The following is a 57671-nucleotide window of genomic DNA, read 5'->3' as shown; positions in this document are numbered from 1 at the left end:
CTCAACACTCCAACAGTGAGGCCATTAACCGGACTGCAAACCCCTTCAGAATAATTAAGAATTGTCTCAACAATTTTATTTTTTTATAGGCTATAAGCCCTTACAGGACCTATGTAAACTTACGTAAAGAACCCCGCCACGTCTGGCACTCAATGCTGAACCGCAACGTAAAAGTAATTTAGCGCTGCGCTTAAGCGGAAGAGCGATGCAATACATCATCTTGCCGCAGTTTATTATAAAAACAACCGAAGCGATAATGTGTTAAAAAACTAAAACCCTTAGTGAAATATCTAAAAACATCGATTTGACTCCCGCCGAATAAAAACTAAATTTGATCCTGAACGACATATTGATACGAACACATCGTATCTTAACTGACATAAATGCAACATGTGAGGGTTGAAATATGGCAGATCAACGTGGTGGTTCAGGTAATTTCTCTCAAGACCGTGAAAAAGCGTCTGAAGCAGGGAAAAAAGGTGGTCAGCAAAGCGGCGGTAACTTTAAAAACGATCCGCAGCGCGCCTCTGAAGCTGGCAAAAAAGGGGGTCAGAATAGCCATGGTGGCGGACGGAAATCTGACAACTCCTAATTAGTTTTTCATCTTACTAGTGAAGTGAAAAATGAGAGAGCTGCGGGCTTGCGGGCTCGCAGTATTTTACTGTCATCAATAACGGAGCGATCTTATGAATATGAAATCTATGGAAGATGTTTTTATTCATCTGCTATCAGACACCTACAGCGCAGAAAAGCAGCTGACACGTGCGCTGGCGAAACTTGCTCGTGAGGCTTCAAGTGAAAAATTGAGCGCTGCCTTTAAAGCGCACCTTGAAGAGACGCAAGGACAGATCGAACGTATTGATCAGGTTGTTGAATCTGAACCAAACCTGAAAATCAAACGAATGAAGTGTGTTGCGATGGAAGGCTTAATTGAAGAAGCCAATGAAGTCATCGAAAGCACCGAGAAAAATGAAGTCCGCGATGCGGCGTTAATCGCTGCGGCGCAGAAAGTCGAACATTACGAAATTGCCAGCTACGGCACCCTGGCGACCCTCGCTGAACAGTTAGGTTATCGCAAGGCGGTAAAACTGTTGGCTGAAACGCTGGAAGAAGAGAAAGCGACAGATATTAAACTGACTGATTTGGCCGTAGGCAACATCAATCAGAAAGCCGGTAAATAATAACGTTGCAAACACACTGAGGAACAGACTATGAATCACGTAGAACATTATCATGACTGGCTACGCGATGCTCACGCGATGGAAAAGCAAGCCGAATCCATGCTCGAATCGATGGCCAGCCGCATAGACAACTATCCCGATGTACGCGCGCGTATTGAGCAGCACATCACCGAAACCAAACATCAAATTACTGTGCTGGAAGAGATCCTTGATCGCAATGATATCTCGCGCTCGCTGGTAAAAGATTCCATGAGTAAAATGGCAGCCCTGGGTCAGTCCATCGGCGGTATGTTCCCGTCAGATGAGATTGTTAAAGGCTCCATCAGCGGCTATGTTTTCGAGCAGTTCGAGATAGCCTGTTATACCTCTCTGCTGGCGGCAGCGAAGAAGGCTGGCGATACCGCATCAGTACCTGCGATTGAATCTATTCTTGCCGAAGAGCAGCAAATGGCCGACTGGCTAATCCGTCATATCCCGGATACCACGGAACAGTTCCTCCTGCGCTCCGACGCCGATGGCGTGGAAGCGAAAAAATAAATCACAGGAGAGCCTATGTTTCGACACGTAAAACAACTGCAATATACCGTGCGCGTCGCCGAGCCCAATCCGGGCCTGGCGAACCTGCTGCTTGAACAGTTTGGCGGCCCTCAGGGTGAACTGGCTGCCGCCTGCCGTTACTTCACCCAGGGGCTGGGGGATGACGATCCAGGGCGTAAAGATATGCTGATGGATATCGCCACCGAAGAGCTCAGCCACCTGGAGATTATCGGGACACTGGTTGGCATGCTTAATAAAGGCGCCAAAGGTGAACTGGCAGAAGGGACCGAAAGTGAAGCTGAACTATATCGTTCGCTAACGGCGAACGGTAACGACAGCCACATCACCTCGCTTCTGTACGGAGGTGGTCCTCCGCTGACCAACTCCGCGGGCGTCCCCTGGACGGCGGCCTATATCGACACCATCGGTGAGGCGACGGCGGATCTGCGCTCCAACATCGCGGCAGAAGCGCGCGCGAAAATCATTTATGAGCGTCTGATTAACGTCACCGACGATCCGGGCGTGAAAGATGCGCTGGCTTTTCTGATGACCCGCGAAGCGGCACACCAGCTCTCCTTTGAGAAGGCGTTGCAGTCCATTCGCAATAATTTCCCACCGGGGAAATTGCCACCCATCGAGCAATACGCCAACACCTACTACAATATGTCTGAAGGTGGTGAAATACGGGGCAGCTGGAACAGCGACAATAACTTTGAATACGTCGCTAATCCGCAGCCTGCTGTTGATGGGGGAGATGGCAGCGCGTCTGTGTCTCTGTCAAAAGAGCAAAGCGCCCTGCTTAAAGCGATGGCTAAACGTACTGAGTCGGATCCGAAAGCCGACCCTCTCACCGGCGCAGAACTGGGTGCCGGTAAGAAAAAAGCTTAACCCCTTCTACTATGCCATACCCAAATGCCCCGTCCCCACGGGGCATTCGTTGATGGGGAAGAGAACACATGTTTGAACTCGACGCATTTCATCTTGCCAGGCTGCAGTTTGCCTTTACTGTCTCGTTTCACATTATTTTTCCCGCCTTAACCATCGGCCTCGCCAGCTATCTTGTGGTGCTGGAAGGAATGTGGCTGCGCACCAAAAATGACGTCTGGCGATCGCTCTACCATTTCTGGCTCAAAATCTTCGCCGTCAACTTCGGTATGGGGGTGGTCTCGGGGCTAGTGATGGCCTATCAATTTGGCACCAACTGGAGCGGTTTTTCCCAGTTTGCCGGCAGCATCACCGGGCCGTTACTCACCTATGAGGTGCTCACCGCCTTCTTCCTCGAAGCTGGCTTCCTGGGCGTGATGCTCTTTGGCTGGAACAAGGTTGGGCCGGGGCTGCACTTCTTTGCCACCTGCATGGTGGCGCTGGGCACGCTGATGTCCACATTCTGGATCCTCGCTTCCAACAGCTGGATGCACACGCCACAGGGGTTCAGCATTGAAAATGGTCAGGTCATTCCGCAAGACTGGTTTGCCATTATCTTTAACCCGTCCTTCCCCTATCGTCTTATTCATATGTCCATCGCCGCCTTTTTGAGTAGCACCCTGTTTGTGGGGGCCTCCGGGGCGTGGCATCTGCTGCGGGGCAACAACACCCCGGCGGTGCGCAAAATGTTCTCGATGGCGCTGTGGATGGCGTTACTGGTTGCCCCGGTTCAGGCGCTGGTTGGCGATATGCACGGCCTGAATACGCTGGAGCATCAGCCCGCGAAGATTGCCGCCATTGAAGGACACTGGGAAAATCCCCCCGGCGAAGCGACGCCGCTGCTGCTCTTCGGCCTGCCCGATATGGAGGAAGAGCGGACTAAATATGGCCTCGAGATCCCGGCGCTGGGTAGCCTGATCCTGACGCACAGCCTGGATAAACAAGTTCCGGCGCTGAAGGATTTCCCGAAAGAGGATCGCCCCAACTCCACCATCGTCTTCTGGTCGTTCCGGGCCATGGTCGGTCTTGGCCTGCTGATGATTGCCCTGGGCCTCGGTAGCCTGTGGCTGCGCTACCGCAAGCGATTGTACCAGTCGCGCCCCTTCCACTGGTTTGCGCTCTGCATGGGGCCCGCCGGTGTGCTGGCGGTACTGGCGGGCTGGATCACCACCGAGGTAGGCCGACAGCCGTGGGTCGTTTATGGCTACCTACGAACCGTCGATGCCGTGTCACTGCACAGTACGTTACAGATGAGCATCAGCCTGCTGGCCTTCATCCTCGTCTACTGTTCCGTCTTTGGCGTGGGTTTGCTCTACCTGATTCGCCTGATTAAAAAAGGGCCGCAGCCGACCGAAGCGCTGACGCTGCATACCGATGGCAGGCCGGCACGTCCGCTCTCTGCGGCGGAACCGGTACCGGAAGAGGAGAAACCCTGATGGGCGTCGATATTTCAGTAATCTGGGTTGCCATAATCGTATTCGCCACCCTGATGTACATCATTATGGACGGCTTCGACCTGGGGATTGGGATGCTCTTTTATTTCGAGCGCGATCCCCAGTCGCGAGACGTGATGGTAAACAGCGTCGCACCGGTATGGGATGGCAATGAAACCTGGCTGGTGTTGGGCGGCGCGGGATTGTTTGGCGCATTTCCGCTGGCCTATGCGGTGATTATTGACGCGCTGACCATACCGCTCACCGCCATGCTGATTGGTCTTATTTTCCGCGGCGTGGCCTTTGAGTTTCGCTTCAAGGCCACCCCGTCGCACCGTAAATTCTGGGACTACTCTTTTGCAGGCGGTTCGCTGCTGGCGACCTTTAGCCAGGGCATTGTGGTTGGGGCGATGATCAACGGCTTTGAGGTGGAGGGACGTCGTTTTGTCGGCTCCTCCCTCGACTGGTTAACGCCTTTTAACCTCTTCTGCGGGCTGGGTCTGATGGTGGCCTATTCCCTGCTGGGCACCACCTGGCTGGTCATGAAAAGCGAAGGGGCGTTACAACTCCATATGCGCCATCTTACACGCCGGGTGCTGCTGGCGCTGGTGGGGGTCATTGCCGTGGTGAGTATCTGGACGCCTCTCGGCTGGCAGTATGTCTCCGACCGCTGGTTCTCGCTGCCTAATTTCTTCTGGTTCTTGCCGGTCCCGCTGCTGGTAGGGGTATTTAGCCTGTGGATATGGCGTCTCAGCCTGAACCCCAACAGCCACGTGATGCCCTTTATCTTAACGCTGGGGCTGATCTTCCTCGGCTTTAGTGGGCTGGGTATCAGCCTGTGGCCCAATCTCATTCCACCGAGTATTACCCTGTGGGATGCCGCGGCACCGCCATCAAGCCAGCTGTTTATGTTGGTGGGGACGCTGTTGATTATCCCGGTGATCCTCGTCTATACCGCCTGGAGCTACTACGTGTTTCGCGGCAAGATCTCCGGTAATGAAGGCTATCACTAAGCTGCGCCAGGGTGGGGGCGGCCCTCTTGTCTCATCAGGGCTGAAAGGGTTAACGCGGGGTCTGGTTACGCCAGCCCCCGCGGCGTTAATTAACGCTTACGACCGGTAAACAGCCGGGCGACCAGCAGACCGGCAGCCACTGCCACCGTGCCGACCAGCACCTTACCCGGTACGCCAGAGGTGATGGCCGTCGCCCGGGTATTCGCTTCTGAAGAGAAGCGGCCATGAACCTGATGCATACCGCTGACCGGCCCCGAGAGATAATCTTCCCGATCGGGCGCATTCAGCTCATTGGTCATCTGACCCTCCCACGCCTTTTTCACCATCATGCGGTCAAGCAGACCGGGAAAGAGAAACTGGCCGACAATCGACTGCAATGTACTGCGCCCAACCCAGAGCTCACGCACCGGGCGTTGTACCACGTTGTAGATGGCCTCGGCGGCTACTTCCGGTTCATACACCGGGCCCAGCGGGCGCATAGAAAAGGCAAATTTATTCCGCGCCCATGCAAACTGCGGCGTATTGAGTCCGGGCAGCTGGACCATCGCCAGGTGGATATTGATCCTCTCGTGAATCAGCTCAGTCCGCACCGCGTCGGTAAAACCGCGAATGGCCGCTTTGGCACCGCAGTAGGCTGATTGCAGGGGAATGGAGCGATAGGCCATCGCCGAGCCGACCTGAATAATCATCCCTGAATCACGAGGCGTCATCACCGCCAGCGCCGCCCGGGTGCCATTGACGTAACCCAGATAGGTGACGTCGGTGACCCGACGAAACTCGTCATCTTCCATGGCGCGAAACGGCGCCAGGACGCCACACATAGCGTTGTTGACCCACACATCAATGCTGCCAAGATGCTGCTCCATCTCCTGCGCCGCCGTCATAATGGCCTGCGCATCCGCGACATCAGCATTCACCGTATGGCATTTCACACCATGACGCGCCACCTCTTCACGTGCAACCGCAAGGCTGTGGTCATCGCGGGCAATGATCCCCACATTGAACCCCGCCCGGGCAAAACGCAGCGCCGTTGCCTTTCCTAACCCCGCCGTCGCGCCAGTAATTACCACAACACCCATCTTGCTCTCCTTAGTGCAGCTGCTTTTTCCAGTGCGGAATGCGCCGCAACAGTTCCGACAGTGCATAACGCACCGCTTTTTCGATAACGTCTTCACACTCGCCGGTAAAATGCTGCACCGCCGTACTCACCTCGCCGCGAAACCCCCAGGCAAACCAGACGGTGCCCGCGGGGGTGCCGTCATCGCCGCCGTCGGGCCCGGCGTAGCCGCTAATGGCGATGCTTAAATCCGCTGCCGCCAGCTTTAACGCACCCTGTGCCATTTCACTCACCGTCTGTCCGCTTACGGCGGTGTACTTATCCAGCGTCGCTTTACTCACCCCCAGCACTTTATGTTTGGCGTCATCGCTAAAGGTGACCACGCCAGTGTCGAAGAAGGAGGCGGTATCCGCTTCGGCGCATAACGCCGACGCCAGATTGCCGCCCGTACAGGACTCTGCCGTGGTGAGATACCAGCCCAGGTCAGGTAAAACAGTCGCAACCTGCCGGGTGAGCTCCTTAAGTGTTTTCGCTTCGTTCCAGATATTTTCTGTCATGACGCACTCTCTTCAGGAATAATAGAAATATGACCATTACGTTCAAGGATGGCATATTTAATCTCTTTCAGTTCAGTAATTCCGTGGTTTTGGCGGGCGGAGACCAAAATATCGTCGCAGGAGACATCGACTTTCTTTAATTTGTCATTTTGCAATTCCCCGTGCGACACCAAAATAACCGGTGAGCCATCCAGCACCGATTCCGCGCCATGAATATATTTTTTCAGCACGCCAAAAAGCATATCGATCACCACCAGCGTAACAATGGTTAACATTGCACCCGTGACGGAGAAATCATTCCCCAGCAGCGCCTGCTGGGTGGCTTCGCTGATAATTAACAGCAAGATGAGATCGAAGCTGGTCATTTGTAGCAGAGCGCGCCGCCCGGCGATTTTAAAGACCACCAGCAAGATCAGATAGATCGCCACCGCCCTCAGAATCATCTCCATTTCGTCCCCCTACGGATAGATAAACTGCCAGAAGCGAATGCCTGGCTCGTTATTAACGCTGACGGTGGTAACGGCTTTTCCTGGCTGGTCTGGCGTGGTGTAGAGCCAGACGGTAAAGGGCTGCTGGGGGGTGACTTCGTTATAGACCAGCACGATATCTGTCCCGTCACTACGCATTTCGTCAGGCTGCGGCCAGATATTTTCGGTTTCAAAATGGGTCATATAATCCTGCCCCAGCCGGAAGGTCAGGCGCTGGCTATTTTGCAGTTGCAGGGAAATTTTCACCTGTACCGGGGTTTGCAATCGACCAAAACGTTCGTAGTGCACCTGCAATATATTATTCGGTGATTTTTGTATCGTTTCGCTAAAATAGCCGTTGGAAAAAAAACCGGCCAGTGCGGCGACAACGATAATTAACAAAAAAATTAAACCGAAGCGGTGACACAGTGACTCAAACTGGAGCGCAAAGCGGTCTTCATCAACCCCGGGGAGGGGGGATGAAGTTTCTTTTACTTTCGTCATTTATCACCTCACCGTCTCGTTTATTAAAATTATGCAGCCAGATGATTTTTATAGATAATTTGGATTAAGACTGTTCTTGTTTGCAAAATAAAAAATAGCAACCAGGCTTAATAAGTCAAGCAAGGTTAAACCAAGGAGGCAGTATGAAATTATCCGTCGCACCCTTATTGTGTTGTTTTTTAATCCCGGCGGCCTGGGCCGATGATAATGGTGGACTGAAGAAAGATGCTGCTCCCCCGGCGCCCCACTCGCTGGATGAAGGCTATCGTGGCACAGAGGATGCCCGCATCATGACCGTCACGCAGGCCAAAGAGATGCATGATGGTGCCACTATCTCGCTGCGCGGTAATTTGATTGATGGCTCAGGCGGCGATAAATTTAAATTCCGCGATAAAACGGGCACCATTGATACCATTATTCCACAAGCCGTATTTGATGGACGTACGGTAAAACCCGATCACATGATCAGTATTAACGGCAGTCTGGATAAAAAAATGAACCCGCCAGTGGTGCGTGTGGACCACATCCAGAAATAAGCCAAATTTCACTTAAGTCTTGCGCGGGTATTTCTCCCATACCCGCTAATTACTGTTGAATATATTCTTCCCGCCCTCTACCTACCAGATTTAAGGATATTAAAACTCGGAATATTCCGGGCTTTAGGATTAATCCCTCTTTCATTCAACGCCCTTTCCTTAAACAATTTTACACAAATTCACATTGCATCCTTTTTTCTTACACGGCACGGATTTCCCATGATAGCCCGACACAGTCTCGCGTTGATAATAACGACAGCCACTGGCCTGTCTTTAATGCTCCCTGCCCATGCGGCAGACCCCGAAAACCAATTCATTATTCAGCAGCAACGTCAGAGAGCATTAGAACAACAATTAACGCCGCCGGTACCGGATGTTCGCCTGTCTGAGCCGTCGTCGGGCTTTGGCCGCATCGACTTTCCCATCGAAACGCCCTGCTTTGAGATTAAACGCGTAGCGCTAAGCGGCCAGGAGGCTCTGCCGCACTGGTTACCGCTGCAGCGCATCGCCAGTCAGGCGCAAGGTCGCTGTATCGGTGGCAAAGGGATAAACCTGCTGATGAGTACCCTGCAAAACCGCATTGTCGACCACGGCTGGATAACGACCCGCGTGCTCGCCCCTTCGCAGGATCTGAAAAGCGGCACCTTAAAACTTACGATCGTGCCGGGCTATGTGCGACACGTGAAACTCACTGAAGAGAGCGACGACTACATCCAGCTTTACAGCGCCTTCCCGGCTCATGAAGGCAATCTGCTGGATCTGCGTGACATTGAGCAGGGGCTGGAAAATTTACAGCGCTTGCCGACGGTGGAAGCCAATATGGAGTTGCTGCCCGGGGAGAAGCCCGGCGAGAGCGATATTGTGATTACCCGTAAGCAGCGCAAAATGTGGCGTCTGGGCCTGTCGCTGGACGATGCCGGTACCGAAACCACCGGCCGCTACCAGGGCGGCGTGACCCTGTCGCTGGACAACCCTTTCTCCCTTAGCGACCTGCTCTATTTTTCTGCCAGTCACGATCTCAATGACAAGAGCGGCAAAGGCAGTAAAAACTACACCGCCCACTACTCGGTGCCTTTTGGCTACTGGATGCTGGGCGTAACCGGTAGCGACTATGACTACCACCAGACCGTGGCCGGGTTGAATGGCGATTACCGCTACAGCGGCAAAAGTAAAAACCTCAACGTGCAGCTCAGCCGCGTGCTGCACCGCAGCGGCTCACAAAAAACCACCTTCACATACGATGTGATGACCCGAGAAACCCGCAACTTTATCGACGATACCGAAGTCGGCGTCCAGCGCCGCCAGACGGCGGCATGGCGCGTAGGGCTGGATCATCGCCATTACATCGGCCAGGCGACGCTGGATGCGGGCATCAGCTATCAACGCGGTACCCGCTGGTTTGGTGCCCAGCCGGCACCAGAAGAGTACTGGCGCGTGGCGACCGCCCTCAGCAAAATCACGCAGCTCAACGCTCAGCTCGATCTGCCCTTTGAGATAGGAACGCAAAACTTCCGCTACAACGTGCAGTATCTGCGCCAGATGAGCAACACCCCGCTGACGCCGCAGGATCAGTTCTCCATCGGTAACCGCTGGACCGTGCGCGGCTTCGACGGTGAGCGCACCCTGAGCGCCAGCCACGGCTGGTACGTGCGTAACGATCTGGCCTGGCGCACGCCGCTGCCGAATCAGGAGCTCTATCTTGGCGCCGACTACGGCGAAGTGGGCGGTTACAGCGCAGATATTCCGGTTGGCCGCCATCTGGCGGGCGGCGTGGTCGGCCTGCGCGGGAGTGCATTTAACACCGGTTACGATTTCTTCGCCGGTACGCCGTTCTCGAAGCCGGACGGCTTTGAAACCAGCGATCTCACGCTCGGCTTTAACCTCAACTGGAGCTGGTGATGCGCATCGGAAACCTGGAGATCAAAGCGCCGCTGATCCTCGGCGGGGAAGAGAGTGAAGCCGAAGTGCTGGGGGCCACCGTCTGGCTGTGGATGCACTCCCCGATGCACCGGGATGCCCCGCTGCACGCCCTGCCGACGCTGCTGTTACCCATTATCAAGCGCCGTCAGTACGTGCTGATCGCCGAAGGGGATCGGCCGGTTTTCTTCCTCAGTTGGGCCTGGCTGAACGAGGAGTCAGAGGCGCGCTATCTGACGCGCGCTTCCATTGAGATGCCGGAGGAGGACTGGGATAGCGGCGACCGAATCTGGTTTTGCGACTGGATCGCCCCCTTTGGGCACACCGCCGCGATGTCAGCCCTGATCCGCCGCGAAATTTTCCCCGATCACGTCTGGCGCGCGCTTTATCACCGGGGCGCCGAGCGCGGCAAGCGCGTGATGACGTTCCACGGCGATCGCGTCAGCCGGGAACAAGCAAGAGTCTGGCAACAGCAACACCCGCTCGCCGTCAACCTGCCGGAAGCGTTTAAAGGAACGAACCATGAATAAGAACCTCTACCGAATTGTCTTTAACAAAGCGCGCGGCATGCTGATGGTGGTGGCGGATATCGCCCGCTCTGGCCGCGCCGGTTCGTCCCGCGCGTCCGGTATTGGTCATACCCATAGCCGACTGATTGGCAAAGTCAGTGCCATCAGCTTTGGGCTCTGGCTGGCGATGGGGGCGATTCAGCCTGCGCAGGCCAACATCGTGGCCAATACCGGCGCGCCAAAAAATCAACAGCCGACGGTGATTAACAGCGCCAACGGCACACCGCAGGTGAATATCCAGACACCATCTAAAGCAGGCGTTTCACGCAACAGTTACACCCAGTTTGATGTGGATAAAAAAGGGGCCATCCTCAATAACTCCCACAAAAACGTGCAGACCAATCTGGGCGGCATGGTGGCGGGCAACCCATGGCTGGCGCGCGGCGAAGCCAAAGTGATCCTGAACGAGGTCAGCGCCCGCGATCCGAGCAAGCTGAACGGCATGATTGAGGTCGCCGGACAAAAAGCGCAGGTGGTGATTGCCAACCCGGCGGGCATTACCTGTAGTGGCTGCGGCTTTATCAACGCCAACCGCGCTACCCTGACCACCGGTCAGGCGCAGATGAAAGATGGCAACCTCACCGGTTTCAAAGTGGATCGCGGTGAAGTGGTGGTCGAAGGGGCCGGGATGGACACCTCCGGCGCCGATTACACCGACATTATCGCCCGCTCGGTCAAGGTGAACGCCGGGCTGTGGGCTAAAGACCTGAAGGTCACCACCGGCCGCAACAGGGTGGATGCTGCCCACGAGGTGATCGAAAAAGGCAGCGACGACCCTGCCACCCGCCCACAGCTGGCCGTGGATGTCGCCAGCCTGGGCGGCATGTATGCCGGTAAAATCCGCATGGTCGGCACCGAGAGCGGCGTCGGGGTGCGTAACGCCGGGGCCATCGGCGCCCAGGCGGGCAGCGTGACCCTTTCCGCCGACGGACGCATTGAAAACAGCGGCACCCTGCGTGCCAGCGACAACGCCAGCCTGCAAACCGCCAGCGAACTCAATAACAGCGGCGTGATCACCGCCGCCAGAGACGTCCGGGTGAGCGCGGCAAGCCTCACCGGGAGCCAGCAGAGCGTGCTGGCCGCCGGGGTGAAAAGCGACGGCAAGCTCGCCGACGCGGGAGATCTGGAACTCAGCACCCGCGGCCAGCTCAGCGCCCACGGGCAAAATCTGGCAGGCGGCAACCTCAGCGCCCGCGGCCAGGGGGTGGACCTCAGCGGCAGCCAGACCCAGGGCAAACGCCTCCTGCTCGACGGCGGCGCGGGGGATCTCAACACCGCCAGCGCGAAGGTCAACGCCAGCGAAATGACCCTGCGCACCGGGAAATTACTCAATAACGCCGGGGGCACGCTGAGCGCGGAGACGATGACTGTCAGCGCCCACGATCTCAGCAACCAGAAAGGCAAAATCGCCCACAGCGGCAGCGGCACCCTGGCAGTCGATTTGCCGGGCACCCTCGATAACCAGCAGGGGCAGATTGGCGCGGCGAACGGCGTACAGCTCAGGGCTGGCACCCTCGACAACACCGCCGGGCAGATCGTAGCGGTGGCGGGTAACACCCGGCTGGAGGCCGGGACGGTAAACAACCAGCAGGGGCTGATCTCTGCCGCTGCAGGCGACGGCGAAATTACCAGCCAGCAGGCGGTGAACAACGCCAGAGGCCGTATCGAGGCGGCGAAAACCCAGCGCATCAGCGCCGGAAGCCTCGACAACCAGCAGGGGGTGATTATCGCCGACGGGGCAACCCTGGCCCTGAATGGCGGCGCGTTTGATAACCGTGCCGGCTCCCTGCTCTCTCAGGGTTCCCTCAGCCTTGAGAGCGGCGCGCTGCACAACCAGAGCGGCTTCCTGGCAAGTGACGGCGACTTCAGCCTGAGCGCGGGCGCTGTCGACAACACCGACGGCCAGATTGGCGCTAATAACACGTTGACCGCCAGTTTCGACAGGCTCAGCAACAGCGGCGGCGCGCTGAAATCGGTCGGGGCCATGACCCTCAACGGCGGCCTGCTGGATAACAGCCAGGGCACCACCTTCTCCGGGGAGAGCCTCGCCTTTAACGGCGGCACGCTGAACAATACCGCCGGACAGGTGGCGGCGGCAAAGGGCCTGTCGTTGGCTACCACGCAGATTATCAATAACAGAGGCGTGCTGCAGGGCGACGGCGTGAACGTCACCTCAAGTGCCATCGATAATAGCGCAGGTACCCTTAACAGCCTGGGGGCGCTGGCCCTCTCGGCAGACCGCCTCAATAACCAGGCGGGCACGCTGGCCGCCAGCGACGCGGCGGATATTGCAGCCACGGATCTTGATAACCGCAGCGGTGGGCGGGTGATTGGCGAAGCCGATACCGCCCTGCACAGCCAGAATCTGCAAAACGGCGGGGGGCAGATCCAGTCGGTGGGCGAACTGCTCCTCGACGGCGCCCGGGGCGTGGTGGATAACGCTTCCGGGCTGATCCGCAGCGGCAAAAGCGTGACCCTCAATGCCCTGAACTTTGTTAACCAGGATACCCTCGGTGAAAACCAGGGGCTGGAGGGCCAGAGCCTGACGCTCAATACCGGTGCCCTGGATAACCAGCGCGGCAGCATCCTGGCGAATAACACGCTGAACATCGATAACAGCGGCGTGCTGAACAACAGCGCCGGGGCGCTGGCCTCCGGTGACACCCTGGATCTTAGCGGTAGCGGCCTGAATCTGGTCAACGCAGGCGGCACCCTGAAAGCGGGTAAAACCCTGAACGTAGACGCGGCGTCGCTGGATGCCAGCGGCCAGCTGCTGTCGCTGGGGGATATGGATCTCCACAGCGCTAACGGCGTGAACAATACCGGCACCACCATCGCCAACGGCAACCTGACCTTCACCACCGACGGGGATCTCACCAACAGCGGCCAGCTGATGGCGGGCAGCGCCCTCAATGTGCAGAGCGCCAACCTGACCAACCTCGCCAGCGGCGACATCAACGCCGGGAGCACCACCCTGACGGCCACCGGCACGGTACGCAATACCGGTCTGATCGACGGGATCACCACCCGCATCAATGCGAACACCCTGACCAACATCGGCACCGGACGGATCTACGGCGACGCGGTGGGCGTAAATGTGGATACCTTCAACAACCTCGCCGAAAACGGCACCGCGGCGACGCTGGCCGGGCGCGAGCGTGTGAACCTCGGCGTGCAGACCCTGAACAACGCCGACCACGGCCTGATCTACAGCGCAGGCAGCATGACTATCGGCGGCGCGCTGGACGACAACGGCGCCGTTACCGCCCGCGCGGGCACCATTAACAACCACAGTTCGACCATCGAGTCCGCCGGGGATATGGCGATTGCCGCCGGGCAGATCAACAACATCAACGACCACTTCTCCACCGAGGTGGTGCGGGTGTCGCAGGACGAGCTGACCGACTACCAGCACACGGGTTCAACCAACCGCTGGAGTTCAACTGAGCAAGGCGTGTGGGTGGATGACAACTCCGCCGATGGCCTGAAAAACCTTAACACGCCGGAGCGATCCGGCCACGGCAACGATAATTTCAACCAGTACAACTACACCCGCACGATCGACGAAACCCGGATCAAAGAGAGCGACCCGGCGAAGATCCTCGCCGGGGGCAACCTGCTCCTGACCGGCGACAAACTGTTTAACGACAAGAGCCAGGTGATTGCGGGCGGCACCCTGGGGATTGACCAGATGGGCAGCGTGAAGAACGAGGACGTGCCCGGCCAGCGCTTTACCACCGATGAGGGTACCGTCACCCACTACTACCGTATTCGCCACAAAGGCGACGACGAGCAGGGACGCGATCGCACGGCCTACACCCCGCCAACCACCATTCAGGATATCGCCCTGAAACCGGGCCAACTGGTCAGCAACGGCAGCGTCGAGGGGAGCAATCTCAGTATCACTCCGCTGGTGTTGCAGGGAACGGACGTGGCGATTGGGCAGGCTGCGGGCGTGAAACCCACGCCGCAGCAGACCGTTTCGCCGGGCGAGCCGGTGACCCCGCCTGCCGGGCAGCAGTTTGAAGTGACCCCGGCCGACGGCGCGATCCGCATTATCGGCCCGAATACCACCCTGCCGGATAACAGCCTGTTCAAGGTGAATCCGTCGGCGGAGGTGCCGTATCTGGTGGAGACCGATCCGCGCTTTACCAACGAGCGCCAGTGGCTCGGCAGCGACTATATGCAGGACGCCTTTACCGCTAACGGCGACAACACCCAGAAACGGCTGGGGGATGGCTACTACGAGCAGCGCCTGATCCGCGAGCAGGTGATTGGCATTACCGGCCAGCGCTATCTCGACGGCTACAACAACGACGAAGAGCAGTACAAAGCGCTCATGGATCGCGGCATTACCTTCGGCAAGCAGTATGACCTGAAGCTCGGCGTGGCGCTGACGTCGGAGCAGATGGCGCTCCTGACCGGGGATATCGTCTGGCTGGTTAACACCCAGGTGAAGATGCCGAACGGCTCAATGGAAAACGTACTGGTCCCGCAGGTTTACGCCAAAGTGAAACCGGGCGATATCGACGGCTCCGGGGCGCTGATTGCCGGGAACAACGTCTCCATTAAGCTCAACGGCAACCTGTTCAACCGCGGGACGATTGCCGGGCGCAATGTGTTGCAGCTTGATGCCGACAACATCACCAACCAGACCGGCACCATTCAGGGGGCAGACGTCAACCTGAACGCCCGCACCGATATCAACAATATTGGCGGCGCCATCGTGGGCGACAGCAGCGTGCTGGCCCGCGCCGGACGTGACATCACCCTCACCAGTACCACCACCAGCGCCTCCAGCGTGAACGGTGAGAACAGCTTTGCCCGGACCACCATCAACAGCGTCTCCGGCATTTACGTGCAGGGCGACGACGGTAAGCTGGCGTTGCAGTCCGGGCGGGATATCACCCTGACCGGGGCGCAGGTGATCGCCAGCGGCGAGAACGGCAAAGCGCAGCTGGTGGCCGGGCGGGATATGACCCTGAATACGGTGGAAACCGCCAGCCGCGATAATCTGGTGTGGGATGGCAATAACAGCCTGAAACAGGGGCAGACCAACAGCATCGGCAGCGAAGTGACGGGTAAAGGTGACGTCACTCTGGCCGCCGGGAACGATCTCAACGCCCGCGCAGCCGCCCTCTCCGCTGGCCAGGCGCTGAACGTCAGCGCCGGGAATAACCTGACCCTGACGGCGGGCGAGAATACGCAGGATCTGGACGAACGGCATAAAGTGGTGGGCGGTAACGGCTTCCTGTCGAAAACCACCACCACCACCCGCGACCAGATTGACCGCCAGACGGTGCAGAGCAGCGAGCTGAACGGCGACACCGTTAACCTGACCGCAGGAAACGATCTCACCGTGCGCGGCAGCAACGTGGCGGGTACGGGCGATGTCGCCCTGCTGGCAGGCAACAACCTGAGCGTCGAGACCCAGGCCGAACGTAATAACGAACTGCACCAGAAGCAGGAGAAAAAATCGGGGCTGTTAAGCTCGGGTGGGATCGGCTTTAGCGTCGGCACCCAGAGCATCAAAACCACCGACACCGGCGCGGACGCCACCCAGGCGGGCAGCACGGTGGGCAGCGTCAATGGCGACCTGAGCCTGCGGGCGGGCGATCGCCTGACGGTGAGCGGCTCCGATTTGGTGGCCGGTCAGGATATGGCCCTCAGCGGTAAAAACGTCGATATCACGGCGGTGAACAACCGCAGCCAGCAGACCCATGAGGTGGAGCAAAAAACCTCCGGGCTGACGCTGGCGCTCTCCGGCACCGTCGGCAGCGCGCTCAACAGCGCCGTCGAGGCCTCCCAGCAGGCGAAATCCTCCGGCAGCAGCCGCCTGCAGGCATTGCAGGGCGTGAAGGCGGCGCTCTCCGGCGTACAGGCCGCGCAGGCTGCGCGCATGGATCAGGCCATGGGCGCGGATGCCTCTAACACCAACACGGTGGGTATTAGCCTCTCTTACGGCAGCCAGTCGTCAAAATCGACCCAGTACAGCGAGCAGAACACCGCTCAAGGCAGCACCCTCAACGCCGGGCGCGATCTCAGCGTGATCGCCACCGGCAGCGGCACGCGCGGCGCGGACGGGGATCTGACCGTGGAAGGCAGCCAGCTGAAGGCGGGCAACGATATCACCCTTGCCGCCAACCGCGATCTGTACCTGCGCTCGGCGCAAAACACCCAGCTGCTGGACGGCAAAAATGAGAGCAAGGGCGGCAGCGTCGGGGTTGGCATCGGCGTGGGCTCCGGCGGCTTTGGCCTTAACATCTCCGCCAGCGTCAACCGCGGCAAAGGCAACGAGAGCGGCAACGGTACCACCCACAGCGAGACTACCGTGGACGCGGGCCGCCAGGTGAATCTCCTGACCGGACGTGACGCCACCCTGACCGGGGCGCAGGTGAGTGGCGAAACCGTGAAAGCGGATATTGGCCGCAACCTGACGCTCACCTCCGAGCAGGACAGCGATCGCTACGACTCGAAACAGCAGAACGCCAGCGCGGGGGGGAGCTTCAGCATCGGCTCCATGACCGGCTCGGCCAGCGTCAACGTCAGCCGCGACAAGATGCACAGCAACTACGACTCGGTGGTGGAACAGACCGGGATCTTCGCGGGCAAAGGCGGCTACGACGTGACCGTGGGCGAGCATACCCAGCTCAACGGGGCGGTGATTGGCTCGACGGCAACCGCCGATAAAAACCGTCTCGATACCGGCACCATCGGCTTTAGCGATATTGAAAACCGCGCCGATTTCGAAGTGGAACACCAGAGCGTGGGCATGAGCACCGGGGGCAGCATCGGCAGCCAGTTTGCTGGCAACATGGCTAACGGCCTGCTGGTGGGCGCGAACCGCGACGGGCATGACAGCAGCACCACGCACGCGGCGGTATCGGAAGGTACGTTGATCGTCCGCGACCCGACTCGTCAGACGCAGGATATCAACCAGCTCAGCCGCGACGTGGAACATGCCAACCAGACGCTCTCCCCTATCTTCGACAAAGAGAAAGAGCAGGAGCGACTCCAGCAGGCGCAGCTGATCGGCGAGATTGGTAATCAGGTGGCGGATATTGCCCGCACCGAGGGCAGCATCCGGGCCACTAACGCCGCGAAAGAGAAGCTGAATCACGTCAACGCACAGGATCTGCAGGAGGCGAAAGCCGCGTGGGAAAAAGCCAACCCGGGCAAAACCGCGACGCTGGAAGATATTAACGGCCAGATCTACCAGACGGCCTACAACGACGCGCTCAGCGCCTCGGGCTTTGGCACCGGCGGTCAGTATCAGCAGGCGATTCAGGCGGCGACGGCGGCGGTTCAGGGCCTGGCCAGGAGCGATCTCAGCGCGGCCCTTGCTGGCGGTGCTGCGCCGTACGTGGCGGAGGTGATTGGTCACTACAGCGGCCTGAACGACGCGGGCAAAGTGGCCGCCCACGCGGTGGTCAACGCCGCGCTGGCCGCCGCGCAGGGGCAGGACGCGCTGGCGGGTGCCGCCGGTGCCGCCACGGGCGAGCTGGTGGGGATGATCGCCCTCGAGATGTACGGTAAACCTGCCGATGAGCTGGATGAAACCCAGAAGCAGACGGTCTCTGCGCTGGCGACGCTGGCGGCAGGCTTGTCCGGCGGGCTGGCGGGCGACAGCTCTGCGTCTGCCGTGGCGGGAGCGCAGGCGGGTAAGACGACGGTTGAGAATAACTATTTGAGCGTGGAGGAAGCAGAAAGAAAAAGGGTCCTGGAGCGTAAAGAGCAAGCCGGAAATATCACACCGGACGAAAAAAATGAATTAACAGCCATCGGGCAGTTAGACAAAGCGCGAGACCTGGCAATAAAGTCAGTATGTACCGATGGAAACAAAGGCGGGGCAGCTTGTAGAGCCTTGATTGGTCCGGCAGAGGAAGCGCTGAAGAAATATGGCAAAAACGTCACCTATTCGTTGTTGTATAAAGACCTCTACCCGCAGGATGCTAAAAATGTAGAAAGCGTGCTTCAGGGACTTGATGCAGGAAGCATTACCCGCGACCAGGCAATTACAGCAATAGCAAAAGAATCGCATGACAGCTGGGAAAATGTAGCTAAACAATACGATACAGTCATGCAGGCTCATGCCCTGACTTCAGCACTGGCGGGCTTCACTGGCCTGAAGGGCATGACGGAAAAACCAACCGGGCCGGGCAGTGTAAAACCAACTGAAACTACAGCAGGAAGAACACCAGAACCAAACAGGATTGCTGCTGATGAGGAAGCAGCAGGATGGTCTCAGTATGATAAATACCGTAATGGAAATAGCGGCTGGAACTGGCCTGAAAAGTTAGGTTTTGCCGAGGCGCCAGCTCAGGCAACGCTTCCTGTGGGAACAAGGCTTGACAGGTACGGTAATACAAATGGCGCATTCTTATCACCGCTGGGTACCCCTCAGGAACAGCGTGCTTTAGCGCCGGGAACGTTAGCGGAACAGTATCATCAATATGAGGTCATCAAACCGTTGCCCGTTATACAAGGCAAAATAGCACCTGCTTTTGGGGAACCTGGCGGTGGTATTCAGATCCTGCCTAATATGAAGGATCGCGTAAATGTGCAATGGTTATTAGACAATAAATACATTCGTAAGGTGAACTGAGATGTTGATGAATATTAGCGAGCTACAGAAACAGGTTGAAACACGGATAGCGAAAATCGGTTTTCCGGCTCATGCGATCGTCCTTCATACTTCACCTGTCGGGGATGGAACCCCATACATTTCGTTTGAAAACGGGCAGTATAATTATATCTTTTCAGAAAGAGGATTTGAGTTTTCGCGACAAGTGACAGCATCGTCAGATGAGCTTCTTTACTGGATAATCTATGATTTTGTACACGCCATAGCAGTAGACTATGAACTGGCACACCGAATTCCCGGCAAAGACAGCCGACGTATCTATTTCCCTAAGATCGTAGAACTTATGGGCAAAATAGATGAGAGTTGGGGTGTGAAAGCCCAGAGTCATCTTGATGAAATACTGATGAATAGCCCTTTTGAAGATAGCCTTTACCCTTAAACGTTAAAATGGCTATCGATAAAAAAACGTTGATCGTAGAGAAAATGGAACGTATGGCTACTCTATTAAAATTAGGTGGTTATGCCGAATGGTCAGTCAGTATTTTTAAACTGGCTGACCAATATGAGCGTGCACCTGATGATACCAAATACATTTTTCTAAATTTCTATGGTGGCATGGGATCTCTGAATGATCTCGTACTGTACAGAAACGGAAATGTTTTGATGAGTGTAAACAATGAATTCGATCAGCTCAGACGCGAACTGTTTAACCTTCTTTCCTGAACAAAAATCTGCTTTCGCAGGTGGGAATTTCAAGAATGAAAAAGAGCGGTAGATCGTTTGTTAACCTTTTTTACCTGTGCTGCGCGATAGGTCTGGCCGTGTTTATCCTGACGCTCCTTGGCCGTTTAGTCGGTGCGGGATTAGTATGGAATGTGAAGGAGGATTTCCCCTTCTCTTTCAAAGATGTGTTGATATGTCTTGAGTTAACCTGGCTGGGGCTGCCTGCAGGTTTGATCATCTGGTTTTTTTATCACCGGTAAAAGACCTGGACAGGTTGCAATGTGAATCACCTCCCCTCCCTGCTGGCGGGAGATGAAACGAAACAATTATCTTGCTGAAATACAAAGGCAAGCTGATGAGATGATTTTACGAGCAGGCTTTCCAAAACATTCAGTGAATCTGTGTTCTGCTCCCTATAGCGACGGCACTTCCTATATTTCATTCGAAAAAGATTCATATAATTATATTTACTCAGAAAGAGGGTATGAGTTTTCCCGAAAAGTCACTCACTCTTTGAATACGCTGCTTTATTGGATAATGTCCGAATTCGCCTATCAGATTGCCTACCAATATGAGTTAGAGCACCGGATTAAAGGCAGGGATGGATGGCGCATCGCTTTTCCAAAATTTATTGAAATAATGGCGAATATGAACCCAGCCTGGGAGTCGGAAGCGCGAGTTGACATTCAAAAAATTCTGGCTGAAGCACCCTACGACGATAGCCTCTATACATAATTGAGGGCAACATCGCAGCGATGCTGACGCAGGGTAAAATTACAAAGCAAGTGGCCGAAGAGCAGGTGAAGGCCGAAAATGAACGCTATAAGTGCGAAAACTGCGCCGGGATGAGCGCCGAAGCCTGCGCGGTTAAAATGTATATTCACATTAACGATAACAGCATACCTTCTGGTATAAATCGTGCACAATTCAACAGATGGCGCCCTGATTACTGGAAGCAACGAGCTAACGACTTTAAATAGGTAACGATATGACTAATAGCCTGAATGATGTTATTGAAGAGTTAAAGCTAGTGTCCGGGAACGAGAGAAATAATATTCCTTTACCGGATGATGATCTTATTTCTAAATATGAAAGAGAGACAGGCTTTTCTTTTTCATCTGACTACAAGAAACTTCTTAAGGAAGTTGGCAATATCTATTATGGAACAATCGAGCTATTGTCTGTTACAGAAGACAAAAAATTCTATGGTGAGTTGTTAACGGCTATAAATGATGCAAAACAAGTTGGCGTACCTGAATCGTGGCTACCCATATGTGAAGATAACGGTAGTTATTATTGTTTAGACCAACAAGGTCGTGTCCAATACTGGAGTGGCGATGGTGATAGTGAAGAGCAGTGGCCTGATTTAGCCGCTTGGGTGAAAGATGTCTGGATCGATGGCAACTAAGGTAATCCAGGGTAAATATTTTACCAGGAAAACCCTGTAGCCATAAAAGATGATTTTTGGAGCGCCTGCAGAAAGGGTGCTCCAAAAACGCCAGGGTCTTAGTATATTGCCTCATACCCTGGACATTACCTGACAAAAGCCTATGGCGGAATGGGATGTCTACACGATCTCGTATTGTATAGAAACGGAAAGGGTTTGGTTGTTTCTTCAGGCCATAAGGCGGGCACCCTATTATGATAATTAACAATTGCCTGGAACTCGGTTAGCGGAATTTTTTTGCTATGAATTTGTGCTTTAACAAACAAGATATTATTGTTAAGAAATACACGCCAGAGGGGAGTTATAAAATGACAGTGGAATGGGCTAGTTTTATAGATATCCTTGGTAAAAGGGAAGATTCTGTTGAAGTTATTAACCTGTGTCAGGCTATTGGTGAATCCCCGGTTATATCAGCTGATGCTGACGAATATAACGATCCTGATGGGAAAACGAAGTACTATAAATTTTACCACTCTGGTATCGATATGGGGTTTCGGAAAGACTGCTTAAGTCATATTCATTTTTACTTTGGCAATGAAGATGGGCATTCACCTTTTACAGGCAATTTTATCCCGGGAATTAAAGGCGGGATGGACAGGACAGTCATTACAAAATTGCTCGGAAAACCCACTTTGTCTGGCGAAGGCAAAGTCGACATGCTCCTTGGCTGGCTCAATGGATGGTCAAAATACGTATATGGGAACCACTCAATACATCTTCAGTACACGGAGCATAATCACCTGTGCCACGCAACGTTGATGGAAAAATCATAATGGCATAATTTACAACGCTTTTTATCAAATTTTAGCCTGACTGGTATATGATGATTACGGGCATAAAAATTGCCTCATTTGAACTAATTTATCTGTCAGGAAAAATGATGCGTCAATCCCAGGATATTTATAATGACATTGGCTCGGTCTTAATAGCCGCAGCGCCCGATAGTGCTGCAAAAATCATTGCGCGCGCTGAGCTGTCGCCTGAAGGCGACCACTGCAAATGTGAGTTTGATTATGTGGACAGCTCCTCAGGTGAGACAAACTGGTTCACTGCTGGCGCACAAGCCAATGCAGCTTTGCTGGATCTCCTTGTTGAGCTGAGGAGATTTTTTGTGGAAAACGTCTCATCACATCGGCCCTCTTTCTGGCACGCCTGTGAAATAAAGGCCGATGTTAAAAAGCTCAACATCACTATTGATTTTAAATATTCTGATTAGCAGACACTACTCACCTACTACATGAAATCTCAGGATAAATAATTGAGCGAGTTAGACGAGCTGCACAACAGAATCGGTCAATTATTGGTTAATGCCGATCCTGCTGATGCGAAAAAAATCCTTGCTCGCCAGTTACCCTTTACGTCTCCTTTTAGTTAATCTGCGGCATTATTACACCCAGAATAATATGACCAATGGTTATGATGAGTAAACGTGCTCCCCTACCAATACAGGGGGGGCTAATTCCAGGACTATTCCGGCCTTTAAGATTATTCCCTATTTTATCCCCCAGTAAAAAAACTAACAATTCTACCGCCTTAATTTGCAGTGGAATATCTCCAGCCCGACGGGTGGGGAGATACGGCATTACACATAAAAAACGACAACAAGGATTACGGAAAATGAAAAAGCTATCTCTGGCGGTATTGGTTGCGGCGGGTCTGGCAAGTGGCGCGGCTCTGGCAGATAACCAAACCGTTTCTGTCGGTTATGCGCAGAGTAAAGTCGAAGACTTTAAAAATATCCGCGGCGTAAACGTTCAGTATCGCTATGAGTGGGACTCTCCGGTCAGCCTGATGGGCTCATTCACCTATATGAGCGGCGACGAAGATGAACATTATTATCTGTTCTCTGACTCCGTAAAAAACCATATTGAAGCGAAATATTACTCTCTGCTGGTTGGCCCGGCTTACCGTATTAACGACTACGTATCTCTGTATGCGCTGGGCGGCGTGGCGCGTGTGAAAGCCGACGGTCATACCACCTGGGTTAACGGCGGTGATAATTACACCCAGCGCGATAGCATCTCTGAAAAATCGACCTCCTTCGCTTACGGCGCGGGCGTGCAGTTTAACCCAACGCCGGAGCTGGCGATTGGCGTGGGCTACGAAGGCACCAATGCAGACCTGGGCGACGACTACGGCATCAACGGCTGGAACCTGACCGTAGGTTACCGCTTCTAATTCGGTTCCCCCGCCTGGGCGGTGAGATGGGCGATAAATTGCGTCAGCTTCGGCAGCGGACGCAAATCTTGCCGCCAGAGCAGGTGAACCGGCCTGGGTGCCGGGGTAAACGACTCCAGCACCCTGATCAACTTACCGTTTTTAAGTTCCTCTTCCACCAGCACCTCTGGCTGTAGCAGTAGCCCGGCTCCGGCACACGCGGCCATCCGTAATCCATATCCGTCGTTACAGCGCAAAATGGCGTCACGCTTCCAGCGCACCTCCCCTTCCACACCCGGTAAGCGCCACTCGTTGCGGGCAGTCCACACCGTGTGCGACAGGCAGAGATGATCCACCAGATCGGCCGGGGTTTGCGGTGTGCCATGACGCGCCAGATAGTCCGGCGCGGCGCAGATCACCATCCGGTAGGCGCAGAGGTATCGCGCCACCAGATCATGATGATGGATTTCGCCGATGCGGATCGCCAGGTCAATCCCCTCCTCCACCAGATCGACCAGCCGGTTGGTCAGATCCAGCTCTACCCGTACCTCTGGCCAGCTTTGCAGAAAAGTGGCCGCCAGCGGGGCAATAACGCAACCGCCAAACGAGGTGGGCGCACTGACCCGCAGAGTGCCCGCCGGCGCGGTGCGCAGGCGCTCGACGGCGCTCTCGGCGATGCCGAGTTGTTCAATGACGCGTTTCGCCTCGTCGTAATAAACGCGTCCGGCGTCGGTGAGACTCTGGCGGCGTGTGTTTCGCTCCAGCAGACGTGTACCGAGACGCGCTTCTAGCTGGGCAATGTATTTGCCCACCATTACCGCCGACATCTCCAGACGCGTTGCAGCGCCAATAAAACTGCCGCTCTCCAACACCGCGATAAAGGTCTCCATGCCGCGAAGCTTATCCATATTGCAAACCTCTGGTTAGTAATCATCTAACTTTAACCCAGTTTATCCGACTTTTTATTTATTAAAGAATGGAGACACACAACAAGAGGAGTCGGCTATGAAAATCGTGATTATTGGTGCCAGCGGTACGGTGGGTCGTGCGGTAACAGAGGCGTTAAGCGATCGCCATGAGGTGATTCGCGTGGGGCGCACGCAGGGGGAGTATCAGGTGGATATTACCTCGCAGGAGAGCGTCCAGGCCCTGTTCGACACTATCGGTAAGGTGGATGCGATTGTCTCCGCCAGCGGTGGCGTGCACTTTGGCCCGCTCGCCACCATGAAAGCGAGCGATTTCAATCAGGGCTTGCAGGATAAGCTGCTCGGTCAGGTGCGCCTGGCGCTGACCGGCCAGCACTATCTGAATGAAGGGGGCTCCATTACGTTGATTAGCGGCATTATCGCCCACGAGCCTATTGCGCAGGGGGTGAATGCCACCACGGTCAATGCGGCGCTGGAGGGCTTTGTCCGCGCCGCCGCCTGCGAACTGCCGCACGGTATTCGCATTAACCTGATTAGCCCCACGGTGCTCACTGAATCCGCAGAGGCCTATGACGGCTTCTTCCCGGGGTTTGAAAGCGTGCCCGCCGCGAAGGTGGCGCAAGCCTATCGCCGCAGCGTAGAGGGGGTGCAAAGCGGACGGATCTATCAGGTGGGGTATTAATGAAGTCAGTGCGGCCTGTTGCCCTCACCCCAACCCTCTCCAACAGGGAGAGGGAGACAGACGGTGCGGCGTGTTGCCCTCACCCCAGCCCTCTCCCACAGGGAGAGGGGGACAGGCTGCCCCCTAACCCTCTCCCATAGGGAGAGATGCACTTCAGCCCACGGTGCCCCAGACGAGGTTGCCCTTATGGAAGGTGGCGCTACGCGGTGAAATGCGCGCCACCGCTTCGGCGGAGCAGGAGGCATCCACCAGCACAAAGCTGGCCTCGTCCTGTGCTTTCGGCCATACCCGCTCGCCTTTATCATTCAGCGGCAACACATTGCCAGTGGCGATAGCCAGTGCCCGGGAGAGCGTCTGCTCGTTGGGACGGATATAGAGCTGCGCGTAGAGGTTGGCTTTTTCCAGCATGTCCCCCAGGCCATACGGCGACCAGTGGTCAATCACGCTGTCGGTACCGGTCATAACAAACACGCCTTTATCCTGCAGCTGTTTCAGCGGCATATGCAGGGTACCGATGGGCACGGTAGAGGCAATGGTTATCTGCTGCGCTGCCATGCGCGTAGCAATAGCATCCACCTGTTTTTCATCCATCATCGCCAGCGCAAAGGCGTGGCTGATGGTCAGTTTGCCCTTCAGTTCCGGCGTTTTCTCCACGGTTTCTACCATGTAGTTCACCGCTGCAATGCCCGCAGGGCTGGTTTCATGCAGGTGAATATCCACCCCTTTGTCGTAATCGAGCGCTATCTGGAACATCAGATCGAGAGATTTTTCCATAGCGCCGTCGACATTGGTGGGGTCCAGTCCGCCCACGTAGTGCGCCCCGGCCTTCATCGCCTCTCGCATTAACGATTCTGATTTTGAAAACAATAAACCGTGCTGTGGGAAGGCCACGATCTCGCAATCAAACCCGGCACGTCGGCGCGCCAGGACCGCCTGCAGGTTTTCCAGATTCTTCAGGCCGGAGGTCGGTTCAATATTGCAATGGCTGCGGGCGACGGTGGAGCCTTTTGACTGGAGCAGATCGATGAGCTTTTCCGCACGTTCTTGCGTGTAAGGCTGCAGTTCTGGCAACATTTTTTGTTCCAGTCGGATCATGTCCTGGATGGTGGTCCCCGCCGGGCGATTCAGCGAACGCCACGGGCCGCCATAGAAGGTCTTGTCCAGATGAATGTGCATGTCGCGCATCGCGGGCAGCAACAATTTTCCGCCCGCATCGTAGTGCGGCAGGGCTGCATCCGCATGGCTTTTGTTATCGCGCAGTGCGGCTATGTTGCCGTCTTTGATCTCCAGCGTTTTTAGCTCGGTTCGGGTGCTGACAGCCACGTTATTGTCAAACTGGAAGCCCGCTTCCAGAAGGACGTTATCCAGGTAGTAGTGGCTGGCGGTGATGTTCATGGGTTTGCCCGTCTCACAGGCGGGCGCGGCGGTATCGGCAGCATACGCGACGGAACCGGTAGCCCCGAACAGGGCGCAGGCGGTGACCATTTTGCCGCTCTGGCTAATAAACTCACGGCGGCTTTTATTCTCATTCATTGTCTTTTTCCTTTTACTTACGCTTTCACGATGTGGGTACCGGTTTCGCCGCGCAGCGCCGCAGGCAGAGAATCCGGCGAGGTGATCACCACCCGTTTGCCACCCTGCTGCAGGAACGCCAGGCTGGCGACAATTTTGGGGAGCATACTGCCGGCCGGGAAATGGCCCTCTTCCATATAGCGCATCATCTGCGCCACGTTAACTCTCTCCAGCGCTTGCTGGTTGGGCTTGCCGAAATGTATGCAGACTTTCTCGACGCCCGTGGTAATCACCAGTACGTCGGCGTGGATCTCACGGGCCAGCAGCGCGGTAGAGAGATCTTTGTCGATCACCGCATCCACGCTCTGGTAATCCCCCTCCTCGGTGCGGATCACCGGGATACCGCCGCCGCCCGCGCCGATTACAACAAAGCCTTTTTGCGTCAGCGCCTTGATGGCATCGGCCTCTACAATACGAACTGGCTGGGGAGACGCCACCACCCGGCGATAGCCGCGGCCAGCATCCTCGACAAAATGCCAGTCGGGGTGCGCCTGCTGCAGTTCATCACGCTGGGATTCACTGAAGAACGCGCCAATCGGTTTGCTGGGATGGGTAAAGCCAGGATCGTTTTTATCTACTTCTACCTGCGTAACGACGGTGACCGCTTTTTGCTCGCCGCGCGCCGCCAGGCGGTTGTTCAGCGCCTGCTGGATGAGGTAGCCGATACCGCCCTGGGTGTCTGCCACGCAGTTGGCCAGCGGGGTGAGCGGCAGCCCTTCCTGCTCGTGGGCAATTTCAGCGCGCCGGAGATCCAGCCCCACCTGCGGGCCATTACCGTGGGTGAGGACGATGTCATAGTCGGAGGCCAGCATCTCCAGCACCGACTCCGCCACCGCTTTCACCGCCTGGGCCTGATGTTCAATCGACTGGCTGGCGTTATCTTTGATAATGCTGTTGCCGCCGATGGCGACAACCATGAGTTGTTTCATTTTTGTTCCTTTGAGAAGGTGCGGTCTGGTGCCCTCACCCCGGCCCTCTCCCACGGGGAGAGGGGGATTAACGTTCCCTCTCCCCGTGGGAGAGGGTTAGGGTGAGGGCATCAGGCATTATCAGGACTCAGAAACCGGTGCCGCCGCGCTTGCCGCTTCCCGGCTATCCAGCACATGCTTCACCACGAACATACCGCCCATCATCAGGTAGGCCGTAACGAACAGCAGCGAACTGCCTTCGGCGAAGCCGACCACCGGCGCGTGGATCACCCCGAATAGCGCCAGTAGCGCCCCGCCTGCCGCCGCAACGGCGCCGCGCAAAGGTTTGTTGATGATGGCGAAGATAGCGATACAGCCCCAGAGCATACTGGCGAGCGGCGCGCCGCTGCCCAGATGGACTAAACCTTCGTAATAGATCCCTTTGCTGTGCAGCACGTCGGTGCCAATTTTCGCTGCGTTCGTCCCCGCCGCCCCCATCACGCTGTTCATCATGGTCAGCGCCCAGTTGGCGATCCACGGGAACAGGCAGATGAAGATCACGGGCACCTCCACTTTCGGCGTCTCCCTCACCACCTGGTTAGCGGTGACCACGCCAATAAAGACCAGAATCGGCACGATGGCGGTCATCGGAATGATGGCGAGCATAAAGGCCCCCAGCCCGAACAGCGGCACGATGAACATGGTCACGCCGGAGGCCAGGGTGTAGCCGATGCTGGCCCCCATCGCCTTCCAGCCCGCGTGGCCGACGTAGACCGTCACCGGGAAAGGGTTACCCATCAGACAGCCGAGCATCGACGCCAGGCCGTTGGCCAGCATCACTTTACGCGTCGGGTATTCATCTCCCGCCGCATGGGCGCTCTCGATGTTCTCCAGATCAAAGATGTAGTTCGCCAGCCCCAGCGGCACGGCGGAGGCCAGATACGGCAGCGCATGCGGCAGGCCCTGCATAAAGCCGTCGATATGGACGGATGGCGGGTTAAAGCCGAACGACGACATCGAGGCCCTGATCGCCTCCGGGCTTTGCAGGCCGGAGATCCACGCCAGCACCGTACCGGCGATCAACAGCAGCAGGCCGGTCGGAATACGGGCAAAGATCGGCTTTTTGCCAAACCAGTTGATGAAGATCAGCAGCAGTACGATGAACGACACAGTCGGCGCTTCGAAGGCCTGCAGCATCGGGTTCATCGCCAGCAGCAGCAGACCCAGACCGGACAAGCACGACAGCAGCACGGTGCGCGGGATCATCCTGCGGATGGTCTCCCCGAGGAAGGAACCGCCCGCGAGGATCAGCGCCTCAACGAAGCACCACACCAGGCCAATCTGGATGGCGAAATCTGCATCGCCGGTCTGCTGATAGACCGGCATCAACACCAGAAAGGTCACGGTGAAGATCGACGGTGCGCTCGGGCCAGACGGTAGCGCGGTGACGTCGTTACGTCCGGTCTGGCGCGCCATTTGAAGGCCAAACCAGGTGTAGCAGACACTCGCTACCAGTACCGCCAGCCCGAAGGCTGGCGCAATGCGTCCATAAACAATCTCCTTCGGGATGCCGACGACAAAAATGAGCAGCCCCATCATGGTCAGCAGATTGGTCAGGTTGTTGGTCATCAACCCGAAATATGCCGCCCAGTCACCTCTTTTCCACTCCAGTTTCATGCTTTTCATGGATGCTTACCTTATAGGATGTAGCGATCGCGGAAGGTCAACAGCGCCTTTTCAAAACAGCTAAACGGCGGGTGAACGATGCCCGCCCCAATCATGCCGATACCGGCGTCTTTGTGGGCAATGGCGGTGTTGATCACCGGCAGAATGCCACTCCCCGCCACTTTGGTAATGTCGATGGCGGTCGGAATCCCCATAAACGACAGCAGCGGAATAGTGACGTTGGGGTTTTCTCCGAGGGTGATTTCGCGCATCTGGCGGGAGAAGTCGATCGCCTCCTCCACCGTGCCGCCCACCAGCGCTACAATCGCCGGCGCCGTGGCCATGGCGAAGCCGCCGATGCCGTAGGTTTCGGTGATGGCGCTGTCGCCAATATCCAGTCCGGAGTCTTCCGGCTTGTACCCGGCGAACATGGGGCCAATTACCTGCTGTGCCGGGCCGGTAAACCACTGCCCCGGCAGGCCAGAGATGCGCAGCCCGAACTCGTAGCCGTTACGGGCCATGGTGGTGACCACGGTGCTGTATTCGATACCGTGGGCGGCATCCATGGCGGCTTTACACATCGCCATCCACGTCGGGCCGGAGAAGTAGTCGCTGCTGGCGACAAACTCGAACACCTGCCGCTGCTGCTCAACCGGATAACCTGCCTGAATCAGCCCCGGCGTCAGGGCCTGAATCAGCAGCGTGGTGCCTGCGTTGTTGCGGTTGTGGCACTCGTCGCCCATATGCAGCGCCTGCGCCAGCATTAAGCGCAGGTCGATCTCACCGATAATGTTCATGGCATCGCGCAGCATCGGGCCGAGCACGTCGCGCATCCAGTTCAGGCGGTCGATCACGCTCTGGTCATTGGCCCCCATGCGCAGGATCTTCGCCATCTGCTCACTGAGGTTGGTAAAGGCGCGGTTGCCGTAGGTTTTGTTTTCCACAATGTGCATAAACATTGAGGCAGAGGTGATGCCCGCCATGGAGCCGACACAGTCGTGCTCATGGCACGGCGAGAAGGTGATGTCGCCGGAAGCCGCGACGCGCGCTGCGTCCTCGATATCTTTCGCCAGCCCCTCGAAGACCAGCGCCCCGGTCACCGCCCCCTTCATCGCACCGCACATATTTTCCCAGGTCACAGGCGGGCCCGCATGCAGAATGGTGGTGCGGGTCATCCCCGGCACCACATTGATGGCCTGGTCGTAGCCCACCAGCACCGGATGAGATTGAATGATGCGCTCAAGGGCCACTTTATTGGCGGCAGCGATCTTCTCGGCCAGCGGTTTATCCGCCAGCTGATCGAGCGCCTCCACCACCTGCATATTGCCCTGCCCCGGCGGCGTCCAGTCGAGCTGGGTTACGGGGATGTGCTGTTTTTTTAGATCGTCGCTAAACATCGCAATGCCAACGTTGATCACGTTCAGTGGCTGGTTGAATAAGGTGGTCATTATGCGTTCTCCCCTTTGCAGACAAATTCACGCGCCAGTAATCCGGTGTTGGTACTGCTGCTGGCCCAGATCACGCCCGCGTCCGTGAGTAACTGGCACTGCTGCGCCAGGGACTGCGGATCCTGATCGGTGCCCAGTACATAGCCCAGGATCGCCAGTGGGCGATGGTCGGCTTTGGCGATCGCCTGTGCCTCTTTGATAGCGTCGATCATCACGCCAACCGGATCCTCATGCGCGCCAAAACCGAGGACGAAGTCCATCACGATCACCCCTACCTCCGGATCGCGCGCTTCCTGCAGCAGGCGACTAATACGGTTGGTGGGATCGATCATCGGGTGGGGTTTGCCGTTGGTGAAGTCGTCGTCACCAAAGTCGAGGAAGGTGTGTGCCTGGCTGACATTAATGTCGCGCAGGCGTTTTGTCGTATCCGGCTGAATGTTGCTGTAGACGTCGTCAAATTTCTCCAGCGCGGCGAACATCGCTTCATCACACAGGGTGCCGCCGCAGAACAGGCCGCGAATGTATTTTTGCTGCGGCGTCAGGCGGGTGCGTACCTCTTCAATCAGCGGCCAGTTCAGCGGATGCAGATCCAGAGACTCTTTTTTAATACCCGTAAGCAGTACCGCTTTTAATGCCGCCTCTTTCGTGCCGCGGGCAAACTGCAGGCCATTCTCATCGGCCGGAGGATCGTTGCGCCCGAGGAAACAGACCACCACCGGCTTGCGGCAGGCGCGTGCGCGGGCCAGCACTTTTTCCGCCACCGCCGGGGCAGGCGGCTTGGAGATCAGCGCGATCGTCTCAGTACCCTCATCCGCCTCCAGCATGTCGATGGCATCGAGCATCATCAGGCCGCCAATTTTTTCGCTCAGATCGCGCCCGCCGGTGCCAATCAGCTGCGAGACGCCGCCGCCAAATTCGTGGATGCGCACGCTCAGCTCCTGGCTGCCGGTGCCGGAGGCGCCCACAATACCGATTGGCCCACGGCGTACCGCGTTGGCGAAGCAGAGCCCCGCGCCGTTGATGATGGCGGTGCCGCAGTCCGGCCCCATCATCAGCAGCCCTTTCTGGTGCGCCAGCTGCTTCAGCGCCAGCTCGTCGTCGAGCGACACATTGTCGGAAAAGAGCATTACGTTCAGGTCGTTTTCCAGGGCCTGCCGCGCTTCGCGGGCGGCAAAGGTGCCATTTACCGAGATCACGGCAAGGTTTGCTTCCGGACGGTGTTTTTTGGCGCTGGTTAGCGTCGCATAGCGCGCTTCGTGCGCGCCCGCGCTCTCTTTACGGACGAAGAGGGCTTCGATGGCGGCCAGGGTGTCGTCGTCGGCGGCATCGCCTTTAATGACAATCATCAGATCGCCGTTTTTGGCCGCCTCTAATTCCGGGGTCAGTAAGCCGAGATTGCGTAATACCCCTTTATTCATTTCAGTCGCCATGGCGACAAAGGCCTGCTCTACGCCCGGTAATTTATTGGCTTTTGTTGAAACCGACATCAACGAGACAGAGTCAAAATAACTGTTCTTTTTCACAACGATTTTGGTTGGCATGATTTCCTCCCGAATTCGGGCAAAAGGGTGGCCGCCATCCTGCCATTTGGCATGATGGTAAAAAGGGTTCTGTTATTTCAGGCCAGCCGGACAGCTGGCCGCGCTGAATTACGCGCCTGCGGCGATCAGCAGTTCGGCGATTTCGCTAAAGCCTTTTTCGCGCGCCAGTTCGAGCGGAGACTTACCGTATTTATCGGTCATGTGAGGGTTCGCGCCATGATCAAGCAGGAGTTTGACGATCTCTTGCTGTTTCGCCCCGCCATCGTTAAGCACGATGGCTTCCAGCAACGGCGTCCAGCCCACGAAATTAGTATGGTTAACGTTGATATCCGTTTTCGCCAGCAGCTCGCGCACAATCTCTACATGCCCTTTTTCGCTGGCCGGCGTAATGCCCACGCCGCCAAAGCGGGTGAGGCGATCCAGATCCGGGTTTGCGGGCAGTACGATTCGCAGCAGGGTTAAATCGTTAGTCAGGCAGCTAATTAAAAAGGGGTTGAAGCAGGTGTGATCCTGCTGGTCGATATTCGCACCGGCAGCAATTAAGAGTTCAACGCAGGGATAATGCTTATTCAGACTGGCAATGATAATGGCGGTGCGTTTTTGACGATTAGTGGCATTGATATCTACCCCTTTCGCCAGACAGGCTTTAAGCCCCTCGGTATCACCTTGTTCAGCGGCAACGAGAAATTCCGTGACGAGTTCATTCGCAGACATATTCACACTCCTGGTTTTCCTTTCTGATGCGTTGAGAATAGCAACAGCGATCCCGGAAAAGAATCCGCTTAAAAAGCATTCATCGTAAGGAGAGTGATTATTAAATAGCGTTCAACAATCCGGTGATAATGTGCGTCTGTGCAATCTTTTTCTTATGTTTTCTGCCCTTTTCTGCCTTAAAACAGCATTCTGCTTATATCTCGTCAGCCCTTGCACTGCGGGGCTCGCAACAAATTCACAGAAGTGTGATTTGCTTCAAATGAGTTGTAAGCGCAGTGTTAAATATTGTTCAAAACTGGTTGCCGCCAACGCGGTTTATAAATAGATTCAACCGATGCGAAAAGCCCGAAAGGTGAGCGATGAATTCTATTTTTACCGAAGAGAACTTACTGGCATTTACTACCGCCGCCCGTTTTAGCAGCTTCAGTAAGGCGGCAGACGAGCTGGGGGTGACGACATCTGCCATTAGCTACACCATCAAGCGAATGGAGACCGGGCTGGACGTGGTGCTGTTTGTGCGCAATACCCGCAGTATTGAACTGACGGAATCGGGCTTCTATTTCTACCGCAAAGCTACCGATCTGCTAAATGACTTTCATGCCATCAAGCGCAGCATCGACACTATCTCGCAGGGCATTGAAGCCCGGGTGCGGATCTGCATTAATCAGCTGCTGTATACCCCACGGCACACGGCTCGCCTTCTCCAGGTCTTGAAAAAGCAATTCCCCACGACGCAGATTACGGTCACGACTGAAGTCTACAACGGCGTCTGGGATTCGATTATTAATAATCAGGCCAATATCGCCATCGGCGCGCCGGACACCCTGCTCGACGGCGGTGGCATTGATTACACCGAAATCGGCGCGATTCGCTGGGTCTTTGCCATCGCCCCCACGCATCCGCTGGCCTTTGCCCCCGAGCCGCTTGCCGAAAGTCAGCTACGGCTCTATCCCAACATCATGGTGGAAGACACCGCCCATACCATCAACAAAAAAGTCGGCTGGCTGCTGCACGGGCAGGAAGCCATTCTGGTTCCCGATTTCAATACCAAGTGCCAGTGTCAGATTTTGGGTGAAGGGATTGGGTTTTTACCGGAATACATGGCGCGCGAAGCGGTAGGAGATGGCCTGTTGGTGACGCGGAAGATTAATAATCCGCGCCAGGACTCACGCATGCTGCTGGCCACGCAGCATGCGGCCACCGGCCAGGTGACCCGCTGGATTAAAGAGCAGTTTAAGCCCCAGGGGGTACTGACCGGGATTTATAACGATTTACTGTGGCGGGACTAGCTGCGGCTCTGTACCCAGAAGGCGTGAATCAGGCCCGGGATGTAACCCAGCAGCGTCAACACGATGTTGATGATAAATGCCCAGCCGAAACCTTTGCCAAGCAGCACGCCCAGCGGCGGTAACAGAATGGTAATAACAATACGCCAGAAACCCATAATTTCTCCATGCAAGCAATCAGGTCATTGTAAAAAAAGAGATTTATCTCTAAGCGTAGCGAGTTTACTGCGCCTCGCCATTTTTGACGCCCGCTTTTACCCTCCTTTACCCTCTTTACACTGACTGAGGCTGGCGATTTAAAGCCAGATCAAAGGTTAGACTGTACCCCTGACGGCGGCTGGGCTAATGTTAGGGTCACGATAACAATGAGGAGGTATGTATGTTTTCTGTCGGCGATCTTGTGCAACCGCGTATGGGCGGTCCAAAACTGAAAGTCTTAGAAGTGAATGAAGATCAGGTGGTTGTGGTGCAAGCCAGTAACGAAGCGGGCGAGCGCTTTACCGTAAAAGCGGCAGACCTGACGCCGTATCAGGAAGAAGGGGATTTCGGCGTCTGCTAAGCAGACGCTACCGGGCGGTGAGTGCCGCCCGGTGCGCACGAATTAGATCAGAAAATCATCCAGCGATTTACCGTTCGCCAGTGCGACGGAAATAGGCTTAGGCGTACGTCCCTGACCGGTCCAGGTTTTTTCCTGACCATCGGCATCAGTAAAACGGTATTTAGGCGCACGGACTTTACGTTTTTTCGGCTGTGCTGCGCCAATAGCGGCTTCAGAGCCCAGCAGATCTTCGGCGGAAATACCGTCTGCTTTCATACGCTCCAGCAAGGCAGCTATTTTTTGCTGCTGTTCAGCACGCTGCTGCTCAGCTTCAAGCTGCTCAGCACGCTTCTCTTCGATAACAATACGCAGCTTTTCCTGCATGTCTTCCAGTACCTCGAGAGAGAAATCACGAGCCATCGCGCGCAGCGTACGGATATTATTCAAATTCTGTAACAACGAAGTCATATAATATGAAGACCTTTTCTAATCGTTTAAATATCATTTACCGTCCGATAGTAATCTATTTGCTTTTGAACATCCAGATTATAGCGCACGAAATTATAATTAATGCCGCCTACCCTGCCGATAATAAAATATAGGCAGGGTATTTCGCCACCATTAGTCCTTTATTTGTCGACCTGGTTTATATCTTATTTATTAATGTTAAATATAGTAAACAGCACGACATGGAATATCTATTCAGATTATCTGCATAAAATACATTTCTTACAGGCAGCATATCCTACTTATTATTCCACTTATCAGAAACAATCCACGCAGACGCCCCCTCCTGCATACCAGAAAAGCGTATCCCGTTTAATGGGGCCTATGCCAATTGTCAGCCCGCAGCAAGACAGAGCTTATCTTATTGTTTTAAAACAATAAAATAAGCAGCAGGAGACAAAATAACGACCAGGTTCAAAAATCGCCAATTTTAGAGAATTTTGTTGCCAAAAGCGTAACAAATAAAAATTAATCACTAATTGTGAGCTAACAGGCAGAGATATAATCTATACGCGAAAAATAATGCAACTTAAAGCACCGTACAACATTGCTTTGACGTCTTCTTAGCCCTCTTTCCAAGGAGTTCTGACATGTTCTCTCGACAGTCTCGCCTGCGCCATGCGGTAGCAGACACCTTTGCGATGGTTGTCTACTGCTCGGTTGTGAACATGCTGATCGAGATCTTTCTCTCCGGGATGAGCTTTGAACAGTCGCTTTCTTCCAGGCTGGTGGCGGTGCCGGTCAATATACTTATTGCATGGCCTTACGGTTTTTACCGCGATGCCATTATGCGCTATGCGCGCCGCGTAAGCCCAACGGGCTGGATGAAAAATCTGGCAGATGTACTGGCCTATGTGACCTTTCAGTCGCCGGTGTATGTCGCTATTTTGCTCACGGTGGGCGCTGACTGGCACCAGATTGCTGCCGCTGTCAGTTCAAATATTGTGGTTTCAATGCTGATGGGTGCGGCTTACGGTTATTTTCTCGATTATTGCCGCCGCCTGTTCCGGGTCAGCCCGTATAGCCCGGTAAAAGCGCAGGATGCAGCGACTGGCTGATGCCAGTCGCGTTTTTATTGCTGTTCGCCGAACAGACCTGTCAGAAAACGTTCCAGCGCCATCCGGGAGCTGAACCCGTGCGGAATACCATAATGTTCATGCCTTTCCCCGCCTAGATAGAGGGGAAATTGCTGATACTGATCGCAGGTTTTTATCTCTGAGGCAGGTTCCGCATAAGACAAACTTTTGTCTTTAAGCGTTGGATGGATGATCAGCGCCGTGCGTCCCATACGCGCTTCCCGGTTTACATAGACATAATTTTCACCACGGCGATAGCCGTACGCTTTTTGCGTTACCGCATCCATAGTAAATCCGGCTTTTTCAAGAACGCGCGCAACCTCATCAGGTCGTAAATACATATTTAATCCTCATTATCTTTTCCTGCCCGGCAACCTTACCGTAATCAGCAATAGCAGTGCTTTCAGAAAATTCCATAAACGGCCAATTATGCCGTGACAGACTTCAGATATTAAAAACCTGGACTAAACTCTTTAATACCGCAAATTCAAGGGAGGAATGTATGTTTAACAGATCAAACCGAAATGATGTGGATGACGGCGTTCAGGATATTCATAACGATGTCAGCAAATTAGCCGACACGCTGGAAGATGTTCTGAAGTCCTGGGGATCAGATGCGAAAGATGACGCAGATGTCGCCAGACGCAAAGCGAAAGCGTTACTGCGTGAAACCCGCGCCCGTATGCAGGGTCGCTCCCGGACCCAGCAAGCAGCATGTGATGCGATGGGGTGTGCAACCACCTTTATCCGCGAAAAACCGCTGTGTGCCGTCGGTACCGTGGCCGCTGTCGGGATCTTCGTCGGTGCGCTGCTGAGCCTGCGTAAATAGTCACGGATCCGGGCTATTACTCTGCCCCTGCTAACCTCCGTTAGCGGGGGTTTTCTTTTTTTGGCTGAAAAGCCGCTATACCACCCCCTCCCCCGCTGTGCTCATCAACAGAGGCCCATCAATCTAATTTTCCCATATCTTGTATGGTTGAAACTTTAGATAACTACATCTAGTATTCCTTTAAGCAACACAGACACTACTGCTCGCGATTTTTCGCGGCGTCCTGTTATTCTAAATGGAAATACGAATCATGAGCATTACTATTTACACTCGTAACAACTGTGTGCAGTGCCTCGCAACGAAACGTGCGATGGAAAACCGCGGCGTGTCCTTCGAGATGGTGAATGTTGATCAGGTTCCGGATGCCGCCGAGACACTCCGCGCGCGCGGTTTTCGCCAGCTACCTGTGGTGATCGCCGGCGAGACCAGCTGGTCTGGCTTCCGCCCGGACATGATTAACCGTCTTCAGGCGCAGGCCACCAGCGCATGAGCCTGCTTGTCTACTTCTCCAGTAGCTCGGAAAACACGCACCGCTTTATCACGCGTGTTGGGCTGCCGGCAATCCGTATCCCCCTCAACGAGCGGGAGCGCATTCAGGTAGACGAACCCTACATTCTGGTGGTGCCGAGCTATGGCGGCGGCGGCACCGCGGGGGCTGTACCCCGTCAGGCGATTCGCTTTCTTAACGATCCGCATAACCGGGCGCTGATCCGCGGGGTTATCGCGGCGGGTAATCGCAATTTTGGCGAGGCCTACTGCCGCGCCGGGGATGTTATCTCTCAAAAATGCGGCGTGCCGTATCTCTATCGCTTTGAACTGATGGGGACACAGCAGGACGTAGAGAATGTGCGTAAAGGAGTAAACGAATTTTGGCAACGACAACCGCAGAACGCGTAAACCAGGGAACGACCGACTACCACGCCCTGAATGCGATGCTTAACCTCTACGATCGTGAGGGGCGTATTCAGTTTGAGAAAGACCACCAGGCGGTGGACGCCTTTTTCACGCACCATGTGATCCCTAATAGCATGACTTTCGCCAGCGTAACGGCCCGACTCGACTACCTGGTGAGTGAAGGCTATTACGAAGAGCGCGTGCTGGCCCGCTACGATCCCCGCTTTCTGGTTTCGCTTTTCGAGCACGCTCACGCCAGCGGTTTTCGTTTCAAGACGTTCCTTGGCGCCTGGAAGTTTTACACCAGTTACACCCTGAAGACCTTCGATGGGAAACGCTATCTTGAGCGCTTTGAAGATCGGGTCGTGATGGTGGCGTTAACCCTTGCACAGGGGAATGAGACGCTGGCGCAACAACTCACAGAAGAGATGTTGTCCGGCCGCTTTCAACCGGCGACGCCCACGTTCCTGAACTGCGGAAAAGCGCAGCGTGGTGAGCTGGTCTCCTGCTTCCTGCTGCGTATTGAAGACAATATGGAGTCGATTGGCCGGGCCGTGAACTCCGCGTTACAGCTCTCTAAGCGCGGCGGCGGGGTCGCGTTTCTCCTCTCAAATCTGCGGGAATCGGGCGCACCTATCAAGCGCATTGAGAATCAGTCGTCCGGCGTTATTCCGGTCATGAAGATGCTGGAGGATGCGTTCTCTTATGCCAACCAGCTGGGCGCCCGCCAGGGAGCGGGGGCGGTCTATCTGCATGCGCACCATCCGGATATTTTGCGCTTCCTGGATACCAAACGTGAAAATGCCGATGAAAAGATCCGTATCAAAACCCTCTCGCTGGGTGTGGTGATCCCGGATATCACCTTTAAACTTGCGAAAGAGAACGCGGAGATGGCCCTCTTTTCGCCTTACGATATCGAGCGCTTGTATGGCAAACCCTTTGGCGACGTGGCGATAAGCGAACTGTATGACGAGCTGATTGCTGACGATCGCATTCGCAAAAAGTACATTAATGCCCGTGATTTCTTCCAGACTTTGGCCGAGATTCAGTTTGAGTCCGGTTATCCGTACATCATGTATGAAGACACGGTAAACCGCGCCAGCCCCATCGCCGGCCGCATTAATATGAGCAACCTGTGCTCCGAGATTTTGCAGGTTAACAGCGCCTCGACCTACGATGAAAATCTTGATTACGCCGATATCGGCAAGGATATCTCCTGTAATCTCGGGTCGCTGAACATTGCCCATACCATGGACTCCCCCAATTTTGGCCGCACGGTTGAGACTGCCGTGCGCGGCCTGACGGCGGTATCGGACATGAGCCATATCCGCAGCGTGCCGTCCATTGAGGCGGGCAATGCCGCCTCGCATGCTATTGGGCTTGGGCAGATGAATTTGCACGGCTATCTGGCGCGCGAAGGTATCGCCTACGGCAGCCCGGAGGGGCTGGATTTTACCAACCTCTATTTCTACACCATCACCTGGCATGCGCTGAACACCTCAATGATGCTGGCGCGCGAACGGGGCCAACGCTTTGCCGGGTTTGAGCAGTCACGCTACGCCAGCGGGGAATATTTCAGCCAGTATCTGGAAGGTGACTGGCAGCCGAAGACCGCCAAAGTGCGCGACCTGTTTGCTCGCGCCGGGATTGTGTTGCCGACCCGCGCAATGTGGCAGCAGCTGCGTAATGACGTGATGGAGTATGGGATCTATAACCAGAACCTGCAGGCCGTGCCGCCTACCGGCTCGATCTCCTATATCAACCACGCGACCTCCAGCATCCATCCGATTGTGTCGAAGGTGGAGATTCGCAAAGAGGGCAAAACCGGCCGCGTTTACTACCCTGCCCCCTTTATGACCAATGACAACCTGGCGCTGTATCAGGACGCGTATGAAATCGGCCCGGAAAAGATTATCGATACTTACGCCGAGGCGACCAGGCATGTGGATCAGGGGCTCTCGTTAACGCTCTTTTTCCCGGATAGCGCCACCACGCGCGATATTAATAGAGCGCAAATCTATGCCTGGAAGAAAGGGATCAAGACGCTGTACTACATTCGCCTGCGCCAGCTTGCGCTGGAAGGTACCGAAATTGAAGGTTGCGTGTCCTGCGCGCTGTAAGGAGAGAGGATGAAACTGTCACTGGTTCGCGCCATTAACTGGAACAAAATCGAGGACGATAAGGATCTGGAGGTCTGGAATCGCCTCACCAGTAACTTCTGGCTGCCTGAAAAGGTTCCGCTCTCCAATGATATTTCAGCCTGGCAAACCCTGACGCAGGCCGAGCAGCAGCTGACCATTCGCGTTTTTACCGGGCTGACGCTGCTGGATACGATTCAGAACACCCTGGGCGCACCGGCGTTGATGGCAGATGCGCTCACCCCGCACGAAGAGGCGGTGATGTCGAATATCAGCTTTATGGAGGCGGTACATGCCCGCTCTTACAGCTCGATTTTCTCGACGCTTTGCCAGACCAAAGATGTGGACGCGGCCTATACATGGAGCGAAGAGAACGCTGCGTTGCAGCGGAAAGCCGAACTGATACTGCACCACTACCGCGCCGATGAACCGTTGAAAAAGAAAATCGCCAGCGTGTTTCTGGAATCTTTCCTCTTCTATTCCGGCTTCTGGCTGCCGATGTACTGGTCGAGTCGCGGCAAGTTGACCAACACCGCCGATCTGATTCGCTTGATCATTCGTGATGAAGCGGTGCATGGCTATTACATCGGCTATAAGTTCCAGAAAGGGCTGGAGAAAGTCAGCGACGCCAGGCGTGAAGAGTTACAAAGCTTTGCGCTGGATTTGTTAATGGATCTCTATGACAACGAACTGCAATACACTGAAAGCGTATACGCGGGAACGGGCTGGGAAGAAGAGGTGAAAGCGTTCCTCTGTTACAATGCCAATAAAGCGCTAATGAACCTCGGTTATGAGGCGCTCTTCCCCCCCGAAATGGCGGAAGTGAACCCGGCCATCCTGGCGGCGCTGTCACCCAACGCGGATGAAAACCATGACTTCTTTTCCGGGTCGGGTTCATCTTACGTTATGGGTAAAGCGGTGGAGACGGAAGATACAGACTGGGACTTTTAATCTGCGAATTAACGTTTATTAATTTAATATAAATCGCATTCTTTTCCCGCAAATATTTCCACACCTTCTACACTGTAATTTCTATGCCCTATTCACCTGAATCACTCTGATTCAGGTGAAATTCCGCTGGCAGCCGCAAAAAAATCAGAGAAATTCAACTCACGCTCAGCCCTTTATTCATGGGAAATAGCGCCGTTTCGCTGACCGCAAAATTCATACCACAAGCGAACCCAGGGTTGTCTCAGATTCTGAGTATGTTAGGGTAATGCCAGTTAACTATTTACCATGGTAATCATATCGACATAAGCAAATAACAGGACACTCTCTATTGCATGGCAATTAAATTAGAAGTGAAGAATCTTTATAAAGTATTTGGCGAGCATCCACAGCGTGCGTTCAAATATATCGAAAAAGGACTTTCGAAAGAGCAAATTCTGGAAAAAACAGGGCTATCGCTTGGCGTTAAAGACGCCAGTCTGGCCATTGAAGAAGGCGAGATTTTTGTCATCATGGGGTTATCCGGTTCGGGTAAATCCACTATGGTTCGCCTTCTCAATCGCCTGATTGAACCCACCCGCGGACAGGTGCTGATTGATGGTGAAGATATTGCCAAAATATCTGATGCCGAGCTCCGCGAGGTGCGCAGAAAAAAGATTGCAATGGTCTTTCAGTCATTCGCCCTCATGCCGCATATGACGGTGCTGGATAATACCGCGTTTGGCATGGAATTAGCGGGCGTACCCGCACAAGAGCGCCAGGAAAAAGCGCTGGATGCGTTGCGTCAGGTTGGGCTGGAAAATTATTCGCATGCTTACCCGGATGAACTTTCCGGCGGGATGCGACAGCGTGTCGGATTAGCCCGTGCATTAGCCATTAATCCCGATATTTTATTAATGGACGAAGCCTTCTCAGCACTCGATCCCTTAATTCGTACCGAGATGCAGGATGAACTGGTAAAACTGCAGGCGAAACATCAGCGCACCATCGTGTTTATTTCCCACGATCTGGACGAAGCGATGCGTATTGGCGATCGTATTGCCATTATGCAGAACGGTGAAGTGGTACAGGTCGGCACCCCGGATGAAATACTGAATAATCCGGCCAATGATTATGTGCGCACCTTCTTCCGTGGCGTGGACATTAGCCAGGTCTTTAGCGCAAAAGATATTGCCCGTCGTACGCCAAACGGCATTATTCGCCGCACGCCAGGTTTTGGCCCGCGCTCTGCGTTGAAACTGCTGCAGGACGAAGATCGTGAATTCGGCTACGTCATTGAACGTGGTAATAAATTTGTAGGCGTTGTCTCCATCGACTCTTTGAAAACCGCCCTGGGCGACAATCAGGGAATCGATGCGGCGTTAATCGACTCTCCGCTCGCCGTGGATGCCGAAACGCCGCTCAGCGAGTTGCTCTCTCACGTTGGCCAGGCACCCTGCGCGGTACCGGTCGTCGGTGAAGAACAACAGTACGTCGGCATCATCTCAAAACGCATGTTGCTGCAGGCTTTAGATCGCGAGGGGGCAAACAATGGCTGAACAAAACCCGTGGGGCACCACTGAAGCGGCGGATAGCGCTGCACAATCTGCGGACGCGTGGGGTTCTTCCACACCCGCACCTACCGATGGCGGCGCGGCAGACTGGCTGAATAGCGCGCCAGCGCCGGCACCGGAACACTTTAATATTATGGATCCGTTCCATAAGACCCTGATCCCACTGGATAGCTGGGTGACCGAGGGGATCGACTGGGTAGTGACGCACTTCCGCCCCGTATTCCAGGGGATCCGCGTACCGGTGGATTATATTCTGAATGGTTTCCAGCAGATGTTGCTGGGTATGCCCGCGCCGGTAGCTATCGTGCTGTTCTCGCTCATCGCCTGGCAGTTTGGCAGCGCGGGAATGGGGATTGCCACGCTGATATCCCTGATCGCCATTGGTGCCATCGGCGCCTGGTCGCAGGCGATGATCACCCTGGCGCTGGTGCTGACCGCCCTGCTCTTCTGCGTAGTGATTGGTTTGCCGATGGGGATTTGGCTGGCACGAAGCCCGCGAGCGGCAAAAATCATTCGCCCGCTGCTGGATGCCATGCAGACCACGCCGGCTTTCGTCTACCTGGTGCCCATCGTCATGCTGTTTGGTATCGGCAACGTGCCGGGTGTAGTGGTGACAATTATCTTCGCCCTGCCGCCAATTATCCGCCTGACCATACTGGGCATTAACCAGGTGCCAGCGGACCTGATCGAGGCCTCACGCTCCTTTGGCGCCAGCCCGCGTCAGATGCTGTTCAAGGTACAGTTACCGCTGGCCATGCCAACCATTATGGCCGGGGTTAACCAGACGCTGATGCTGGCGTTGTCGATGGTGGTTATCGCCTCGATGATTGCCGTTGGCGGCCTGGGCCAGATGGTACTCCGCGGCATTGGCCGTCTTGATATGGGACTGGCTACCGTGGGTGGCGTGGGCATTGTGATCCTCGCCATCATCCTTGATCGCCTGACTCAGGCAGTCGGCCGCGATTCACGCAGTCGCGGAAACCGTCGCTGGTACACCACCGGCCCGGTGGGTCTGCTGACTCGTCCATTCACGAAGTAATCCTGTTGTTGCCCGGCGGCATCTCTCTGCCGGGCCAGCAGCACCCCTCCAAAAACGAAGGAACAACGATGCGACATAACATTTTATTTGCCACAGCGTTTGCCACCCTTGTCTCTACCAGCGCATACGCCGCTGACCTGCCAGGCAAAGGCATTACCGTTCAACCGGTTCAGAGCACCATTTCGGAAGAGAGCTTCCAGACCCTTATCGTCAGCCGCGCGCTGGAAAAACTCGGCTACACCGTTAATAAGCCGAGCGAAGTGGATTACAACGTGGGCTACACCTCGATCGCCTCCGGTGATGCAACCTTTACCGCCGTAAACTGGCAGCCGCTGCATGATGATATGTATGCTGCTGCGGGCGGCGAGAAAAAATTCTACCGTGAAGGGACGTTTGTCACCGGTGCAGCGCAAGGTTACCTGATCGACAAAAAAACGGCGGATAAGTACCACATCACCAATATTGAACAGCTGAAAGATCCGAAGATCGCCAAACTGTTTGATACCAACGGTGATGGCAAAGCGGACATGATGGGCTGCTCACCGGGCTGGGGCTGCGAAGCGGTTATTAACCACCAGAACAAAGCCTTCGACCTGGAGAAAACCGTTGAGGTAAGCCACGGTAACTACTCTGCGATGATGGCCGATACCATCGCCCGCTTCAAAGAGGGCAAGCCTATCATCTATTACACCTGGACCCCGTACTGGGTCAGCGATGTGATGAAACCGGGTAAAGACGTGGTGTGGCTGCAGGTACCGTTCTCCTCCCTGCCCGGCGAGCAGAAAGATATCGACACTAAACTGCCAAACGGTATGAACTATGGTTTCCCGGTGAATACCATGCACATCGTGGCTAACAAGGCCTGGGCTGAAAAGAACCCGGCTGCGGCGAAGCTGTTCTCGGTCATGAAGTTGCCGCTGGCAGACATCAATGCTCAGAATGCGATGATGCACGCAGGAAAATCCTCAGAAGCCGACGTTCAGGGCCATGTTGATGGCTGGATTAAAGCCCACCAGCAGCAGTTTGACGGCTGGGTGAAAGAGGCGCTGGCCGCGCAGAAGTAACTCCCCTCCCCCCACCCTCTCCCTCCGGGAGAGGGTATTTGAATTCCCTAACCCTCCTGGTCAGGGAAAGTCAAAGCGCACAATCCATCACGTAACAATTCCCCAACATTCACATTCATCCGTTATTATGGTTTCCGAATCGATAATCACTTAACTAATGATTTCAGACCATAATGACCAAAACTTCTCAAGGACTTAGCCCGGCACTGATCTTACTGATGTCAGTCGCAACGGGTCTGGCTGTCGCCAGCAACTACTACGCGCAACCTCTGCTCGATACCATCGCCCGCGCCTTTAACCTTTCGGCGAGCTCTGCGGGTTTTATCGTGACCGCCGCCCAGCTCGGCTATGCCGCCGGCCTGCTGCTGCTGGTTCCACTTGGGGATATGTTTGAGCGCCGCTCCCTGATCGTTTTCATGACCCTGCTCGCCGCAGGCGGAATGCTGATCACCGCCAGCAGCCAGTCGCTGAGCATGATGATCCTCGGCACCGCCCTGACCGGGTTATTCTCGGTCGTGGCGCAGATCCTCGTCCCGCTGGCCGCTACCCTCGCAGCCCCGGAAAAACGCGGCAAAGTGGTGGGTACCATCATGAGTGGCCTGCTGCTGGGCATTTTGCTGGCGCGTACCGTGGCGGGATTACTGGCCAGTCTCGGTGGCTGGCGCACGGTGTACTGGGTGGCAAGCGTATTAATGGTGATCATGGCCATCGCCCTCTGGCGCGGCTTGCCAAAAGTGAAGCAGGAAAACCATCTTAACTACTTCCAGCTTCTCGGCTCCGTATTCAGTCTGTTCACGCAGGATAAATTGCTGCGTACCCGCGCCCTGCTGGGCTGCTTCACCTTTGCAAATTTCAGTATTCTCTGGACCTCCATGGCCTTCCTGCTGGCCTCTCCCCCGTTCAACTATTCCGAAGGGGTAATTGGCCTGTTTGGTCTGGCAGGCGCGGCGGGAGCGCTGGGCGCGCGACCTGCGGGTGGACTGGCAGACAAGGGCAAATCACACCTCACCACATCAGCCAGTTTGGTTCTGCTGCTGCTCTCCTGGTCAGCCATCTGGTATGGGCATCTCTCAGTACTGTCGCTGATTGTTGGCATTCTGGTGTTGGATCTCACCGTGCAGGGCGTGCACATCACCAACCAGACGGTCATCTATCGCGTGAAGCCGGATGCCCGTAACCGTCTGACCGCCGGATACATGACCAGCTACTTCATTGGCGGCGCGGCGGGGTCGCTGATCTCTGCCTCGGCGTGGCAACATGCGGGCTGGGCTGGGGTGTGCCTGGTGGGTAGCGTGATGGCACTTCTGAACCTGCTTGTCTGGTGGCGCGGCTATCATCGCCAGGAGGCAATTACTTAAGCTTTACATTGCTTTGGGGCTTCTCTGGGTGCAAGAAGCCCCGCAGTCTGTTAAGGTGGCGGAAACATTTATCCCTGAAATTTTAATGTGGGTGATATATTTACGAACCGCATGAATAACCAGCCCATCGCACCTTCTTCGACATTTCACGCTGTTTCAGATCACCCAATCCTCTTTTCTCTGGGCACCCGCCCGACCGTCTCTTTGAACACCGGGACACGGATTCACCCGGCACTTTATGGCAGTGACATAAGCTTTGCGGATTTTAACCGCACAAATAATTCATTTACATTATTTGTCACTGTCGTTACTATATCGGCTGTAATTAATGAGGTTATGCCCAAATGGATAGTTCGTTTACGCCCATTGAACAAATGCTTAAATTTCGCGCCAGTCGTCATGAGGATTTCCCATATCAGGAGATTCTGCTGACCCGTCTCTGCATGCACATGCAGGGCAAATTGCTGGATAACCGCAATAAGATGCTGAAAGCTCAAGGGATTAACGAGACGTTATTTATGGCGTTGATTACGCTGGAGTCTCAGGAAAATCACAGTATTCAGCCTTCCGAACTGAGTTGCGCGCTGGGTTCATCCCGCACCAATGCAACCCGTATCGCTGATGAGCTGGAAAAACGCGGCTGGATCGAACGCCGTGAAAGCGACAACGATCGTCGTTGTCTGCATTTGCAATTGACCGACAAAGGTCACGCATTCCTGCGTGAGGTATTACCGCCTCAGCACAATTGTCTGCACCAACTCTGGTCTGCTCTTAGCACCTCCGAGCGCGACCAGCTTGAGCACATCACTCGCAAGCTCCTCACCCGTCTGGATCAGATGGATGAAGACGGTGTCATTCTTGAGGCACTGCGCTAACGCGACGACTCGCTCGACAATCCAGATTTATAAGAAAACCGACAGGCCAGCACGTCATACTGCTGGCCTTTCTGATAACAGGTCGGCACAGCCGATGTGAAAATAAAAAGATCGTGGAGAACAACAATGAGCGCAAATGCGGAGAATACCCCCCCGCAGCAACCAGCCAGTAAGAAAGGCAAGCGTAAAAGTGCCCTTCTTCTGCTGACCTTGCTCTTTATTATTATTGCCGTGGCATATGGGATCTATTGGTTTTTAGTACTGCGTCATTTTGAGGAGACGGATGATGCGTACGTGGCAGGGAACCAGGTACAAATTATGGCGCAGGTGTCAGGCAGCGTGACGAAAGTCTGGGCTGACAACACCGACTTTGTGCAGAAAGGCGACGTGCTGGTCACGCTCGACCCGACCGATGCACAGCAGGCATTTGAAAAAGCGCAGACCGAGCTTGCCTCGAGCGTGCGTCAAACGCGCCAGCAGATGATTAACAGTAAGCAACTTCTGGCCAGCATTGAGGTGCAGAAAACTGCCCTGGCGCAGGCGCAGAGTGACTTCAAGCGTCGTGTTCCGCTTGGCACCGCCAACCTGATTGGCCGTGAAGAACTGCAGCACGCCCGTGATGCAGTGGCCAGCGCCCAGGCGCAGCTTGACGTCTCTATTCAGCAGTACAACGCCAATCAGGCGATGATACTGAATACCACGCTGGATCAACAGCCGGCGGTTAAACAGGCCGCCACGGAAGTACGTAACGCCTGGCTGGCGCTGGAGCGTACCAAAATCGTCAGCCCGATGACCGGCTACGTTTCTCGTCGTTCCGTTCAACCCGGCGCGCAGATTAGCACCACAACGCCGCTGATGGCCGTGGTTCCGGCGACGCACCTGTGGGTCGATGCCAACTTTAAAGAGACTCAACTGGCGCATATGCGTATTGGCCAGACCGCGACCGTGGTGAGCGATATCTACGGCGACGAGGTGAAGTACACCGGTAAGGTGGTGGGTCTGGATATGGGGACCGGCAGTGCGTTCTCCTTGCTGCCTGCGCAGAATGCGACGGGCAACTGGATCAAAGTGGTTCAGCGTCTGCCGGTACGTATCGAGCTGGATGAGAAACAGCTGGCGGATCATCCCCTGCGTATTGGACTTTCGACCCTCGTGACCGTTGATACGACCGATCGTGACGGACATATGCTGGCAAACCAGGTACGCACTAACCCGGCGTATGAAAGTAATGCCCGTGAAATCAGCCTTGAGCCTGTGAACAAGCTGATTAATGACATCGTGAAGGCGAACGCCGGTTAATCCGAAGGTGAGCGTTATGCAGCAGCAAAAACCGCAAAAACCACTGGAGGGGGCGCAACTGGTCATTATGACCATTGCGCTGTCGCTGGCGACGTTCATGCAGGTGCTGGACTCCACCATTGCAAACGTGGCGATCCCCACCATCGCCGGCAACCTGGGCTCGTCGCTGAGCCAGGGAACCTGGGTCATCACCTCGTTCGGGGTAGCGAACGCTATCTCGATCCCCATTACTGGCTGGCTGGCAAAGCGCGTCGGTGAAGTGAAGCTGTTCCTCTGGTCCACCATCGCGTTTGTGATTGCCTCCTGGGCCTGTGGTGTCTCAAGCAGCCTGAATATGCTGATCTTCTTCCGCGTATTACAAGGGATTGTTGCCGGGCCGCTGATCCCGCTGTCGCAAAGTTTGCTCCTGAGCAACTATCCGCCAGCGAAGCGATCTGTTGCTCTGGCGCTGTGGTCAATGACGGTGATCGTGGCACCGATCTGCGGCCCTATCCTCGGCGGCTTTATCAGTGATAACTACCACTGGGGCTGGATCTTCTTCATCAACGTCCCGATCGGCGCCATTGTGGTGCTGTTAACGTTACAGTCACTGCGCGGTCGGGAAACCCGTACTGAACAGCGGCGTATTGATGGCGTGGGGCTGGCGTTACTGGTACTGGGTATTGGTAGTCTGCAAATCATGCTCGACCGCGGTAAAGAGCTGGACTGGTTTGCCTCTCAGGAGATCATCGTCCTGACCGTGGTGGCGGTGGTGGCGTTAAGCTTCCTGATTATCTGGGAGTTGACCGATGAAAACCCGATAGTCGACTTATCGCTATTCAAATCGCGAAACTTTACCATCGGCTGCTTATGTATCAGCCTGGCCTATATGCTCTACTTCGGCGCGATCGTTCTGTTGCCGCAGCTACTACAGGAAGTGTACGGCTACACGGCCACCTGGGCAGGCCTGGCCTCGGCGCCCGTTGGGGTCATTCCGGTGCTGTTATCGCCAATTATTGGTCGCTTTGCCCATAAGCTGGATATGCGTCGGCTTGTGACGTTCAGCTTTATTATGTACGCGGTCTGTTTCTACTGGCGTGCGTATACCTTCGAACCAGGAATGGACTTTGGTGCCTCTGCGTGGCCACAGTTTATTCAGGGCTTCGCGGTTGCGTGCTTCTTCATGCCACTGACTACCATTACGCTCTCCGGCTTGCCGCCCGAGCGCCTGGCTGCGGCATCAAGCTTGTCGAACTTCACCCGTACGCTGGCTGGCTCCATTGGTACGTCGATTACGACCACTCTATGGACTAACCGGGAATCGATGCACCATGCGCAGCTTACCGAATCGGTGAACCCGTATAACCCGAACGCGCAAGAGATGTATAGTCAGCTGCAGGGTATGGGGATGACCGATCAGCAGGCCTCCGGCTGGATTGCCCAGCAAATTACCAACCAGGGACTGATTATTTCGGCTAACGAGATTTTCTGGATGTCTGCGGGGGTATTTATTGTCTTGCTGGGGCTGGTATGGTTTGCGAAGCCGCCGTTTGGTGCAGGCGGTGGTGGCGGAGGCGCCCACTAAGCGCGTCATCAAAACAAAAACGGATCTGCATGCAGATCCGTTTTTTTATGCCTATTTAATGCCGATGATCTTCACCGTAATGATGGAGACCGTGCCCGGCGGTACAAGCCCTGGCACGCCCTGTTCACCGTAAGCCTGCTTCGCCGGGATGATGATTTTGGCTTCACCGCCGAGACCAAGTTTGGTGACCACCAACCGGAACAGCGGTGGCAGGTCTTGCACGCGGCTGGCGCGCACCTCTTTACTGGACATCACTTTACCCGTGCCCAGTACTTCATCAAGCTCGGTAATAATATTGCTCTGCCCATTAACCAGTGGTGCTTCACCCTGCTTGATGACACGGTAAATCGAACCATCTGCCGTTTTTACAGCGCCTTTTTCTTTTGCCGCCTTGCTGAGGATCGCTTTACTCTGTTTTTCGTTTTCAGAGAGCGTAGACGCCAGCTGTTTCTGCTGCTGTTTATCCAGCGTGGTCAGTTCTTTCGTGATCTTCGCCACCGGGAGTTGCAGCTGGTTGTTTACCTTATCGTTGAATCCCTGGGTGAACGCTTTCAGATCGAACTTCTTGCCCAGATCGGTCATTTTTATTTTTTCACGATCGGCGGCCTGACCATACCAACTGCCAATGGCATAGCTGGTTTGGGTATCTTTTGCTGCACTGGTATCAACTTTAACGCGCGGCTGTCCGCTAACAGGCTTCGTCTCTTTCGCTGCCTTTTCGCTGGCTGCCTGTTCCGTCTTCAGCTTCTCATTAAGGTTCGTCAGTTCGGTAAGAGAAGCGGCCTGCGCTTTCAGTTTCTCATTCAGCGCGGCATTTTCTTTGTTAACAGACTCCAGCTTCTTACTCAGTTCGGCAGCCGCCTTGTCGTTGCCGACCACATTTTTTTGTACGGATATCAGCGACTCCTGAGAAGCGATGACCCGCTTCGCATCTTCCAGCTGGCTGAGCGTGATGTCAGATTTCAGCTGCATGTTTTTCAATGCGGTCTCCTGCTCCGCCAGCTTCGCGGCAACAGTTTGCTTCTGCGTGGTGAGGCCGGAAAGCTGTTGTTCACCCGCCTGTAGCTTCGCTTTTAGCTCTTCAACTTGTCTGGAAAGATGGGCTGAGAGCGTATTCGCGCTCGCCAGCTTTTGAGCCAGCTCGCTGCTTTTTTGATCCGCAGTGAGACGGGTGGCTTTAAGCGCGGCCAGCTCATCTTCCAGCGTTTTTTTCTGCGCTTTAAGATCGTTCAGTGTTTTATTAAGCGCTTCGCCCTGAGTGGTAAAGGTGGTTTCAGTCGTCTGCTTTTGCGCTTTCAGGTCGGCAAGCTGCTTTTCCAGCAGCTGCGATTTTGTTTTTAACGCTTTTGCCTCTTCATCCATTTGCGTGGCGCGCGCCGTAGCACTGGCTAACTGCTGTGTCAGCTGCAAGCTCTGCTGCTCTTTGCTGCCAGTGGTATTTTTCAGTGCAGCAAGCTGCTCATCGAGCGTTTTTTTCTGCAGCTTAAGCTCGGCGAGATCTTTCAGCATGGCAGCACTTCTGGCGGCCATCTCGCTTTCAGCACTTTGCTTCTGGGTTTTGAGTGTAGAGAGCTCCTTTTCCATCTGCTGAGACCGGGCTTTCAGCCCTTCTGACTCTTTAGCCAACTGCGTCGTTTTCGCTGTCGCGCTGGCTAGCTGTTCCACTAGCTGAGCATTTTTTTGCTGAGAACCGCTGCTGCTGTTTTTCAGGGCGGTAAGCTGATCGTCCAGCGATTTTTTCTGCGCTTTGAGGTCACTGAGCTGTCCCTCAAGCGTCGTAATTTGTGACTTGAGTTCAGCAAGTTCTTTAGCCTGAGCCCTGTCTTTAATGGTCAGCGCAGTTTCTGCACTCTGCTTCTGCGCCTTCAGTTCGGTCAGCTGCTTTTCCAGCATCTGCACTTTTGACTTCAGGGTGGCAGACTCTTCCATTGTGCGTGCAACGCGCGCTTTTTCTGCAGCAAACTGTTCTGCCAGTTGCGCACTTTTCTGGTCTTTATTACCACTGGCGCTGACCAGCGCGGCGAGTTGATCGTCTACATTTTTTTTCTGGAGCTTGAGATCGGCAAGATCTTTGATCAACGTCGTGGTCCGGGTCGCCAGCTCATTATCCGCGGCCTGTTTCGCTATTTTGAGCTCAGAAAGTTGCTTTTCCAGAAGCGTCACTTTTGATTTCAGGGCTGCCGACTCTTCAGTCGTCTTTGCAGCACGCGTTTTTTCTGCGGCTAACTGCTCTGCCAGCTCTGTGTTTTTTTTCTGCGAACCAGTACTGGCCGTATTCAGAGCGATAAGGCGTGCATCCAGCGCCTCTTTCTGAAGTTTGAGTTCGGCAAGCTCTTTGACAAGGGCCGCGCTTTTGGTCGCCAGTTCGCTATCCGCGGCCTGTTTGCCTTTTTTCAGTTCGGCGAGCTGTTTTTCCAGAAGCTGTACTTTTGACTTCAGGGCGTCAGACGCTTCGGCCATTTGGGTGGAACGCGCTTTCTCTGCGGCTAACTGCTCTACCAGCGCTGCGCTTTTTTTCTGTGCGCCACTGCTGTCAGTTTTCAGGGCCGCAAGCTGACCGTCCAGCGCTTCTTTCTGAAGCTTAAGGTCACTGAGTTCTTTAATCAGGGCCGTGCTTTTGGTCGCCAGCTCGGTATCCGTAGCTTGCTTCTGTACTTTCAGTTCTGAAAGCTGCTGTTCCTGACGCTGCAATTTTGCCTTCAGCGCGGCTGACTCTTCAGACGTGCGAGTCACGCGCGCTTTCTCAGCGGCAAGCTGTTCTGCCAGCTCTGCGCTCTTCTGCTGCGTGTTGCCACTGGCGGCTTTAAGAGAGGCGTACTGCTCTTCCAGAGTCTTGTTCTGGCTTTTCAGTTCGGCGAGTGCTTTGTTTAACGCAACGCTCTGGGCCATAGCAGCTGCCAGCTGTTCTGATTGCTGGGTGTTCTTTTGCGCTGTTTCGCCGCTGCGCGTCTCCAGACCAGAGAGTTTTGCTTCCAGCGCCTGTTTCTGCTCACGAAGGGAGATTAGCTCTTTATTCAGCGCATCGCTTTTTGCGTTTGCCTGGCTAAGCTGTTCAGTAAGTTGCTGGTTCTGTTGTTTATCTCGTGAAGCGCTATTTGGAAGCGTGGCTGCAAGACTGTCCAGGGCTAACTGTTGTGCATTACCCACCGGCTGCTGCTTCAGCTTTGTAAGTGACTGCTCATGCGCCTGCACACGTTTTTTTTCATTAGCCAGCGCCTGTTCCAGAGTCAATTTTTCACGCTCAATCTCCTGGAGGGAGTGGCCTAATCCTGTGATGGTGGCGTTCGCTTTACGGAGTTCTTCGGTCAGCCCGGCCACTTTTTTACGCCAGGTTGAACTGTCTTGCGAAGCCACAGGCAACGGCTTTGCCTGTGGCTTCGCTGGACGAGGGGCAGTTTTTATCGGCGGGGATTCAGAGACTGCAGCCGAGCCCTCAGTAGAACTAAAAGGGCTCGTGGTATCATTGCCGATAATTTTTTCGTTACTTAACTGTTCGAGCAGGTCGGTATTAGCTGAATAACTACTCCCACTGGATAAAAGCAATCCACAATAAAGAGTAGCAGTCACGTATTTTTTCATAGATTATTCATTTCGTTCGCGCGTTTCATCATATTGGAATAAACGCTGTTTTTTATTCTGACGCAAACTAACGAGATCTTCTTATTAATTTCCGTCAGCATAACTTCTGAGGCATTGGCATCAACCAGAGATTTGTTTGTTTCATAAATTCTGTAGTTCTTGTTAATGTTTTCGAACTGTTTACGGTAGCCTTCATAAGCCCCAGGATCCAGCTTCTGGAGCGCGGAGAACTCCTGGTAGCACTGCACCTCCTGCTTACGCGCTTCAGGCTCTTTCGCAATAGGGGTGGTATTTACGGTGCTGCATGCAGATAAAATAAATGCGGAAATTAGCACTGCTGAGCCTGAAACATAACTTTTCATAAATTCCTCTAAATAAACATTAATTTGCGACAATCGGGTCCGATATTATTAATACAACAGATAGTTTAAGACAACTTAATGTTTGAATTTTATTGGTCAGCCGCAAACCGACCTCAATAGTAAAACACTACGGGCACAATTCACATTACTGAAGAATTTTTTAGGATTTAATAAAGGGAATAATGACAGGATGTAATAATAACCGGCACCTCATGAAAAAGTACCGGTGTGATCGCTAGATATGCAGTTCTTGCAGTTTTTCTTTCGGCAGGGCAAGTTCATCGTTGCTGTTTACGCGTACGTCACGTTCGATGATGTGGCGTGCAATCTCTTGCGCCTCTTCCAGTGAGTGCATCTGATATGTCCCGCACTGGTAAACATTCAGTTCCGGAATCTGGTTCTGCTCTTTTACTTTCAACACGTCGGCCATTGCCGCTTTCCAGGCGTCCGCTACGCGGCTCTCTTCCGGTTGACCGATCAAGCTCATATAGAAACCGGTACGGCAACCCATCGGGGAGATATCGATAATCTCAACGCCGTTGCCGTTCAGGTGATCGCGCATAAAACCTGCAAACAGGTGCTCAAGGGTATGAATACCGCGCTCCGGCATCACTTCTTTGTTTGGCACGCAGAAACGCAGGTCAAATACGGTGATTGTGTCGCCGTGCGGGGTATTCATGGTCTTCGCAACACGTACAGCAGGCGCTTCCATACGGGTATGGTCGACAGTAAAGCTATCTAATAACGGCATACGTCACCTCCGAAAGTGATTTTTTTAAAATTAATTGAACTCTTCGTTTCAACGCGAGTCTGAGTATATGAAAGACGCGCATTTGTTATCATCATCCCTGTTCTTCAGAGATGTAAGTTTGGCCACAGCGATGTGGCCTTTTTCTTTTCTGTCAGCTGTTCTTCGCCAGAAACGCTGCAAATGGCTCAGTATCTGCCGCTTCAATCTCTTTCTGACGCAGTTGCGATGCTTCACGCTCCGCGATAAAGTCGGCTTCGCTTATCACTTCCAGCGGTTCGCTTTTCAACATCTCACGATACTGCGCAGATAGCGATCGGCCTGTGCCACCAATGCCTTCATCAATCATAGAACGCAAAATACGGGCTGAAAACGTCAGTTCAGGATTGTCGAAGCTCTCTACCAGCTCATCGCAAACCTGTTGATAGGCTTCTCCGCCGTAGACGCTGTCCAGCGTCTGCGCGACGCGTTTCAGATCGCGGAACAGATCTTTTCCGACTTTTTGTAACGGGAACTGCGCCGTTTCACAGCCCATGCCTAGCGTCAGGCCCGGTTTACGCCCTTCCAGAATCACGCGGTTCCAGTTAGTGCGGGTGCAGAGCAGTTCATCAGCGCTCATCTCTGGCGCATCCGCCAGCACGCACCAGACCATGAAGAGATCGAGGAAACGGACTTGCTGCTCATCTACGCCAATTGGCGAGAAGGGATTAATATCCAGCGAACGAACTTCAATATATTCAATACCGCCACGCTGCAGCGCGTCAGAAGGTGTTTCACCACTGCGCGTTACGCGTTTAGGACGAATTGGCGCGTAGAGTTCGTTCTCAATCTGAAGAACATTGCTATTAATCTGTAGACGCTTACCGTCGCGTTCCAGCCCAATGGCTTCGTACTCTTCAGACGGGGTTTTAATCGCCCGCTTCAATCCTGCCACATACTCGGTCAGATCGTTAAACGTAATTCCGAGATTGCTTTGCGATTTATTGGTATAACCCAGGTCGCTGAGACGCAACGAGGTAGCATAAGGCAGGTAATACATACCACAATCGGTTTTTTCGAACGGCAGTGTGGTCGGTTTACCTTGCAGGAATGACGAGCAGATCGCCGGCGACGCGCCGAACAGGTAGGGGATGACCCAGCCAAAGCGATAGTAGTTACGGATAAGACGTAAATAGCCCGCGGAGATCGCCTCTTTATCTGTTTCACCACACTTCGCCTGCCAGAATGCCATCGGCAATGAGAAGTTGTAATGGACCCCAGAAATGGTCTGCATCAATGCGCCATAGCGATTTTTCAGCCCTTCACGATAGAGCGTCTTCAGGCGGCCGATATTGGAGGTGCCATATTGCGCCAGTTCAATATCCTGCCCCTGCTCAATGTAACAAGGCATACTAAGCGGCCACATCCGCTCATCACCCAGTTGACGGGCGGTGTAGCGATGAATGTCGCGCATAATCGTTAGCATATGGCCAATATCGCCATCTACTGGCGTTATGAACTCAAGCAGCGCTTCGGCGAAATCCGTGGTGATCCATTTATGGGTCAGCGCAGAGCCCAGCACTTCAGGATGGCCCGTTGTTGCAAGTGAACCATCTTCGTTTACGCGCAGCGTTTCGCGTTCAAGACCACGCTGAATACCCTTCAGAGCCTGAGGGTGGTTTTCCAGCCAGGCCAACGCCTGTGATACGTCCGGGATCAATTCGACCTCCCGCCTGTCAAAATCATTTTATTTAGCATAATTGTAATGGTTTAGGGTCACAAACAGTCCAATTAGTGCCACCACGACATGCCCTGTAAGGTTGCTACCGCCACAAGGACATAGCGTAACGCTTTACCAAGCGTTAAAAAAAAGAGCACCGGCCCCCAGGAGATGCGCATCCATCCCGCCAGCAGGCACAGCAAATCGCCTATTACAGGCATCCAGCTTAATAACAGCGTGGCAGCGCCATAGCGTTTTAGCCAGTTAACTGCCTTTTCCTGCCAGCGCGACGTTTTGCGAAGAGGAAAGAAACGCCCAAGAATAACGTTAGTCAGCCCTCCAAGGCTATTACCCATTGTTGCTATTAAGACCAGCAACCAGGGCTGACTCACGCCTGACAACAACATCGCGATCAGCACAACTTCGGAATTACCGGGCAGAAGGGTAGCGCTTAAAAAACTGCTGGCGAATAACGAAGCGAGTGACAGCAGTTCACTCACAGTCTGCGAACGTCCACTGCCGCCATGCCAGCCGCGTGCGCCGCCTGAAGACCGAAATCAGCATCTTCGAAGACAACGCATTTTTCAGGTGATACACCCATCCGTTCTGCGCAAAGCAGGAAGGTATCCGGAGCGGGTTTGTGATTCTGGACATGATCGGCAGCAACAACCGCCGTGAAATAGCGACGCAGGTCAAGATGTGCTAGTAAGGCTTCTGCCATCGCGCTTTCGCTCCCGGTGCCAACAGACATCGGGCGACGGCCATACCACTCTTTAACCACGTCAATTAACGGAAGGGGACGCACGGTATCCAGCAGCATCGCTTTTACCGCGTCACTCTTTTCGCGGGCAAGTAGATACGGATCGAGATCCGCCTGATTTAATTCGATAACCGCCTGTGCGATACGCCAGGTTGGCGAACCGTTAAGCGCCACCATCGCCTGTAGATCGAAACGCATCCCGTAGCGGCCAAGAACATCATCCCAGGCTTTACGGTGAGTGGGTTCGGTATCCAGGATGGTGCCATCCATATCGAAGATCAGACCGTCATACTGTGCGTACATCGAGCTTCCGCCAAACGATTAACAAAACATTACTTTAACGTAAACAGCTGTTTTTGTCGCTGATAGTCAAAGCGTTCGCTGACGAAATGGTGAAGGAATAAACGAATGAAGGGGGATGTTCTGGGGAAACTTAGAATTAGGAAACAACAGTGTTACTGCTGTCGCAGAGAAGATGGTGCATCCGGGAGGA

General features: G+C 54.6%; 56 protein-coding genes. 36 read left to right on the top strand and 20 right to left on the bottom strand.

The annotated features are described in order from the left end of the window. Positions 1–406 precede the first annotated feature (406 nt). The 6 genes from B2Q93_RS07185 (at position 407) to cydB (ending at position 5088) form a co-directional block, all read left to right on the top strand. Positions 407–592, top strand: a complete 186-nt coding sequence (locus B2Q93_RS07185) for a general stress protein (RefSeq protein ID WP_040074347.1) — start codon at positions 407–409, stop codon at positions 590–592. Between the two features lie 94 nt (positions 593–686). Beyond that, positions 687–1181, top strand: coding sequence for a ferritin-like domain-containing protein (locus B2Q93_RS07180; RefSeq protein ID WP_040074346.1), 495 nt, complete (start codon positions 687–689; stop codon positions 1179–1181). A gap of 30 nt (positions 1182–1211) precedes the next feature. After that, on the top strand, positions 1212–1718 hold the full coding sequence (locus B2Q93_RS07175) for a ferritin-like domain-containing protein (protein ID WP_040074345.1): 507 nt from the start codon (positions 1212–1214) through the stop codon (positions 1716–1718). Between the two features lie 15 nt (positions 1719–1733). Beyond that, complete coding sequence (locus tag B2Q93_RS07170) at positions 1734–2606, top strand: manganese catalase family protein (RefSeq protein WP_286932336.1); 873 nt, start codon at positions 1734–1736, stop codon at positions 2604–2606. A 68-nt stretch (positions 2607–2674) separates the two neighbouring features. Beyond that, positions 2675–4078 (top strand): cytochrome ubiquinol oxidase subunit I, encoded by a 1404-nt coding sequence (locus tag B2Q93_RS07165; protein WP_286932334.1) that lies wholly within the window; start codon positions 2675–2677, stop codon positions 4076–4078. Continuing rightward, positions 4078–5088, top strand: a complete 1011-nt coding sequence (cydB, locus tag B2Q93_RS07160) for a cytochrome d ubiquinol oxidase subunit II (protein ID WP_040074342.1) — start codon at positions 4078–4080, stop codon at positions 5086–5088. The genes B2Q93_RS07165 and cydB overlap by 1 nt, the downstream gene beginning before the upstream one ends. An 89-nt stretch (positions 5089–5177) precedes the next feature. Here the strand turns inward: cydB and B2Q93_RS07155 are convergent, their stop codons facing one another. Genes B2Q93_RS07155 through B2Q93_RS07140 form a run of 4 tightly spaced genes read right to left on the bottom strand, consistent with a single transcriptional unit; the run spans position 5178 to position 7673 of the window. Next, positions 5178–6167, bottom strand: coding sequence for an SDR family oxidoreductase (locus B2Q93_RS07155; RefSeq protein ID WP_207292258.1), 990 nt, complete (start codon positions 6165–6167; stop codon positions 5178–5180). Between the two features lie 10 nt (positions 6168–6177). Next, on the bottom strand, positions 6178–6702 hold the full coding sequence (locus tag B2Q93_RS07150) for a 2-oxo-tetronate isomerase (RefSeq protein WP_046886092.1): 525 nt from the start codon (positions 6700–6702) through the stop codon (positions 6178–6180). Further along, entirely contained in the window at positions 6699–7151 is a 453-nt protein-coding gene (locus tag B2Q93_RS07145; protein WP_040074339.1) for a DUF421 domain-containing protein, read from the bottom strand. The genes B2Q93_RS07150 and B2Q93_RS07145 overlap by 4 nt, the downstream gene beginning before the upstream one ends. Positions 7152–7160: 9 nt before the next feature. After that, positions 7161–7673, bottom strand: coding sequence for a hypothetical protein (locus tag B2Q93_RS07140; protein ID WP_286932332.1), 513 nt, complete (start codon positions 7671–7673; stop codon positions 7161–7163). A 143-nt stretch (positions 7674–7816) separates the two neighbouring features. Here B2Q93_RS07140 and B2Q93_RS07135 point away from each other — a divergent pair, with 143 nt between their 5' ends. The 14 genes from B2Q93_RS07135 to B2Q93_RS07075 all read left to right on the top strand — a co-directional run bounded on the left by B2Q93_RS07135 (position 7817) and on the right by B2Q93_RS07075 (position 23627). Continuing rightward, entirely contained in the window at positions 7817–8209 is a 393-nt protein-coding gene (locus B2Q93_RS07135) for a YdeI family stress tolerance OB fold protein (RefSeq protein WP_046886094.1), read from the top strand. 276 nt (positions 8210–8485) lie between these two features. Next, positions 8486–10108: a ShlB/FhaC/HecB family hemolysin secretion/activation protein gene (locus B2Q93_RS07130; protein WP_286932331.1), complete on the top strand. Its 1623-nt coding sequence runs from the start codon at positions 8486–8488 to the stop codon at positions 10106–10108. Continuing rightward, positions 10108–10656 carry a toxin-activating lysine-acyltransferase gene (locus B2Q93_RS07125; protein WP_286932329.1) on the top strand — a complete coding sequence of 183 codons (549 nt, stop codon included), beginning with the start codon at positions 10108–10110 and terminating at the stop codon, positions 10654–10656. Before B2Q93_RS07130 ends, B2Q93_RS07125 begins: the two co-directional genes overlap by 1 nt. Then, positions 10649–19300, top strand: a complete 8652-nt coding sequence (locus B2Q93_RS07120; protein ID WP_286932327.1) for a hemagglutinin repeat-containing protein — start codon at positions 10649–10651, stop codon at positions 19298–19300. The genes B2Q93_RS07125 and B2Q93_RS07120 overlap by 8 nt, the downstream gene beginning before the upstream one ends. Position 19301: 1 nt before the next feature. Then, entirely contained in the window at positions 19302–19718 is a 417-nt protein-coding gene (locus B2Q93_RS07115; RefSeq protein WP_212476323.1) for an Imm63 family immunity protein, read from the top strand. Positions 19719–19726: 8 nt separating this feature from the next. Then, on the top strand, positions 19727–20002 hold the full coding sequence (locus B2Q93_RS07110; protein ID WP_286932325.1) for a DUF6966 domain-containing protein: 276 nt from the start codon (positions 19727–19729) through the stop codon (positions 20000–20002). A gap of 35 nt (positions 20003–20037) precedes the next feature. After that, on the top strand, positions 20038–20262 hold the full coding sequence (locus tag B2Q93_RS07105; protein ID WP_286932323.1) for a hypothetical protein: 225 nt from the start codon (positions 20038–20040) through the stop codon (positions 20260–20262). A 52-nt stretch (positions 20263–20314) separates the two neighbouring features. Beyond that, positions 20315–20737: an Imm63 family immunity protein gene (locus tag B2Q93_RS07100; RefSeq protein ID WP_286932321.1), complete on the top strand. Its 423-nt coding sequence runs from the start codon at positions 20315–20317 to the stop codon at positions 20735–20737. Positions 20738–20757: 20 nt separating this feature from the next. Beyond that, positions 20758–20982: an HNH/ENDO VII family nuclease gene (locus tag B2Q93_RS21225; RefSeq protein WP_212476329.1), complete on the top strand. Its 225-nt coding sequence runs from the start codon at positions 20758–20760 to the stop codon at positions 20980–20982. Positions 20983–20990: 8 nt separating this feature from the next. Next, complete coding sequence (locus B2Q93_RS07090; RefSeq protein ID WP_286808182.1) at positions 20991–21410, top strand: SMI1/KNR4 family protein; 420 nt, start codon at positions 20991–20993, stop codon at positions 21408–21410. A 105-nt stretch (positions 21411–21515) separates the two neighbouring features. Beyond that, the gene (locus B2Q93_RS21255; protein ID WP_414671902.1) at positions 21516–21647 is read left to right on the top strand and encodes a DUF6966 domain-containing protein; all 132 of its coding nucleotides are present in this window, start codon (positions 21516–21518) and stop codon (positions 21645–21647) included. A gap of 110 nt (positions 21648–21757) precedes the next feature. Next, positions 21758–22222, top strand: a complete 465-nt coding sequence (locus B2Q93_RS07085) for a hypothetical protein (protein ID WP_286808180.1) — start codon at positions 21758–21760, stop codon at positions 22220–22222. A 47-nt stretch (positions 22223–22269) separates the two neighbouring features. Continuing rightward, positions 22270–22665, top strand: coding sequence for a hypothetical protein (locus tag B2Q93_RS07080; protein WP_286808178.1), 396 nt, complete (start codon positions 22270–22272; stop codon positions 22663–22665). 401 nt (positions 22666–23066) lie between these two features. After that, positions 23067–23627, top strand: coding sequence for an Ail/Lom family outer membrane beta-barrel protein (locus B2Q93_RS07075; protein WP_040074328.1), 561 nt, complete (start codon positions 23067–23069; stop codon positions 23625–23627). Here the strand turns inward: B2Q93_RS07075 and B2Q93_RS07070 are convergent. Then, positions 23624–24514 carry a LysR family transcriptional regulator gene (locus tag B2Q93_RS07070; RefSeq protein ID WP_286932320.1) on the bottom strand — a complete coding sequence of 297 codons (891 nt, stop codon included), beginning with the start codon at positions 24512–24514 and terminating at the stop codon, positions 23624–23626. The two genes, B2Q93_RS07075 and B2Q93_RS07070, sit on opposite strands and share 4 nt — an antisense overlap. A 97-nt stretch (positions 24515–24611) precedes the next feature. Here B2Q93_RS07070 and B2Q93_RS07065 point away from each other — a divergent pair, with 97 nt between their 5' ends. Next, entirely contained in the window at positions 24612–25214 is a 603-nt protein-coding gene (locus B2Q93_RS07065; protein WP_286787161.1) for a short chain dehydrogenase, read from the top strand. A 153-nt stretch (positions 25215–25367) separates the two neighbouring features. Here the strand turns inward: B2Q93_RS07065 and B2Q93_RS07060 are convergent, their stop codons facing one another. From B2Q93_RS07060 to B2Q93_RS07035, 6 genes are all read right to left on the bottom strand, one after another. Further along, positions 25368–26747 (bottom strand): amidohydrolase family protein, encoded by a 1380-nt coding sequence (locus tag B2Q93_RS07060; RefSeq protein ID WP_286932319.1) that lies wholly within the window; start codon positions 26745–26747, stop codon positions 25368–25370. Between the two features lie 17 nt (positions 26748–26764). Beyond that, positions 26765–27715: a carbamate kinase family protein gene (locus B2Q93_RS07055; protein WP_286932317.1), complete on the bottom strand. Its 951-nt coding sequence runs from the start codon at positions 27713–27715 to the stop codon at positions 26765–26767. A gap of 120 nt (positions 27716–27835) precedes the next feature. After that, a complete protein-coding gene (locus B2Q93_RS07050) occupies positions 27836–29380 on the bottom strand; it encodes a hypothetical protein (RefSeq protein ID WP_046886104.1) in 1545 nt (514 codons plus the stop codon). An 11-nt stretch (positions 29381–29391) separates the two neighbouring features. After that, the gene (locus tag B2Q93_RS07045) at positions 29392–30807 is read right to left on the bottom strand and encodes a DUF1116 domain-containing protein (protein WP_286932315.1); all 1416 of its coding nucleotides are present in this window, start codon (positions 30805–30807) and stop codon (positions 29392–29394) included. Beyond that, the gene (fdrA, locus tag B2Q93_RS07040) at positions 30807–32348 is read right to left on the bottom strand and encodes an acyl-CoA synthetase FdrA (RefSeq protein ID WP_286932314.1); all 1542 of its coding nucleotides are present in this window, start codon (positions 32346–32348) and stop codon (positions 30807–30809) included. Before fdrA ends, B2Q93_RS07045 begins: the two co-directional genes overlap by 1 nt. A gap of 108 nt (positions 32349–32456) precedes the next feature. Then, complete coding sequence (locus B2Q93_RS07035; RefSeq protein ID WP_046886107.1) at positions 32457–33062, bottom strand: ankyrin repeat domain-containing protein; 606 nt, start codon at positions 33060–33062, stop codon at positions 32457–32459. A 359-nt stretch (positions 33063–33421) separates the two neighbouring features. Here B2Q93_RS07035 and B2Q93_RS07030 point away from each other — a divergent pair, with 359 nt between their 5' ends. Continuing rightward, entirely contained in the window at positions 33422–34351 is a 930-nt protein-coding gene (locus tag B2Q93_RS07030) for a LysR substrate-binding domain-containing protein (protein WP_207292272.1), read from the top strand. Here the strand turns inward: B2Q93_RS07030 and B2Q93_RS07025 are convergent. After that, positions 34348–34506, bottom strand: a complete 159-nt coding sequence (locus tag B2Q93_RS07025) for a YqaE/Pmp3 family membrane protein (protein WP_040074316.1) — start codon at positions 34504–34506, stop codon at positions 34348–34350. The genes B2Q93_RS07030 and B2Q93_RS07025 overlap by 4 nt on opposite strands. Before the next feature lie 221 nt (positions 34507–34727). On the opposite strand from B2Q93_RS07025, the gene B2Q93_RS07020 reads away from it, so the two are divergent. Beyond that, entirely contained in the window at positions 34728–34907 is a 180-nt protein-coding gene (locus B2Q93_RS07020) for a hypothetical protein (RefSeq protein WP_040074315.1), read from the top strand. A gap of 42 nt (positions 34908–34949) precedes the next feature. On the opposite strand, the gene stpA is transcribed toward B2Q93_RS07020, so the two are convergent. Continuing rightward, entirely contained in the window at positions 34950–35354 is a 405-nt protein-coding gene (gene stpA / locus B2Q93_RS07015) for a DNA-binding protein StpA (protein WP_046886109.1), read from the bottom strand. Positions 35355–35983: 629 nt separating this feature from the next. On the opposite strand from stpA, the gene alaE reads away from it, so the two are divergent. Then, positions 35984–36451 (top strand): L-alanine exporter AlaE, encoded by a 468-nt coding sequence (gene alaE / locus B2Q93_RS07010; RefSeq protein ID WP_046886110.1) that lies wholly within the window; start codon positions 35984–35986, stop codon positions 36449–36451. Between the two features lie 14 nt (positions 36452–36465). On the opposite strand, the gene B2Q93_RS07005 is transcribed toward alaE, so the two are convergent. Further along, the gene (locus B2Q93_RS07005; RefSeq protein ID WP_046886111.1) at positions 36466–36810 is read right to left on the bottom strand and encodes a DUF2002 family protein; all 345 of its coding nucleotides are present in this window, start codon (positions 36808–36810) and stop codon (positions 36466–36468) included. A gap of 161 nt (positions 36811–36971) precedes the next feature. Between B2Q93_RS07005 and B2Q93_RS07000 the strand changes: the two genes are divergently transcribed. From B2Q93_RS07000 to emrB, 12 genes are all read left to right on the top strand, one after another. Continuing rightward, positions 36972–37298, top strand: a complete 327-nt coding sequence (locus tag B2Q93_RS07000; protein WP_040074311.1) for a DUF883 domain-containing protein — start codon at positions 36972–36974, stop codon at positions 37296–37298. A gap of 235 nt (positions 37299–37533) precedes the next feature. Further along, positions 37534–37788, top strand: coding sequence for a glutaredoxin-like protein NrdH (nrdH, locus tag B2Q93_RS06995; RefSeq protein ID WP_072056361.1), 255 nt, complete (start codon positions 37534–37536; stop codon positions 37786–37788). Then, positions 37785–38195, top strand: coding sequence for a class Ib ribonucleoside-diphosphate reductase assembly flavoprotein NrdI (nrdI, locus tag B2Q93_RS06990; protein ID WP_040074309.1), 411 nt, complete (start codon positions 37785–37787; stop codon positions 38193–38195). Before nrdH ends, nrdI begins: the two co-directional genes overlap by 4 nt. Next, complete coding sequence (gene nrdE, locus B2Q93_RS06985) at positions 38168–40312, top strand: class 1b ribonucleoside-diphosphate reductase subunit alpha (RefSeq protein WP_207292275.1); 2145 nt, start codon at positions 38168–38170, stop codon at positions 40310–40312. Before nrdI ends, nrdE begins: the two co-directional genes overlap by 28 nt. A gap of 9 nt (positions 40313–40321) precedes the next feature. Beyond that, positions 40322–41281 carry a class 1b ribonucleoside-diphosphate reductase subunit beta gene (nrdF, locus tag B2Q93_RS06980; RefSeq protein ID WP_212476349.1) on the top strand — a complete coding sequence of 320 codons (960 nt, stop codon included), beginning with the start codon at positions 40322–40324 and terminating at the stop codon, positions 41279–41281. A 332-nt stretch (positions 41282–41613) separates the two neighbouring features. Then, a complete protein-coding gene (gene proV, locus B2Q93_RS06975) occupies positions 41614–42816 on the top strand; it encodes a glycine betaine/L-proline ABC transporter ATP-binding protein ProV (protein WP_046886116.1) in 1203 nt (400 codons plus the stop codon). Further along, on the top strand, positions 42809–43870 hold the full coding sequence (gene proW, locus B2Q93_RS06970; RefSeq protein ID WP_040074305.1) for a glycine betaine/L-proline ABC transporter permease ProW: 1062 nt from the start codon (positions 42809–42811) through the stop codon (positions 43868–43870). Before proV ends, proW begins: the two co-directional genes overlap by 8 nt. 68 nt (positions 43871–43938) lie before the next feature. Further along, the gene (gene proX, locus B2Q93_RS06965) at positions 43939–44934 is read left to right on the top strand and encodes a glycine betaine/L-proline ABC transporter substrate-binding protein ProX (RefSeq protein ID WP_046886117.1); all 996 of its coding nucleotides are present in this window, start codon (positions 43939–43941) and stop codon (positions 44932–44934) included. A gap of 173 nt (positions 44935–45107) precedes the next feature. After that, entirely contained in the window at positions 45108–46292 is a 1185-nt protein-coding gene (locus tag B2Q93_RS06960) for an MFS transporter (RefSeq protein WP_040074303.1), read from the top strand. 344 nt (positions 46293–46636) lie between these two features. Next, a complete protein-coding gene (gene mprA, locus B2Q93_RS06955) occupies positions 46637–47167 on the top strand; it encodes a transcriptional repressor MprA (protein WP_040074301.1) in 531 nt (176 codons plus the stop codon). A gap of 126 nt (positions 47168–47293) precedes the next feature. Continuing rightward, a complete protein-coding gene (gene emrA / locus B2Q93_RS06950; protein WP_207292279.1) occupies positions 47294–48466 on the top strand; it encodes a multidrug efflux MFS transporter periplasmic adaptor subunit EmrA in 1173 nt (390 codons plus the stop codon). A gap of 16 nt (positions 48467–48482) precedes the next feature. Beyond that, a complete protein-coding gene (gene emrB, locus B2Q93_RS06945) occupies positions 48483–50030 on the top strand; it encodes a multidrug efflux MFS transporter permease subunit EmrB (protein WP_286932309.1) in 1548 nt (515 codons plus the stop codon). A 51-nt stretch (positions 50031–50081) separates the two neighbouring features. Here the strand turns inward: emrB and B2Q93_RS06940 are convergent, their stop codons facing one another. From B2Q93_RS06940 to yqaB, 6 genes are all read right to left on the bottom strand, one after another. Continuing rightward, positions 50082–53384 carry an FKBP-type peptidyl-prolyl cis-trans isomerase N-terminal domain-containing protein gene (locus tag B2Q93_RS06940; RefSeq protein WP_286932307.1) on the bottom strand — a complete coding sequence of 1101 codons (3303 nt, stop codon included), beginning with the start codon at positions 53382–53384 and terminating at the stop codon, positions 50082–50084. Positions 53385–53605: 221 nt separating this feature from the next. Beyond that, a complete protein-coding gene (locus tag B2Q93_RS06935; protein ID WP_286932305.1) occupies positions 53606–53971 on the bottom strand; it encodes a hypothetical protein in 366 nt (121 codons plus the stop codon). Positions 53972–54206: 235 nt separating this feature from the next. Continuing rightward, positions 54207–54722 (bottom strand): S-ribosylhomocysteine lyase, encoded by a 516-nt coding sequence (gene luxS / locus B2Q93_RS06930; RefSeq protein WP_040074294.1) that lies wholly within the window; start codon positions 54720–54722, stop codon positions 54207–54209. A 151-nt stretch (positions 54723–54873) separates the two neighbouring features. After that, positions 54874–56418, bottom strand: a complete 1545-nt coding sequence (gene gshA / locus B2Q93_RS06925; protein ID WP_286932304.1) for a glutamate--cysteine ligase — start codon at positions 56416–56418, stop codon at positions 54874–54876. Between the two features lie 71 nt (positions 56419–56489). Further along, positions 56490–56918 carry a YqaA family protein gene (locus tag B2Q93_RS06920; RefSeq protein ID WP_046886122.1) on the bottom strand — a complete coding sequence of 143 codons (429 nt, stop codon included), beginning with the start codon at positions 56916–56918 and terminating at the stop codon, positions 56490–56492. Beyond that, entirely contained in the window at positions 56915–57481 is a 567-nt protein-coding gene (yqaB, locus tag B2Q93_RS06915; RefSeq protein WP_046886123.1) for a fructose-1-phosphate/6-phosphogluconate phosphatase, read from the bottom strand. Before yqaB ends, B2Q93_RS06920 begins: the two co-directional genes overlap by 4 nt. Between the last annotated feature and the right edge of the window lie 190 nt (positions 57482–57671).

The sequence above is a fragment of the Leclercia sp. UBA5958 genome (assembly GCF_002430365.1).
In the GTDB taxonomy this organism is placed as follows: domain Bacteria; phylum Pseudomonadota; class Gammaproteobacteria; order Enterobacterales; family Enterobacteriaceae; genus Enterobacter; species Enterobacter pneumoniae.
Note: the sequence above shows the minus strand (reverse complement) of the source record. Positions and strands in the feature narration are given on the sequence as shown.

What these genes read in the sequence shown, in the direction of transcription:
- B2Q93_RS07185 (WP_040074347.1), top strand. Translation starts at nt 407, where the DNA reads ATGGCAGATCAACGTGGTGGTTCAGGTAATTTCTCTCAAGACCGTGAA.
- B2Q93_RS07180 (WP_040074346.1), top strand. Translation starts at nt 687, where the DNA reads ATGAATATGAAATCTATGGAAGATGTTTTTATTCATCTGCTATCAGAC.
- B2Q93_RS07175 (WP_040074345.1), top strand. Translation starts at nt 1,212, where the DNA reads ATGAATCACGTAGAACATTATCATGACTGGCTACGCGATGCTCACGCG.
- B2Q93_RS07170 (WP_286932336.1), top strand. Translation starts at nt 1,734, where the DNA reads ATGTTTCGACACGTAAAACAACTGCAATATACCGTGCGCGTCGCCGAG.
- B2Q93_RS07165 (WP_286932334.1), top strand. Translation starts at nt 2,675, where the DNA reads ATGTTTGAACTCGACGCATTTCATCTTGCCAGGCTGCAGTTTGCCTTT.
- cydB (WP_040074342.1), top strand. Translation starts at nt 4,078, where the DNA reads ATGGGCGTCGATATTTCAGTAATCTGGGTTGCCATAATCGTATTCGCC.
- B2Q93_RS07155 (WP_207292258.1), bottom strand. Translation starts at nt 6,167, where the DNA reads ATGGGTGTTGTGGTAATTACTGGCGCGACGGCGGGGTTAGGAAAGGCA.
- B2Q93_RS07150 (WP_046886092.1), bottom strand. Translation starts at nt 6,702, where the DNA reads ATGACAGAAAATATCTGGAACGAAGCGAAAACACTTAAGGAGCTCACC.
- B2Q93_RS07145 (WP_040074339.1), bottom strand. Translation starts at nt 7,151, where the DNA reads ATGGAGATGATTCTGAGGGCGGTGGCGATCTATCTGATCTTGCTGGTG.
- B2Q93_RS07140 (WP_286932332.1), bottom strand. Translation starts at nt 7,673, where the DNA reads ATGACGAAAGTAAAAGAAACTTCATCCCCCCTCCCCGGGGTTGATGAA.
- B2Q93_RS07135 (WP_046886094.1), top strand. Translation starts at nt 7,817, where the DNA reads ATGAAATTATCCGTCGCACCCTTATTGTGTTGTTTTTTAATCCCGGCG.
- B2Q93_RS07130 (WP_286932331.1), top strand. Translation starts at nt 8,486, where the DNA reads ATGCTCCCTGCCCATGCGGCAGACCCCGAAAACCAATTCATTATTCAG.
- B2Q93_RS07125 (WP_286932329.1), top strand. Translation starts at nt 10,108, where the DNA reads ATGCGCATCGGAAACCTGGAGATCAAAGCGCCGCTGATCCTCGGCGGG.
- B2Q93_RS07120 (WP_286932327.1), top strand. Translation starts at nt 10,649, where the DNA reads ATGAATAAGAACCTCTACCGAATTGTCTTTAACAAAGCGCGCGGCATG.
- B2Q93_RS07115 (WP_212476323.1), top strand. Translation starts at nt 19,302, where the DNA reads ATGTTGATGAATATTAGCGAGCTACAGAAACAGGTTGAAACACGGATA.
- B2Q93_RS07110 (WP_286932325.1), top strand. Translation starts at nt 19,727, where the DNA reads ATGGCTATCGATAAAAAAACGTTGATCGTAGAGAAAATGGAACGTATG.
- B2Q93_RS07105 (WP_286932323.1), top strand. Translation starts at nt 20,038, where the DNA reads ATGAAAAAGAGCGGTAGATCGTTTGTTAACCTTTTTTACCTGTGCTGC.
- B2Q93_RS07100 (WP_286932321.1), top strand. Translation starts at nt 20,315, where the DNA reads ATGAAACGAAACAATTATCTTGCTGAAATACAAAGGCAAGCTGATGAG.
- B2Q93_RS21225 (WP_212476329.1), top strand. Translation starts at nt 20,758, where the DNA reads ATGCTGACGCAGGGTAAAATTACAAAGCAAGTGGCCGAAGAGCAGGTG.
- B2Q93_RS07090 (WP_286808182.1), top strand. Translation starts at nt 20,991, where the DNA reads ATGACTAATAGCCTGAATGATGTTATTGAAGAGTTAAAGCTAGTGTCC.
- B2Q93_RS07085 (WP_286808180.1), top strand. Translation starts at nt 21,758, where the DNA reads ATGACAGTGGAATGGGCTAGTTTTATAGATATCCTTGGTAAAAGGGAA.
- B2Q93_RS07080 (WP_286808178.1), top strand. Translation starts at nt 22,270, where the DNA reads ATGATGATTACGGGCATAAAAATTGCCTCATTTGAACTAATTTATCTG.
- B2Q93_RS07075 (WP_040074328.1), top strand. Translation starts at nt 23,067, where the DNA reads ATGAAAAAGCTATCTCTGGCGGTATTGGTTGCGGCGGGTCTGGCAAGT.
- B2Q93_RS07070 (WP_286932320.1), bottom strand. Translation starts at nt 24,514, where the DNA reads ATGGATAAGCTTCGCGGCATGGAGACCTTTATCGCGGTGTTGGAGAGC.
- B2Q93_RS07065 (WP_286787161.1), top strand. Translation starts at nt 24,612, where the DNA reads ATGAAAATCGTGATTATTGGTGCCAGCGGTACGGTGGGTCGTGCGGTA.
- B2Q93_RS07060 (WP_286932319.1), bottom strand. Translation starts at nt 26,747, where the DNA reads ATGAATGAGAATAAAAGCCGCCGTGAGTTTATTAGCCAGAGCGGCAAA.
- B2Q93_RS07055 (WP_286932317.1), bottom strand. Translation starts at nt 27,715, where the DNA reads ATGAAACAACTCATGGTTGTCGCCATCGGCGGCAACAGCATTATCAAA.
- B2Q93_RS07050 (WP_046886104.1), bottom strand. Translation starts at nt 29,380, where the DNA reads ATGAAAAGCATGAAACTGGAGTGGAAAAGAGGTGACTGGGCGGCATAT.
- B2Q93_RS07045 (WP_286932315.1), bottom strand. Translation starts at nt 30,807, where the DNA reads ATGACCACCTTATTCAACCAGCCACTGAACGTGATCAACGTTGGCATT.
- fdrA (WP_286932314.1), bottom strand. Translation starts at nt 32,348, where the DNA reads ATGCCAACCAAAATCGTTGTGAAAAAGAACAGTTATTTTGACTCTGTC.
- B2Q93_RS07035 (WP_046886107.1), bottom strand. Translation starts at nt 33,062, where the DNA reads ATGTCTGCGAATGAACTCGTCACGGAATTTCTCGTTGCCGCTGAACAA.
- B2Q93_RS07030 (WP_207292272.1), top strand. Translation starts at nt 33,422, where the DNA reads ATGAATTCTATTTTTACCGAAGAGAACTTACTGGCATTTACTACCGCC.
- B2Q93_RS07025 (WP_040074316.1), bottom strand. Translation starts at nt 34,506, where the DNA reads ATGGGTTTCTGGCGTATTGTTATTACCATTCTGTTACCGCCGCTGGGC.
- B2Q93_RS07020 (WP_040074315.1), top strand. Translation starts at nt 34,728, where the DNA reads ATGTTTTCTGTCGGCGATCTTGTGCAACCGCGTATGGGCGGTCCAAAA.
- stpA (WP_046886109.1), bottom strand. Translation starts at nt 35,354, where the DNA reads ATGACTTCGTTGTTACAGAATTTGAATAATATCCGTACGCTGCGCGCG.
- alaE (WP_046886110.1), top strand. Translation starts at nt 35,984, where the DNA reads ATGTTCTCTCGACAGTCTCGCCTGCGCCATGCGGTAGCAGACACCTTT.
- B2Q93_RS07005 (WP_046886111.1), bottom strand. Translation starts at nt 36,810, where the DNA reads ATGTATTTACGACCTGATGAGGTTGCGCGCGTTCTTGAAAAAGCCGGA.
- B2Q93_RS07000 (WP_040074311.1), top strand. Translation starts at nt 36,972, where the DNA reads ATGTTTAACAGATCAAACCGAAATGATGTGGATGACGGCGTTCAGGAT.
- nrdH (WP_072056361.1), top strand. Translation starts at nt 37,534, where the DNA reads ATGGAAATACGAATCATGAGCATTACTATTTACACTCGTAACAACTGT.
- nrdI (WP_040074309.1), top strand. Translation starts at nt 37,785, where the DNA reads ATGAGCCTGCTTGTCTACTTCTCCAGTAGCTCGGAAAACACGCACCGC.
- nrdF (WP_212476349.1), top strand. Translation starts at nt 40,322, where the DNA reads ATGAAACTGTCACTGGTTCGCGCCATTAACTGGAACAAAATCGAGGAC.
- proV (WP_046886116.1), top strand. Translation starts at nt 41,614, where the DNA reads ATGGCAATTAAATTAGAAGTGAAGAATCTTTATAAAGTATTTGGCGAG.
- proW (WP_040074305.1), top strand. Translation starts at nt 42,809, where the DNA reads ATGGCTGAACAAAACCCGTGGGGCACCACTGAAGCGGCGGATAGCGCT.
- proX (WP_046886117.1), top strand. Translation starts at nt 43,939, where the DNA reads ATGCGACATAACATTTTATTTGCCACAGCGTTTGCCACCCTTGTCTCT.
- B2Q93_RS06960 (WP_040074303.1), top strand. Translation starts at nt 45,108, where the DNA reads ATGACCAAAACTTCTCAAGGACTTAGCCCGGCACTGATCTTACTGATG.
- mprA (WP_040074301.1), top strand. Translation starts at nt 46,637, where the DNA reads ATGGATAGTTCGTTTACGCCCATTGAACAAATGCTTAAATTTCGCGCC.
- emrA (WP_207292279.1), top strand. Translation starts at nt 47,294, where the DNA reads ATGAGCGCAAATGCGGAGAATACCCCCCCGCAGCAACCAGCCAGTAAG.
- emrB (WP_286932309.1), top strand. Translation starts at nt 48,483, where the DNA reads ATGCAGCAGCAAAAACCGCAAAAACCACTGGAGGGGGCGCAACTGGTC.
- B2Q93_RS06935 (WP_286932305.1), bottom strand. Translation starts at nt 53,971, where the DNA reads ATGAAAAGTTATGTTTCAGGCTCAGCAGTGCTAATTTCCGCATTTATT.
- luxS (WP_040074294.1), bottom strand. Translation starts at nt 54,722, where the DNA reads ATGCCGTTATTAGATAGCTTTACTGTCGACCATACCCGTATGGAAGCG.
- yqaB (WP_046886123.1), bottom strand. Translation starts at nt 57,481, where the DNA reads ATGTACGCACAGTATGACGGTCTGATCTTCGATATGGATGGCACCATC.